Consider the following 57,221-nt stretch of genomic DNA (forward strand, 5'->3'; position numbering starts at 1 on the left):
ATATCCTACAGCGGAAGTATATAACAATAAATTATACATCATTGGTGGAAGTACAACGTCTCTACTCAAATCATCAATTAAAAGTACCCAGGTAGCTGATATTAATGAAAGTGTGCTTTCTTCAACGGTAAACAAGTAAGATCACTATAACCATATGAAAGGATTCGTTCGGCAGCAATGGAAGTATACAGAACGAGTTGAGCTATTAGCATTGTCCAATATTCTATTTAACATAGGGAAAACTTGTGTATATTTGGAGATATAACAGTACACAAAACCAATGACCATTAAAGAAGCTATAATAAAAGTACTTGAAGATAATATCGGTGCATTTACATATATTGAAGTCCATGATTTAGTTAACGCTAAAAATTATGTTGATTGGTCCAATGCAAAAACACCAACCGATACAATTGGAGCACAATTAGGACATTTTATTAGAAAAAATGATACTCGTGTAAAAAGATTTAAGTCTAAAAATGGTTTTCTATATTATTCTTCAAAAAACGAAAATCAAATTAATTTAGATGTTCCAATTGAAAAAATCAAGGAATCTGTTATTAGAAAAGATAAAAAATCATTTCACGAAAGACACCTTCATAAATTATTAGTAAGTTACCTAAAAAGTAGAGGCATTTATGCTAAAACAATTTTTCATGAAAAATCATTGAATACAAAAGATGACCATCAAAAATGGGTTCATCCTGATATGGTTGCGATTGACTTTGTTAATCTGAAAAATAAAAACTCAAATGCTTTAATGAAATTGGTAAATAAAGCTGATGCTTTTAATATTACCTCATATGAAATCAAAAAAGAAATAAATACAGATTATGAATTAAAAAAGTATTTCTTTCAAGCTGTTTCAAATTCAAGCTGGGCAAATTATGGATATCTGGTTGCTTTTGAAATTAGTAAAAATTTGCTGGGAGAAATGGAAAGATTATCTCAATCTTTTGGAATTGGAATTATTGAGCTGAAGTCCAATCCCTATGAGAGTGAAATTCATTTTGTATCAAAATATCGTGATCTAGAATACAAGACAATTGACAAACTTTGCGAATTGAATCCTGATTTTGAAAAATTTATTTCGCAAACAGAAGCGTTATTAAGTGCTTCAGATAAGTTTTTAGGAGGCACATTAGAAATTTTCAATAAATATTGCGACGAATATTTTAAAACCGATTCAGAAATAGAAGAATATTGTAAAACAAACGGAATACCTTACGAAGATTAAAACATAGGTTTTGCAAAATGGAAGGTTAAGTTTAAGTTGAACTTTTGTGCTTTCAAATCCGCAATAATTCACCCCCTGCTGCGCAAAGTCTACTGACTTTATGCATACATAATAATAAATCATCCAAAGTCAGGAAGTTTCGAAAACCGGATCGTAATCTTTAGGTTGGGATTATAAAAAACTAATACAGCATGAAAACAACAATCTATACCGTACAGGATATATACATTCCCCAATCCTGGAATACCATTCATAAAGAAAATTGTCTGTTACCATTGACGCATAATCAGATTATATAATCATCACAAAACAACACTACGAATGGGATATTGGCGCACACTGCATTTATTTGATGACAAAAAATTTTATAAAGACATTGTTCCGGCATTAAAAGGAGAAACAGGCGACTTAACTGCCGATTGCCAGGAATTTTTAAAATCTCATGTTATCGGAAGCACTTTACATCTGTCTAAACAGGAACTCGAAAAGCTCGTCAATCAAACTATTGAAAATATTGTTTCAATATCAAATTCATTAGATGAAACTTTCAAAATAAACAGCGAATATCAGAAAGCAGAAAATACAAACACTGAGGTGGCATTTTGTAATAATTTAGAAGGATATTATGAATTTTCCAAGTTTTTTGAATATTATACCTTTAAGACCTGCGCTGATTTTTTCCCTCATTTAGGCCTTGGAAAAGGCGGAGTGTCCCGGAATTTTGAAGTATCTGAAAAAGCGCTTGCCTATTCAATCATTGAAGACCTTGATGATTGGAACAATTTTTTGTGTTTCGACAGAATGGGAATTACCAATTGGATGTCTTATGAAGATCTTCAATACCTTTATCTTGACAAGGAGAATCTGAAACATGACGAGAATGAAATAGCAGGGGCCTTTCTTACCCTTCTTGAAATAGCATACACTAACCAACTTGGCTTTATTATGGGGGTTGATATGAGAGAAGAGATATTACAATCGCTGCCCAGCAATAAGACCGTAAAACCAGAAACCTGGACACTGCAGAATTTATCCGGGCTGATATGGGGAATGTAAACGATCGAAATACATAAAAAATAGTCCCAGAAAATAACATCAGCTTACTGAATTCCTATTGAACACGCAAAGATGTCTATTTACAGAATATTTGTGCATAAATCAAGACGTTAGCGGCTAATTAAAAACATCATGAACAGATTAATTAAAGATAAAAGATTCCTTTTACCATCAGATATTAAAAAATATTCACTCGGTTCCAAACAAAAAGTGAAAGAATATATTGAAGCTCATGGAGGCTATGTTATCCGGGATAAATATACCCCTGAAGAATACGATTATATCCTTATCGGAACCCAGGTTAACGACTTTGGATATAAAGCCTCAAGACATCTTGAATTATATCCTGAAGCTAAAATCCTGTTTGAACAGGAACTCCTCATGGAATCACAGGAAGAAAACAGATATCTCAAGTCTTTTTTCAAAGATTGTATGGATAGGTTCAGAGCTGTTTTTTCACATCCTGACATTTTAGTGGCCTACTATTCAGTGGGCCGGCCTTATGGACCCGATGATTTTCAAAAAATTGAAAAAAAGCTTAATCAGAATATTCCTGCAGCGATAAAAGAGTTTTATTCAATCTTTGGACAACTGAAACTGATCTGGACCTACTGCAGCATCAATACTCAGCGAAGCTTTTATAATGACAAAAATGTTTATAACCTTATGACAAACAGTTGTGGAGAAATGTACGGCTCCATTCAGATCCTGGATCTAAAAATGGCCCTGTTTGAAGACTGGACCAAACATGAACATGCCGTTCATCTGACATCAGGGAAAAGCTTAAAGATTTTTGATTACTATTCTGATTATCATATGGCTGCTTTTGACCTTGAGAATGACAATCCCTTGGTATATATCGGTGATGATTACGGGGTAACTTTTGAAGACTGTCAACCCATGCTTTTTTCCGATTATTTAAAACTGGTCATTAACTCTTATGGCTTTTCCCACAGAAGTTATTTATTTGAAGGCGCATACGGACGTAAAAAGAGTATGCCTGCGCTATCTGAAATACTAAAAAATCCTATTGAATTAATTCCGGTTAAATTAGACGATATTGAATAACAAAATGCAGTTTTCACGCTTAAAATGGCTTAAAGGAAAGCCCGGAATCGCTACTTAAATACAGAAATAACCATGAACTTCATAAAAAAGCACTTATCAAAAACAAGATCAGCGTCATTTTAACTTTACAGATTTCTGAGCCGGATTTAAACGTTTCCGAATTTGCAGGTTTTAAAATTGTAAATTGTTATGAACTGCTTGAAAAATATAATTATCGTTCATCACAGGATTCTGAATTAAAGAAACTTGAATACATTTCTAAAGAGATCATTAATTCTGAAGATCCTATTTTAATCTGTAATACCGGATTAAGTACGATGGACTTTGATATCATCTCTGAGATTTTGAGGCCATACGAATTAACCATCAACAAAATCTTAGTCCCCAACCCATCCAAAAGAAACAAAAAACTTGCTGATGGACAGGAAATGTATAGAAACCACAGCCGCTGGCTTCATTTTTATCCCGGAGAAATTGAGGATATCTATAACGATTTTGAAGAGGAAATTAAAGACTTAAAAACAAGGTATGAAAATACAGAAACGAAAATATTGGAAATATAAACCTCAACTTGCAGGATATTGGTGCAATACGTAGATTTGGGAGATTACAACATTTAATAAAAACTAATAACTAATGGCGAACAGATCTTATCTATACAGCGCAAATACAGAAGTAACCAGGCTGCGTGATGTATCGGAATGGAACTATGAAATTCCTTTATTCCATAAAATAGTTTTAGGTTCTGAAACTCAAATGTCTAATTCTAAAATATGGAACTTTGAACATCCCATCGCCATCAAGGGCGATTTTAAAAACGGATTAAAGAAATTTTATGATCTTTTAGATTACCTGGAAACACAGGCATATATCGACACACAGGTAATAACCGGGATCAGACAGGACACAATAGATTTCTTCGAAAAATATCCTGAAAGAGCGTTGGATCTGTTTTTTCTGGAAGCAGGAGAAGTTTTTGACATGGCAGGAGATATTGCTCCCATTGAGCAGCAGAACGAATTGTTTTACGATGAAATTATCTCAATATCCAAAGACATTGACGATATTTTAGAGAAAAAACCGGATAATGTATTTGATTTTAAAGATTCTCTATGGCTGCAGGAATTGAAAAAAGATATCAATGCTTTATCTGTATACTGGACTTATGTAACCTATTTTTCATTCAACAAATCGTAAACAGAACCATTCTTAAATAAAAAAACATGTTGGCAATACACAAATACCGGGTAACGGATTACTCGGTAAAGGAAAGAGATACAAAAGAAATCTTTAATTATTGCTTTGAGTTTTCAGACGAAGACTTTAGTTTTGAGGATTGGTCGGAAGTATTTTAAACAGGATATTAAGTCAAGAGTTACCTTAAGACGATATGCTTATAAAAAATCTTTGATTTTTTCCTTAATTATTCTTAGCACTTAAATGGTCTTAATGTTTTAAATTTATTTAAAATATTAAGACCTTACATCAACAGAAAATTATGGCAAAAAATAAACTTGACACCTTTAAAAACCATCTTGGTTATGATGGCAAAAAATTCAATCCCGAAAAAGCTATTTCAATATTGAATGAAATCGGAGTTGATGCAACCAACGATATTGGTGAGACCCCTTTGATCATTGCGGCTTACTTAGAAAGAATAGAAATATTAAAGATAATCATTCAACAGACCCAGAACATTGACCAAAAAGTGCAGGGAAGCATAACAGAAACTGCCCTTTTAGAAGCTTGCGGACAAAGGCGTCTGGAAAGTATCAAACTATTGGTTGAAGCAGGTGCTGGCCTGGAACAGGAAGATAGATTTGGTTTGACACCGCTGTCAAGAATATTTACCAATACTTTTTCCGATCCAATTCCAAGTGCAGATTATCTGGTTTCTAAAGGTGCGAAGATTACGGACAGAGTTATTAATATGGGAATGTCCTGGAATAAAGAGAGGTTTACCGATTTTTTAAAAACCATCCACTACGACCCGGGAAATATTTCATTACCTGTAGAAGACACCGTTCAGGAGGAAGAAATAAAAATTGACACTTCAATTGACATAGAACATATACACCATGTTGTTAATAACAAAAATTATTTTGAAACCGCGAAAATAATCTGGAAAAAACTGGTTCCAAAATCCGGGCAGGCAGACACTGTACAGGGTGAATTATTGAGAGCAATTGAAAAGTTAAGAGACGAAGCCCAGAGAAATGGAAATGGAAACTTCAATAAAAACTGCCACGGTCTGCTCATTGACTTTTTAAGGAGCGAATTAACAGGTAAAAATCTTTTTGAAAAAGAAATAACAGATGAAATAAATGACGACTTAGATAGGTTATCTTTTGAAAATAAGCCTTACACAGAGGACGACATTTACGACAGAATTACAGAGAGAATTGTTGATTGGTATTTGAAAAATCCGACACAAATTTTACATCAAAAGGATGATCAGCTGTATTGCTAAACTCAACAATGCAGTTCCGTAAAATCTCCTGACGTTTTGGAATAACACGATAAGCAGCAACTAAAATAATATACCAATAGTCATGACACAACAAATTCGGGATGCATTACTTTATAAGGACAAAGAATACTATCTGAATAATGAAATTTTAGAGTATTATTTTAACGAATTCCCTGAGCGAAAACCGGAAAATACAGGAGGGTTTAGTGCTTGCTGGAGAGGATATGTGGCATTCTTTGAAATAAAAAATAATGAATTAATCATAAGAAAAATAAACTGTCTGTTTAATCAGGAACGGGAAAAATATGAAGAAGCCATTCCGTATTTTGAAAAGGTGGAATCCAATTTTAAAAAAGAAGATACTTTTAATGGATGTTATGCATTATGCCTGAAGCAGATCGCAATAAAAACTTCTGATGAAAAGCTGATGAAAAAGTCTAAAAAATATTATGAAAAGGTAAAAAACAAAGCCGGGCTTCCTGAAGTAATAAAAAATGCGTTCAAAGAAACTTAATAAACACGGATAAAACAAAGGGCTAAATTACACCACTTATTCATCCGCTATTGTTTTTTTTAGTTAGCTGTAATTCCAAAAACTAACAGTAAGTGAAAATCATATTAAAATGTCCATTTTGTGGCAAGCAAATTCAAAAAAAAATATCTAAACACCTTAAACTTCATTCTGAAAAAATGAATGAATTAGAATTAAATGACAAGTTTGAATTTACAATTGATTCATTTATTGGCGGTTGGTTATTTTTAAAAATATCAAAGTTTTGAAAACTTGATAACTTTCAAAATGATCTGCAAAAATTAATAGAGGCGAATTTCTCAAAAAAGGAAGAATTAAGTACAGAACAAAAAAATAAAATAAAAAAACAACAAAAACTAAGTATTGAAAAAAATAATTCAGAACAAAAAAAATATAAAGAAAAAATAAGAATTGAAAATGAAACTTTCAAAGAACAATTAGTTAACAACAAAATTAAAAGGATTAAATCTTCGTTAAAAAATAACGAGCGTGAATTAAATGGCAATAGCAATTCTATTAAGCCAATTTATCATAGAAAAGGATCAAAAAATTAGAACTGCAGAATAAAACCGTCAACTATAAATGTAATTTTATGACAATGCTTGATTACAACGAATTTGCTCAATCTGAATTAAACGAACTCATTCCTATTCAAGAGGAATTTATAAATAAATACAATATAAATTCTTTTACGAATTGGTTCTATGATAGTGACTCTCAAATTTTAAGATTGTATAACAATGATCATGACGAAATTTTCTTTAAATATATTCCAATAGGAACTTATTCTTTAACATCTGAAACCTGGATGTGGAGCTGGTTTAACAATTACTTAACTGAAAATAACAAATCAGAAACACTGAAAATCAAAGATTTTGGACAAGAAAATTCTTTCAAAAAGTTATATGAAGGAACGTTTTCAAGCGATAAATTTGATAGTGATGAATTTATCGCAATAAGTTTTAAAATTTTAAGAGGAATTGGTGTTTATATTGCATCAACAGAAAAACTTAATTTTTATTTGCTTTTAACAGAAATAATTGAAGCTGACAACAATCCAGAGATTAAAATGCTAAAACAGAAGAAAATGGATTGTGGAAACCATGGTTTTAAAAGACCGGCTTATGTTTGTCAACATTTGAATTTGGAAACTCCTGTTGGATTTGAAGAAGCATTTGATACTTATAAAGGGATGGAATTGGATGATGAGGAAGATTTCCAAGCCTGGTGTAACGACTGCGAAAAAATAAGAATTAAATATGATGGATGGGATGAAGAGTCAGAAAAGTTTGCAAAAATAAAATTAGTATGTGAAGATTGTTATTTTGAAATGAAAAAACTAAATAACTTATAAAAAACTGCTAATAACATGCTGAAAACAACCCGCGAACTCATTGAATATTTAAAACTTCCCTCTTCAGAAAGAGAATCCGCTATTATATGTTCATTGGTAAATTCTATTGTAAAATGTGGTGGCAAAAGTGATGTAAATGAAATTTTAAATCAGTATCTAAACCATCCTTTTGATTTTGATTACACTTATTTACTGCCTGTTTTTAAAGCATTGGGAACCCATTCTACTGCAGAACAGATTTTCAATATATCTATCCACCAAAATAAACTGGTTGAAAATGTAGACCCGGAAATTTTAGAAGTTTTGGGCCATTTAAAATATGAACAGATAAAACCTATTTTAGCTGACTATCTTTTTGGAAACAGCGAAGAAACCGATTATTATATTTCAAGATCTGCCGTTCTGGGACTATTAAATTTTGACTGTACCGAATATCAAAAAGAGATTGAAACAGAAATTGAAAAATGTTATGGAAAAAATTTATTCCCTGAATTTGTTCCGGCATTGGTGAGCAGACTGGAAGATCCTCATGTCATACTTGATAAGCTCTTTGAGTTAGGAAATCAATTCGCATCCACAGACTGTAATGCAGGGATTGTACTTGGTTTTTCGCTTTGCGGAGAACAGGGAAAACCCTATTTCAGGAAAATTCTTTTTGACAGGAACTGGGAAGTTGATTCCACAGCAACAGGAACCGTTCATTTCGCTTATCAAGGATTGAAAAACTTAGGGATCGCTTTTAAGGAACTCTACCATGAAATAAAAATGATTCCCGATGAAGAAAATCTTGAATATGCTTTAGATGTTTTTTTCGCCTTACTTGAAAGAAAACTTGATGATATTGAACCGGACCCGGAAGAATCGTTTGCAGACATTTACACCACCTTATTTCCATGGAAAAACGAAAATGAAAGCGGCAATATCATTGATCTGGCAGGATCTGTCAACAAAACAGAAAAAGCTTATCAGATAAAAAAACTCACTGAAATGAAAATGGATGAGGAAGCCCTACTAAAAAACTACATCAGCTAACTTTGATTTTACCGATTTACAGCTAAAGCCAACCCCATCTTACAAAAACAAAAGACAGTCCATGAAAATAAAAAATTTTAACACTGAAGGTGTATTAATCATCGCCAATATGACAAAATGCAAGGAATACTATTCCGATAAGGAATTTGATTATGCCTATCCGGAAGGGCTATCCGAATTAATGATGAAAGGCATTGTTCATATCATCACAACACAGGAAACTGTTAAAAACCTGAGTTTTGTTTTTAATAAAGCAGAAATTGACTTAGATAAATGGAAATACAGGGAATCATATAACTATCTGAATGTGGATGAAGGAGACAAAGTTCTTCTGGTTCCTCACGGTACTTTTACAAGAATGTGCCGGGCCTGGGGCGAAAGCGATACATTAACTGATGAGGACGTTGATAATTTTGAATTTCTAAAGGGAATAATGACCAAACAGGGCAAAGAAATAACCTTTACTCCGAATTCTATACTGGAAAAAAGGCTTCAGCTCCGTGATGAAGATGAAAAGAAACTCTATGAACACTCACCCCAGATCAACCTGGAAACCGGATTAAACAATATAGATATTTACACCAAAAATAAAAAAGAAATCACATTTATCATTACAAAAACAGACACCGTGGATTCAGATAGAATTACCTTAAAACCGGTTGAACTGATAGGATAACGATAACAACAGTGTATGAAAAACAGCATATTATTATTTATTTTAATCTTTTGCAGTATAAAAACATGGGCATGTTCATGTATTTTTGAAAACATTGCTCAGGAATATATGGAAGCCGATTTCGTAGGTATTGTTTCTATTAAAAAAACTTATAACAATAAAACGGTAGAGCTTGCCAAAGACTTTCAGCGAAGTACTTATAAAGCAGATTTAGCTTTTGAAAAAATTTATAAAGGAAATGAATTTGATGTTTTAAACATTTATGGAAAAGCTAATGTGACAGATGATGAACCATTACTTTTCGGAGGCTGCGATTTATATGTTGAAAAAGGAGAAAAATACCTCGTAATCCTCAAGAAAAACCAGAATAATGAGTATTGGGCGAGCATGTGCAGCCGGGTAATTTATTTATCTTCAGAACAAAATCCCTTAAGTGATGAATCAGAGAAAATTAATTCATATTCAAATTTATTCTCAGGCATTGAAAAATATAAGGAACAGTTTTCCACGTTAAAGTTTGTCAATCTCTACGATAAGACCTTAAGACTGAATCATAAAACAAATAAGCTGGAATCAGATTTTACAAAACTAAAAATAGGAGATCCTTCCGACAAAATCGGGTTTTATAAAGTCATTTTAAATGATAAGATGAAAATTGACCATATTGTCCCCATAAAAAAAGTAGGAACCAGAGATGAAGAAATTGAAGAAATAATCATGAAAAATTTAAGCTTTCCTCAATACGCACATTCTAAAAATAAACCTGAGGAACTGTTGATATTGCTGTATTTCCAGGATTTTTAAATATATCCGCAGATAACATTTTAGGTTAAGAACAATCTATTTCCTTTAGCTGTCAATATTTTTATACTAATTCTATAAAAATCTGTATCAAATTGAAGTTTATGAAGAAACTACTCTACTTCTTATTACTTATAATTATTGTGGTAAGCTGTACTACAATTTCAGCAGAACATCAATATAAAAATACAGATAAAGGAGAATTATACTTTCCCTCTTTCGACAGCAAAAAGTATAAAATTGACTCCATAAATACCGGCCCAAATGATTCGTTAAGAGAATTTACAAACAAGTGGTATTCTAGGCATTTATATACTTTAAAAGAACCTGTCTTATCCCACAAAAAAGACAAAAATTTAAACATAATAAGATTTACGCATTTAGGAACCTGGTCAAATCCTTATTCTTATCGAATAGAACAAGTCGGATTAAAATTCATTTTAACTTATAATAAAACAAATGGATTAGGTGGTTACGAACCTGGAACAAGGACCAGTCATAAAACAAAAGAAATAAGTCAGAAAGAATGGAATAAAATAATAACAAAAATGGATAAAATTAATTTTTGGAATATTCCAACTCATGGTTCAAATAAAATAACAGATGGTTCAGAATGGATTTTTGAAGCATTAATTGATGGAAAATATCATTTGGTAACAAGAAACAGTCCAGACCATTATAACGGAGAAGAATATGCTGAACTTTGCAAACTTGTTGAAAAAATAGGTAAATAAAAAAATGCGAATAATATTGTATCAATTTTGCATACCAACCAATATACACAGCAACATAACAGAAGAAACCAATGACATTTTTATATACCGCAAGAGGAACATATGATCAAAATTATTCTGAAGACGGAATTTCCTGGAACAAGTATATTGAATGGTCTAAATTGACCCATCTGGCAGAACTTGTTTCACTTGATGGAATGCTCAATGAAATTTTAGTTGAGCCGGACTTCGACAATGCTGATGACTGGAATTACATCCACGTGATTGGACAATATCAAACCGGCTTTTTTACCACACTTGATTTTGTATTGAAACGATTAAACAAAAAAGAAAAATTTAATCTTCTGGTAGTTATTTTAGAACCGGACCGAGAATGCAACAAAATAAATATCGACGGATTTGAATTTATAGGATATGATCTGCTTGACCAGGATTTCAATATTAGTGCCTTAACGAATTGCGGTGGATTTTTTGACGAAACATTCCTGCCGAAAGACCTGAACGACAAAGGCCTTATTGACCAGTTTGAAAAAGCATATGATATAAAAAAACAACTTTTAGAAAACAACCCCAATGAACATCATGCAGACACCAATGTAATAGCAGTCTGGAGACACACAACCATTGGAAGATGAAACAAAAGACAGCCAATAGAATTACGCAAAAATAGTCCCCATGCTACGCAAAGTCTCCTGACTTTGCGCCAATAATTCCCGCTCACAGCTAAGGATTCCCGTAAGGCAGGCCTTTTTCTTTATTTTACTTTTGATTTTCAATTTTTAACAATCAAAATAAACAATGAAAAGACAACTATTAATTTTTACCCTTCTGATTTTTGGATTCTCCTATTCTCAAAATGCACCTCAATTTGAAAATGATACGCTCACTACCTCAACAGGCTTTAAAGTATATGAAGGTTTAGATCTAAAAATCGGGACGGGTTCCATGAATGACGGGGATTTTAAATTTATCCGGACCAATGCTTCTTCGCTATTCAACTATTCTTCAACTACAGGATATCAGGGGCTGGCCAATCAGGCGAATTCTTTCAGAAGAAGTAATTCAGGACTGATCTTTAAAGTAAAGAAAATCATGCAGAGAGGAAACAAACGGAATGGTTTTGTTTATTATGCTAAAATCGGAAGCGGCCTTATCAATTATGAAATAGATCTTGAAAATGCAATAAAATCAGGAGAATTAATCGTTCCGGAAGAATTTTTGCCCAAAGAAAAAATTCAAAATCTAAATACGGAAACAAAATACGACCGGTTAAAAAAAATCAAGGAATTAAAAGACTCAGGCGTTTTATCTGAAGATGAATTCCAAAAAGAAAAAGATAAAATAATGGCTGAAAAATAAATTTTTGAGATAACTGCCCCGGAAACGGAGCAGTTTTTTTATGTTTTACTGTACCATCCTCCGACTTAAGAATATACCTCCGAAGTCAGGAGATTTCGGAGAGCAAAAGAATATCCCCTATTTTTCATTTTTCTTTAATAGTTTTCGGTATATTTGTCTTTCGGCTTATGAATTACATAAAATGATTAAGCTTATAGAACTAATAACACGAAAACTGTAAATCATGAGCAACAACTAATTTCAGCTGCACAAAGTCTCCCGGCTTTAATCTTATACAATAAAAGTAAATCCGTTAAAATTCGTTCTGAAGTCTTAGATTTCTGAAACCGGGATTTATAAATTCTCAATATTTAAAACAGGAAAAATGTCTCATTTATGTGAAGTCATCATTATTGCTGTCCCTCCTTCAAACATGAAAGATGTATTTGACAGTATGCACAATAGTTTTACAAAGAATCATTTTGAAATTGATGCAGGAGAATTTGATGCAATTGTTCTTTCCGACATTGATACTGATGATGGCGAGGATTATATATTTGAGTCTGAAAGAATCAATCCCGAATCAGAGGAAGAAAAAGATAATGCCATTGAAAGGCTTAGAAATCACAGAACCGGAGGGCTGATTTATTACAGTGGAATTGATGAGAAATTTGAAGGACTGGCTCCTTACAATCTTGCCGTTGAGTTTCTGTCATTAGATAATATGACCATTGAATGTATCTCCATCAGCTTAAGAAATTATGTATTCGATTCTCATGAAACTGCTTTTGAAAATCTGATTACAACCGTTTTAAATACAATGAATGTGATTGGTATTGCTAAAGGTTTAGACTACCCGTACGAATGGAGTGATCAGGAAGTTACTGAACTGATGAAGGAAGGAAAACTTGAAACCGTCCACCCCCGGTTAGTCTATAAAAAAGAATAAAAAACCTAAAAACAGAAAAATGTCTCATTTAAGTGAAGTCATCATCATTGCCGTCCCTCCTTCAGACATGAAAGATGTATTTGACAGTATACACAATAGTTTTACAAAGAATCATTTTGAAATTGAAGAAGGAGATTTTGATGTAATTGTTCTTTGTGATATTGATACTGATGATGGTAAAGATTATATATTTGAGTCTGAAAGCATTTATCCCGCATCAAAGGAAGAAAAAGACAATGCCATTGAAAGGCTTAGAAATCACAGGACCGGAGGACTGCTTAATTACAGAGGAATTGAAGGAAAATTTGAAGGGTTGCCCCCTTATGATATTGGCGTTGAGTTTCGGTCATTAGATAATATGACCATTGAATATATTACCATCACGATAAGAGATTATATATTCGATCCTCATGAAACTGCTTTTGAAAACCTGATCACAACCGTTTTAAATACAATGAATGTGATTGGTATTGCTAAAGGTTTAGACTACCCGTACGAATGGGATGAAGAAGAAATTACTGAGCTAATCAAGGAAGGAAAACTTGAAACCGTACATCCCCGGTTAGTCTATAAGAAAAAGTATTAAAAAAATGAAGAAACCTGATAAAATCATTAATTTAAATTTCAACAATACAGAATACAACGTTGAAGTGACCGTAAATCTCGACAAAATAGAAGGATTTCTATATTACACGTTTAAATTTGGCGAAGATCATTCTATTACCATTTCACAATTTGATGGCGAAAAATGGGAAATAGCCAGTATGACGAAGAGTAATATCGCGGATAAATTAGGAAAGATCATTGAAGCAATATATTAAAACGATCTTGAAAACAATATCATCTGAACGCATTAGATAAAAGAAATGGAAAGAATTTCAAACAGCATGGAAGCCCTGATGAATGCGGCAGAAACTGAAATAGAAAGCTTCGATTTAAAACCCGGAGAAAAAATAATCGCTTATTTTTCTCGAATCCCATCCCTTGCTGGATTTCCATATAAAATAATTTTAACTGAAAATTCAGAGGGAACAATCCGTTCGGCATTCAGGCAGTGGGATACAGCGTACAACTTAACCCAATGGAATCTTGGAATTTACAACCTGGACAGACTGAGAATCATCACGGATGAAAAAATGCTTCCTGATACAGATACCGCAATACTGAAAGAAGAATTGTCGAGGTTAGAACAAATAAAGCTTCCTGAAAGCATCCGGAATGAAAAAGCCATAGTTCTGGATGGTTCTGAATGGAAATTCGGTGTCAGTTTACGTAATAAAAACATTGATTACACCTGGAGAGCCTCAACACAAGATATCGATCTCTTTGTTCCCATCATTGAACTGATGAGAAAACAGTATTCGGATCAACTTTAGCAAAAATTACAGATAACCAAGTATAAAAATATGAATAACAACGACATATTAAGCCAGATAGAGTACCTGAAAGATTGTAAAGGACTGCCAGGCAGCAGATTGGAAAATTTAGGACAACGTATTTATGACAAAATAAAAAGCATCATCCAGAATCCTAATCTATTCATCACACATTTATATATTCCTCAGGGATCGGCAGAAAATGCTCAAATGTTAGAAAGTCAATTCAAACAATTGTTTAACAAAGAAATTGATGCTGAATTATTATCATTCTATCACTGTTTTGATGGGTTTGAATTTCGGTATATCAATCCGGCGAAGGTTTGGGATGAATTTGATAAATACGAAATCACTGACTGGGATGAATTTGATATAGATCCGGATACTTTGAGTTATGCCGATATGATTAAAAATGAAGCCTATGAAGAAGAAGTAAAAGATGAGTTTCATTCTTTAATAGGATTGTACTTTGATGAACCAGCTTTCAATAACCGGCTGTCAGATCCAGATAAATTGAAAGATTTTTTATTTTATAATGAATCTATTGAGCTGAACGATTTAGGAATGAAGACTCTTATTCCGCCGGCTCTGCAATTATTTTCAGAGGGAAACAAAGTTCCACATCATCCTGATCACACTCATGTTTTTTACTTTGATTATTTTGAGTTCTGGAATCAGACTGTCTTTGGTAAAAAAGATCATAATATTGCTATGTATGCAGGAACAGATTATTCTGCTTCAATAGAAAACTGGGAATTTAATGAAGTTTTCCCGTTCATGCAGAAAAGATTAATCAAATAAAACACGGGATTTGTATCAGACGAAAGGTATTTTTCAGAAAATGTTAACCTAATTAATTTTAAAAAAATATGTCAGCACTTTGGAATGTCCAGTTATTATCATTGGAAGATAAAAAATGTACGTTAAAAATTAAAAATGTACATAGTAATGACGGGAGTATCCCCACAGAACCCGTGTTTATGATTCAGATTATCCATGATGCCTGTTTACAGGGTTCACACCAGACTTTTGAATTTCCGAAAGGAACTCTTCTGACCGAGATAAGCACCTCCCAATCCTGTGATAATGATTATCTTGAAAAAGTAGTTCACCAGTATATTGAATCTACTGAAATGATCAGTGAACAAAACGAAGAAAATATCGATTCAATAGTCTCGGAATCGTTAGAATCCAGAGGTCTGGAAATGTGTTCCGATGAATGGGAAGATGCTTACGAAATAGAAATTGAAAAATACAGCATTGAATCTGTTGTTGAAATCACCATGTCAGATCAAAAATATCTGGATCATTTACTTCCGATAGAGCATGAAGGTAAAATAATCAACAGACCCAACTGGGACAGTTTTGCCTGTTTATAATTTCAGAGAATCCGGGATCAGAGAATGAATGGGAACCCTTCACGAAATAGATTAACTAAAAACCAGAAATTAAAATGAAGTCTGTAATTTTATTGTTCACATTATTAAGCTGTTTTTCTGTCTCCGCACAAACAACAGGAAAGTCAGGAGCAGCAGACAGTGAGAAGCACCTGCAAACCTCCAGATTTAGAAAACCGATGGAGGAACGTATTTTTGTAAAAATTCCCGACATAGAAAAATGGAAAATAACCTATGAAAACTATAAAAACAATCAGTATGTCGTTTTAGTAGCGAATACATTTGACACCCTAAAAAAGCCTTCCGAATACCTCAGTTTAACTTCAATGGCAGGGATGAAAAATCTCGATTTAACCAAAGCAATGAATGATTCATACAAAAGGGCAAAAGACCAATCAAAAAATGCAGAATTGAACGTAATCGCGAAAGATTTAAAGGCCAAAGAACCGTGGATCATGTATTCGATACAAAACGCTGTGAATGAAGAATACAAATCTAAAGTATCACAAGTCTGGTACCTTACGCAGGGAGAAAACTTTTTCCACTCCTGTTTTATGTCAGTCAGAGATGACGCTTTTACAGAAGAGAAGAAAAAAGATATGATCAACGTTTTTAAAACAGCTAAAATAGTATACCGGTAAGGAAATTTACTAACAATGATGGGCAAAAAACAATTATTTCATATCATCTGGACCACGTATCAGGAATATCCTGTATGGGATAAAAATGGAAACTGGCAAAAGCTTGTGGATGCTTACACAGTGCTGCAGGATCATCATATAAACTGTAATTTATCCCATGAACTGCCAGCCGGATATATCAACAAAAGTTCCCGGGAGGAACGGCTTTTGCTCAATGAAAAATCGATGGCCCAGTTAAAACTTGATATTGAAAAGGTTTGCCGGAAAAACGGAGACCGAATTATTGACGGGCTTGAAATCAAAATGCTCAACGTCAGAGAATCAAAAGTTGAAATACTGGCATTCTCTCCAACAGAATCAATCACTCAGAAAATTTCAAGATTAAAAAGCATCACCTCATCACTCTTACGCTCAAAATACCCTGAAGAATTTTTTGGAAAGGGAACCTGGGGAAAAGGATTTTGGTATTCAAATATTTTCAACAAAGAAGATCTGGCAGTTTCAATCATTAAAAACCACTGTCAATAGAGATTTCAATTCGGTTGAGATAAAATGGAACGGCAGTTTTATAAGTAAACTTTAATAATCCAAGAATGGGAACACTACACGAAGTATATCAGCTTACCCCGAAAGTCATTAGTTGCGGCGCCGTCTTAAAGGTCCGCAAAGACAGAGAGAATATCTTTTCGGAAAAATATGCTGTTGATCCAAGCCTTTATCATAAAGAGCAGATCATTTTTTCCAACATAAAAGTGACGCATTCCAGTGATGGAAAGATCAAAAATTATGCAATGTATGCTGCGGAAAGAATAATTGATTTTGAGAATCCGGGGATATACGTATCCATAAAGGATGGCACCAAGTATGGCTTTGAAAAGGATTTTGATGAATTTCTCAGTGAAATGTCGCCCTATCTGGAAGACTCCATATTTTATGTAATCTGGGATTTTATCATCAACCGGTATGAAATTAAAAATGGAACATTAGAGCTCAGAATTACAAGAGATTTTGCCCGCTGGAAATATAATTTTGAGGAATATGTACTGGACAGTTATGCTTCTTCCCCAAAGCTCATAGCTGATTTTTATGTTGAAGAAACCCATGACATGGTAGCACGGCATAATGAAATGATTGAAAACGGAGATGATCCTAAAGAATTGTATTACGAAATAGAGGACTATGAAGATTTATTAAGTAAAATTTCTAACTATAAAAATCACATTTCAACGGAGGAATTTAAAAAATTGGAAGGCTGGCTGAAAACCCAGATTAATGAATAATATTAAATAAAAAATAAAACAAAAATGAACGATACTTTTACGATAGATGATTTACAGGATATATGGCAGAAGGTAAGCATTCTCCATAGCGGACAAACCTACGGCGGGCAGCATAAAAACGAAAAAATTGAATACATCAACCATATCGGCAGCGTTGTATTTGAAATCATGAACGCTTCTAAAAACACCCCTGATTTTAACACAGAACTTGCTGTAAAATGTGCATTTCTGCACGATACCATAGAAGATACCAGCTTCAGCACAGAAGATCTGGAAAAAGAATATGGCACACAGGTGAAAGAAGGCGTCCTTGCTTTAACGAAAAACACAGAACTTGAAAAGGAGCATCAGATGATAGACAGCTTAAACCGGATCAAAGCACAGCCCAAAGAGGTTTGGGCTGTTAAAATGGCCGACAGGATCTGTAATCTATATGCCCCACCCTACTTCTGGAAACAGGCGAAGAAAGAAAAATATCTGGAAGAAGCCAAAGTGATCTATGAGCATTTAAAAGAAGGCAATGACTATCTGGCCCAAAGATTATCAGAAAAAATAGAAGCATATAAAGATAAATAAAACAGGATAAAAGATATGGAGGCAATAGAAAACGGCATTTTTGAAAATTCGGAGGAAATTATCAACTGGACCTATCCCGGAGCTACATTATATTATAAAGATTGTGATTTAGAACCAGCTATTGCCGAAAAATTCACCAAGGGTAAACTCATCAGAAACGGATATTATCTTGATGTAAGCTGTAGAGGCGGCGGAATGAAATTGAATACAAGATTTTTAATCGCTTCTGCAAAAGCAGCAAAACTCTATCAAGTAAATCCGGATAATGAAAGGTTTGGGCATTGCTGTATCAATGTCAACAGTTATTTCAAGGTGCTTGATGTGTATCATCTTGAAGGCAAAACTCAGATTTTTTTACTGCACATCCCTGCAAGAGGCTTAAAATATTTTGAGAGCATCAACTCAAACTGGGATGAAGACTTTATAGAAAAAGCAAGAAAAAGTCTGGATGATAAAATACACCAGGAGCCAATCAGTGATTTGCTGGAACCATCCTGGCTGGAAAGGACCAACTTCCCCGTCGGAATGGATGCACACAACCAGTTTTACCCCTTAGCTCCTGTACCTCCGGTTTCAAAAGCTGAGGAGGGTTTATATAACGGTATCAGAGCCCTGACAAAAGACGAAGGTGAAATTAATATTCCCCTTCCTTTTTTCAACGAACAGAAAGCGGAATCCAAAGTAGGCCTCTTTTTGAAAAAAATATTAAAAAAATAAATAAGGACAACAGCCAATCCGCAATAAAAATAACAATAACCAATACACAATATCCATGGGGTTTTTCAGCAGAAAAAAAACATTTAAAATCAGAGATGTAGAATTTTATTCTGAGGGTAATGATCATTATTCCAAAGGATTAAAACCTTCTATTAAGAAAGAGTTAAAAATTTCAAAAAACAATCTTACATTAGAGCAGTTAAAACCCATTCTGCAATATCTTGTGGAATTTATTCAGGATGAAAAACCGGATATTAAAAACGGAGAAAAAATAACCTGCTTCTCATGGTGTATTTTATTTCATGAAGATCAGGACTTTTTCGAAATTCTTGAAGTAATCCCGGAACAGCAGGGATTTGGCGAAGGGCTTAGCCGCACGCTTCATATACTGGAGCAGCAGCTTTCCGTTTGTAATCAGCTAAAAGTAGAACCGAATTTTCCTGATTTTGACGAGATCGTTACCGTAGATCCTTTACTAAAAACAGGGCTACAGGCCAATTTATTCCGCTGGAAAGGAGATTACCCGGATTCCGGGTGGGTAGCTATGAGCGATAGCTTTAATGAAGAAACCATGTCTTTCGAAGAAATGACTGTAGGGCAGCTGATGACTTTAAGACCGGAAATCGTCCAGTTTACAGCTCTTCCAATGGGATTTAAAGTGATTTGGGAAGGCAGTAATGCAAAAATAGGGTTTGACAAGCAATTGATAGAAAGCTAAACCCCATATAACAGGTATTGATTTCCGAGAGCATTTTATGAAAACCTCCGGACCTCCATACCATTTAATTAAAAATGAAATCATGAGTGAATTTTCAGGGTATGAAAAAATGCCCAACAGCTTAAAAAAATTAGGGTTGAACGAGAATGATTTTTCCCAGATGGAAAAATTAAAGTGGGTGGTGACCGAAAAAGTTCACGGCGCTAACTTCAGTTTCATCTATGAAAACGGTCATTTAAAATTCGCCAAAAGAAAAGAATACCTTAACTGGGCCGACGATTTTTTCGGTTTTCAATTGGTTGTCAACAAACTGGAAGATAACATCCTGCGTCTTTTTGAACATATAAACAGCAAAATAACCGCAGAGAAATATATTATTTATGGTGAATTGTTCGGCGGTAAATATCCTCACCCGGAAGTCAGTCCTGTAAAAGATGTGCATGCCATCCAAACCGGAGTATATTATACCCCGGCCATTGAATTCTGTGCTTTTGATATTGCAATTGAAACCGATGGCTCTGGTTCCAAATATTATCTGGATTATGAAACCTCAGTCACCTATTTCAAGCAGTTCGGAATATTTCACGCACAGCCGTTATTCATTGGAAAATTCAATGAAGCGATGAATTTTAACATCAGAATGAACTCAACCGTTCCTAAAGAATTTAATCTTCCGGAACTGCAGGATAATTTAATTGAAGGCGTTGTGATAAAACCTTTTAACCAAACAGATCATAGTCTCTTTTCAAGACCGGTCGTTAAATTGAAAAATCCGGAATTTGATGAAGAGGATAAATTTCATGAGGCCGAAAAGTGGTCTTTTATTCCTAATATTTCCTCTAAAACAGAAGATTTATCTTTTATTGTAGAGGAACTGAGAAACTATGTTACTCTAAACCGATTAAAAAGTGCAATTTCCAAAATAGGTGAGCTGGATATGAACAACCAACTCCGGGTTTCTGAAATTAAAAAAGAATTTTTAGAAGATGTAATCACAGATTTTAATGAAAACAATGCCAATCTTTTAAACGATTTATCTCCCGATGACAAAGAATGGATCATCACAAGAGTGAATTCTGAGATTCATAAAATAATCACTGTGGATCCGGCAGATATTTAGCAACTGGCAGAAACCTGCGGAAATGAAACAGTCTTTTTCTGTGAAAAAAAAATTAAATAATGAACTTCACAATACAATTTCTGAAAGAAAAACAGTCTCAACTGATAGAGCAGTTGCGGAACGAAAATGCAAGCATACCCGAAACATTGCAGCAAAAGAAAGACATTGACAAAGCCATTGCCTGGCTGGAAAACATTGAGAAACATCATCTGGAATATCCTACCCACTACGAATGGGTAGAGCTTCCATGGATGAAAACCGGCTACTTTACCGATTATCGCATTATGAATGATTGTGAAACGGACGACCGACAATATTGGATTGAGTTTAAACCACCATTTACCGTTACGCCCTTGGACTTTTTGCTTATCAAAAAACCAAAATAAAAAACTTGCTGCGCAAAGTCTCTTCATATAATAAACTGCTATTTTACACAAAAGCAAAACAGCATTCCATTCTAAATATTTGCACAACACGAGCTTTACACGTAGATTTGATCCTTTAGAAAATAAAAAACTAAGACTATGGGACTATTTGATTTTTTCAAAAGTAAGAAGCAGGGAATTGAAAACACAAAATTTAATTCTGTTCAATTTCAGAACGAGATCTGTGCATTGGCATTATGGAAATTGAAAGATCATAATCTACAGCCGGACGTTGCCATTTCTGAATTGAAAAAAGTAGGTTTAAATGATGAACAGGTCAATTTTATTCTTGAGAAAGTAAAGAAATTTATTCCTCAGGAGGGAAATACAGACCAGCCCCACTCTACCCATCCGGGAATAGATGATATTAAATTCAGAAGTGAAGAGTATCAGAATGAAATAATAACCTACGCCCAAAATGTATATTTTCAGAACCATCATCAGTACGAAACAGTAAAAGATATCCTTCTGAAGGAAGGTCTGAATACCATCCAGGCAGATGAAATCGTTAATAAACTTCAGGAAAGGAATGCACAGATGGTGAATGAATTTCAGGATAAGCTTGATTCCGGGGAAATTACTGAGATCAAAATTCAACCCAACCCTGATCACACCAAAGAAAACACAGGCCAAGATCAGGTGGACAGATATATTGCCTATGGAGCTTATCAGATGGACCGTGGAGATTTGGACAATGCTTTGGAACTTTTCGAAAAAGCTATTGAGCTGGATGAAAATGCAACCTTAGCCTATGCCAATATGGGAAAATTATATTCCTTAAAAAACGACAATCTGAAGGCTTTGGAATTTGTTAATAAGGCCCTGGAAACTGAACCTTCCCATCCGCAGATACTGGACAATAAAGTTGATGTAGTATATGAATTATTGGTAGAACATCAGATCAGTGAATCTGAATTTATAGCCAATATTAAAGATGTTTTACAGCAAGATCCGGAAAACCCCAATGCTTTAATTTATATTATCCAGTTTTATTTAAGGAATAATCAGACGGATCATGCGATAGAATCTGTAGAAAAATTATTTCCAAAGTATTATTCTGAGGATATTACCATTCAGCTAATGATTGATACATTCAACAGGTTACCCGTTGAACAGGCTTTAAAGCAATTTGATATTCTTGAAAGTAAAGTCAATGACGAAGCGAAATATCAGCTACACTACAACAAAGGCTTATACTTAAAAGGAATCGGAAGATATGATGATGCTATCCGGGTTTATGATAATTTAAATAAAATTCAGGAGTTTTCATGGAGCTTTTACCAGATGGGAATCATGAAAAACCTGCAGGGAAAAACAGATGAATCTTTGGAACTGCTGAAAACAACGTTCCGTCTGGAGCCCGAACTTAAAGAAGATGCTAAGAATTTCCCACAGCTGCAAAATCTGTGGAATCACCCTGAGTTTATTGAAATAACAAAATAAGGTGTCATTATTTCGGAAAGTATAGATATTTTCATAGATTAACTCCATTAATAACCATGACAGAAAAAAAACAAAAACTTTGGGATTATTTTATTCTCTGCGCAAGAGTTCTACTTGCCTGGATCCTATTAGGCTACGGCTGGAGTAAATTGACAGAAGGACAGTTTGGAATTTCAGCAGAAGAAATGGCCATCCCCGTAAAGGATCTGGGACTATTCAAGCTTTCCTGGTATTTATTTGCTCAGGAACCGTTCAAAACATTTGTCGGGATCTCACAAATCATTGCCGGACTTCTTTTTCTTTATAACCGTACTGCTATTTTAGGAGCCTTGATAGCCATCCCGATTCTTTTAAATATTCTGGTTATTGATATCACCTATGTTAAAATGACAGGGTTTTACTGGCGTCTTTCTTACTATTTATTACTAGACTTCTTAATTCTCTGGCATTATAAAGACAGGATGATTACAGCATTTAAAGCAATTTTTATGGGATTGACCACTCAATTCAAATATCCTTTCTGGGCCTATCTGATCTTACCCATAATGGCGGTAGGACTTGAAATTTTAGGGATTCTTCCCAGGATGATAACAGGACTGATCGTAAATCCCTCAGAAACATTAGAAAGTTTTGGTAAAATTCTGGAATTCATAAAAAAATAAGATCAGTATATAATGATCAAAATTCTATGATGAATATTAAAAAATAGATACAATGATAAAAGGAAAAACAATAGGGCTAATACTATCCCTCCTATTTTTAGGACTGGTATTCTATTATTTTTATCCTGAAAATAAACTTCCGCCTAACATACAAATTGATAAACTCGTGGTTTATAAAGCCAAAAGAAAGCTATTGGCTTACTCAAACGGGCAGCTGGTAAAGACTTATACAATTTCATTGGGAGGGCAGCCAGTAGGACATAAAGAACTCGAAGGCGATAAAAAAACACCTGAAGGGCAATACTTCATCAATGCAAAAAACGCCAACAGCGGGTATCACAAAAACCTGGGTATTTCTTATCCCAATAAAGATGATATTAAAAAGGCCAAACAGCTTGGTAAGCCGGCAGGTGGTGACGTTAAAATACATGCACTGAAAAACGGAAGAGGCTTTATCGGAAAATTTCATCGCTGGTCCGACTGGACATTAGGCTGCATCGCAGTAACTGACAAAGAAATAGATGAATTGTATCAGTCCGTAAAAATAGGAACACCAATTAATATTAAGCCGTAACAGATTCCTTTTTTTGCACTTGTTTTTCTATTTTTACCATCACAAAAAATAAACAAGCATGACCATAGAAGCCAAAATCGATGAAGCCTTCAGAAATACATTCCTGCTGCCAAGAGAAAAGACAGTCACGGATTTTTTTATAGATGTTTTACAGTCAAAATATAAATTCAGGGAAGATGACACAAAAATTGAAGTCATGGGATTGTATTACTATGCTTCAAGTCCGTTAAGCTTTTTATTTGCCATGCCTCATTATGAATATTATTCACAGGATAAAACGACTCATATCGCAGAGCTTCATCTGAGAGAACATTCGTTTGAAGATTATACATATATTGATATTGAGGAATTAGGCAGAAAAGTCCTGGATGAAAACAGGATTGATTATTCAGCGTATCTTGATGAAGATGATGAGCTGGAACTTGCCAATTACTGGGAAAACCAAACCGACCTTGAACAAAACTTCCTAATGCACTGCTGGAAAAATGCAAAGGAAAAAACAGGGGCTAAGACTTTGGGGTTCCTGGAATCTTCAGACGGCTCCGATGGAACTTATGATGCAGATAACGGCTATGAACTTCCTTTTGAAATCGGTATCGACGAATATCTGCAATCCCATGGTTTTCATTTTAAAAAAGAAATTTAAAAGTCAAAATACTGCCAGACACAATGACAATCCAGGAACACATCAAAGAATATATTGCCGGCCAGCCTGAACCCAAACGTACCGATATGCAGGAGCTGCACCATATTGTTATGGAACTCATGCCGGAATGTAAATTATGGTTTCTGAATGGCAAAAACAGTGAAAATAAAACGGTATCCAATCCCAATATCGGATATGGACTTTACACCATACCCTATGCTGATGGAAAAAGCAGAGACTTCTATCAGATTGGGATGAGTGCGAACAAAACAGGAATCTCTGTCTATATTTTAGGCATCAGCGACAAAACGTACCTGGCCAAAATGTATGGAGAAAAAATAGGTAAAGCAAACGTAACAGGATATTGCATTAAGTTTAAAGCCCTGAAAGATATCAACCTTGAAATACTTAAAGCCGCAATACAGGACGGAGCAGAACAAAGCGCTTAAAAAACAATTGTACTGTTTATCATAAACTGGATAAGGCTGCAGCTTCAATAATACTCCGCATACGATCATTCGCCAATCTGCACAGAACAATTTTAATTTCATGCTAACATTACAATATGATGTAAATTAGAAGAATTGAACTTTCAAAAGAATACCCCATGAAAATCAATAGTAAAAATATCGGCTTCCTGTTGCTTTCCTTTGTCATTCTAAGCTGCAGCCCTAAAAAAACTGACCATTTTAAAGCGAAAGAAGTATATAAATCTTCCGAACTGATCATTACCCAAATTTCAGAGAATGCATTTATTCATACGTCTTTTAAACAGACCAATGATTTTGGCAATGTTCCCTGTAACGGATTGGTGGTAAAAAATAATAATGAAGCGGTTGTTTTTGATACCCCTGTCAACGATAAAACATCAGAAGAGCTGATTAAATGGATCAACGGAGCCCTTCATTCTAAAATTAATGCCGTTGTTCCCACTCATTTTCATGATGACAGCATGGGCGGATTACAGGCATTTCATAACCATCATATTCCCTCTTACGCTTATTCCAAAACCATTGAACTGGCTAAAGAAAACAACTTTACAGTTCCTGAAAACAGTTTTAAGGATTCAGTCGTTTTAAAAGCAGGTCATGAAAAAACCATTGCAAAATTTTTCGGGGAAGGCCATACCAAAGATAATGTAGTCGGGTATTTACCGGAAGAACATATCCTTTTCGGAGGCTGTCTGCTCAAAGAACTTGAAGCCGGTAAAGGATATCTTGGAGACGCTAACGTTTCCGCCTGGTCCAATACCGTTGAAAAAGTAAAAAAAGAATATCCCGATGTAAAGATTGTCATTCCGGGACATGGAGAATATGGAGATCAAAAACTATTGGATTATACGATTAACCTGTTCAAAACCCAATAAAAAAGGAAAGATATTGTATAACCATTTGTTTCAAATGAGTAAATGGGAACCCGGAAACTCATATCATCAAAAACACAAATCTATTTAACCAATGAGCACAGGCTGTCATACGGCTCCGGCCAATAAAAAAGAATACATAACCGATATTGGAAAAATTCTTGTTCACGAACATGGTAAAAAAAAGTATTATACACCGGAACAGATAAAAACAGCCCATGAAAAAAGCAAATGGAATGAAGGTTTTGATTTTTCCTGCTGGGCTATGAGTGTATATTCTTCCCACTCTGATTTCACAAGCTACCATCAACAAATAGGGGAAACCTGTGACTATGCTGACATGAAAACAGAAATGCTGCAGGGCTTATCTGTATCAAGTGGATCTGAAATTCCGGATCTTCCCGATGCTGATATTGATTCCTCATGGCTGGATTTTGGAGAAGTATTCGGAAATATATTTGAAGGAATCGGAGATTTTATAGGCGCAATTTTTGACGGATTTTAAGAACATGTTCAAATTTTTGAACCATTAAGATCCTTTTAAGTATTAAGATTAATTAAGGAAAAAATCAAAGATTTTTTTATAAGTATAATGTCTTAAAGCGAAGCCCGAATCACAATGAAACAATTCATCAATTTTATCCTGATCATCATCATTTCAACTCTATCCGCAGGAGTTTACGGAATAGTACACGATCAGATTACATACACCATTTCATCCGAATATTATACGCTTCTTAAATTCCAACAGTTCGGATTTGAAAACCTCAATCTGAATGTAAGGATAAAAGTAGGGATCATCGGATTTCTGGCAACCTGGTGGGTAGGATTATTTTTAGGAATAGTTTATGCTTTCATCTCGTTATTTCTTGATGCGGAAAAAGTTCTGAAAGTAACCATAAAATCAATCCTGATCAATATCTGCATCACATTTATTTCAGGGATTTTGGGCTATGGGTTTTCCGTTTTATTTTTATCACCGGAAAATACTGACTGGTATATTCCCACCGGAACTAAGAACATCCGGAGTTTTATCAATGTAGGTTCCATCCATAATTTCGGATATATAGGAGGAATTATAGGGTTAGCTGCAGGATTATTGTATCAAATAAAAAAGGCTAGAAATATTTAATTAGTGGAAACAAAAATTACCATAGAAAACCTGCAGAATAAAGAAGTTTATATTGAAGATTTTAAAACCACTTTTATCATCCTTAATGTAGAGAATACATTGCTGCGTTTTGATTTTAAAAACAAAAGGGAAGCCCTTCTAAAAAAGAAAGAATCCGGAAAACTAAAAGTGTATACAGAACATCCCCTGCTGATCAACCATAATCAAAGTAATCTGGATGTTTTTATCAATTCAAAGCCACAAAACCCTGATGTATTTATTGAAGAAATCAAAAGAACCATTGAAACAGCTACAGGTGGCTGGCGAAATTGGGAAGATTATATAGAAATCAATGCCGGGATAAACGTACATACTTTTATTCAAAATATAAAAAACGGAAGTGGAAAATTTTTGAATGCCCCCTTTTCTGTGGTTGAAAATATTGAAAAAGTCTGCGAAAAACATCAGGTAAAACTAAAATCATTTGGAGAAAAAACCGTCTTTCATCACAAAATGATAATGATTAATAATCAATTTGTTATTGCAGAAGATTTCCGGTTATACTAAGCCTGTGAAAACTTCTTTCATATTGATTTTTCAACTCATTTTTTACTTAACTTAGTTTTCTAATAACCCAATCTCAATATCATGAAAATAGTAAATCTTCTGTTCATTCTTGTTTTTTCTGTCTGTTTCTCACAGGAAAACAACATCTTTGAAAGACTTACCACTTTAAAAAATAACGGAAAAATCTGGTACAATATTGACGGATACAGCGTAACCAGCGAAGTTTTTTCCAATACATTTGATGAAAAAGGGCTAAAAAAAGTATTCCGGAAACATCAGATCTCGGATTCTGATGCAAAAGTAAAGGACAATCAAATCAATTTCAACAACTTATTGGTGACAAAACAGCAAAAGGTTGCCGCAGATTTTTCCCAGACCAACCATTATTATTTTGTAGAAAATCCGGACAAAACCATCACTGTGGTCTGGTTTATCAAAATCGGAAAAACAGATCAGGAAACTGAAGAAAAACTCGTTAATGCCATCATGGAAAAGAAAGTTCCTGAAGAAAACTTTTCTCCAATGAGTATCAGTTCGATCAATTTCGCCGGACGAAAAATTGAATTGGGAAACGGCTGTTACTGGACTTCCATCAATATTGTTCAATGTCCGTACGCCGGGGAAATGAACTGGAGTGTTCACAGAACCCTGGATGACGCAAAAGAAGCCGTAGAAAATCAGTTCAACATCACAAAATCGAAAAAAATGGGCAAAGTAGTATCCGAAGAAATGGTGGATATAGAATTTGAAGGCGTTCCTGTAAAAGCTAAAAAAATACTTTATGATTTTACAGGAGTTGCAGGAGTCTTAGCAGGAATGTCGGGAGGAAAAAATCTGACGGTTTATTATGTGGCCGCCGTAGTAAGGGATAAAAATGTAAGCTGCGTAATGAGCTACTGGAACAATGATGAAATCAATCCTGAAACCAAGCTTCCTGCACTCCTGGGGAAATTAATGTCTGTAAAATGAAAAACATCTTAAAAATATTTTTAATCTTTATTACAGCGCTGGCTTTTATCTTTACCGCATTTTTCTTTTTAAAATTTAATAAAGTTGAATACCAAAGCTCTGTGTCGAATTCAACGGCTGTAAAGAAACTCAATAAAAAAGTATTTGCCCCAGGATTTTTAAATACAGGTTCTTCAGCAATCAGTACTGACTTCAGTTTTGACCGTGAAGCAAAAAATGATACCATAGGCTTTAGTTTTCACCCTTCTCTACATGAGAATTCAGAAAACAGACTTAGCCTGAATTTCAATAGTGGAGACGGATATTCCGGGCTAAATATAGAGGTCATGAAAATAGGCAGCTGGTTTTCTTCCTCCATTGAAACCTACACAGACAACGTAAAACCTTTTGATTTTCTGGACAGGGATCAATATTCTATCAAAAAGCAAAAACTCATTCTAAATAAACCGGAATATAAGAAAGGCGACAGTATCTTTGGAAAAATAGAACTAGAGATACAATCGAATATTAATGATTCTGTTTATCAGGCCGGGGGATATTTCAGAGGAAAAATTGAATAATATACGGCTTACATTTAAATCTTATGGAACAACAAATCGTAGAACTCATACCCGTTGTTGAAATCTCAATATCCAATGAGGAAACAGAACTTCCTGAAACCGGGCCTTATTGGAAATACCAGCAGGAATGGGAAAATTATAATAACGCCTGTAATCAGATTGCCGGATTTTCAGGAGCACTGAAGGCCTACCTCTCAGGTTCTTCACTTTATGAACCCCATTCGATCTCTCATCAGGATCTTCTTAATCTTCTTAAAGTTGAAATGGAAAAGCAGGATGATGAAGAAAAGAGCCCTGAAGAACTGACACGTTCTTTCTATGGCGGCTATATTCTGAAAATCAACGGACGGGACATTTTGTTTCCTCAGTGCTGCTCTGATTTAACCGACATTACAGAGTGGGAGGACTTAATTGATGATCAGGAGAATACGTATTTCTATTGCGGCCACCCCTCACCGAAAGTTACCCAAATAGATGATGATATTCTTTTTGATTTTGTGAATTCTGAAATTCAGGAAAGCTTTTGTCCTCCTGTACCTTTTGATGAAGTCAGAATAAGCAGATCAGCACTTAAAGCCGCTGTTGAAAAAGCAAAGAATGAACTGAAAGATTTTTCCGGTCACCTGGAAAAAGTAAATAGAGAAAATAATCTGGGCATTAAAAACATTGCAGAAATACTGGTTTATGGAGAATTTCAGGATTAAAATTTCACAGAAAGTACCTGTTTTTATAATCGTATTTTTCCCCATATTTCTATGGGCGCAAAATAATCAGCAGATAAAAACAGACAACATCTATCCGAAAGAAAAAATCGAGGTCTCTTTAATTGGTGTAAAAGGCTTTAATGATGAAACACCCCATTATAACCTAACGATTTATAAAAACAAAAAAATAATCTTAAAAGATCAGGTTTATAGCAAAGTAGGAGAAATTCAGTTTGAAGATTTTAATGGTGACGGAATAAAAGACCTTCTTGTTCAGAATATTTCAGATGTACGAAGCAACTGGACCTATTATCTTTATGTATTCGACAACAGAAATAAAACGTTTAAGAAAATTCTGGATTTTGAATCCGTTAAAAATCCTGTATACAATCCGAAATATCAATGGGTTGAAAGTTATGTGGTTTCAGGAACAAATTATCTGAACTTATATAAAATCACCGGCGACAAGGTCAAAGATTTAAAGTACATCATTGAGGACCGTGAATCGGTGAATTTTGAACAGGAATATAAAAAGGCTGTTAAAAAACTGATAAAATAAAATAGAGTATATCTTTTTTCTGTAATTTTCTACCCCGAAAAGCACGATCATCATGCTCAAAAACAAAAGTCTTTTAAAAAAAATTGGTACGGAATTTCTTATGGGAATCATAGGAATAATTGGTACTTCATTTCAGTAATGCTTGTTCCTGAAAAAATTTAAGTATAAAAAAATTGTGGCTTATCTTTATCGTTGAAAAGCTTTAATTAAAAACAATCACCAATGACCGAAGAACAAAAAATTAAAACGAGAGAACGCAATAACCAGTTAATCGAAAGCCGGCAATACCGATTCAATTCCTGGTTGCCCATTCTGGAAGATCCCAATACCAGAACCATAGAAGAAATAAAAGGCAGAATGGGTGTGATGAATGCCCTGATTAATATTTCATTTGAGGCTCCTGTCACCATCATCAGAAAATGGATCGATCAAAACGGACTGACTCAGCATCTTTCCAACTGGGAACATGAAATCCTGCTAAAAGACAATGACGAATTAACAGAGTATGAAATTAATTCCCTGAGATGGTATCTTGAAGGCCTTTGGGCTTTAATGTGGACAACCGGACTGGTGGACCATCTTGATGAAACCCAATGGTGCAGCGATGAAATGGCCTCTATGCTTCCTAACCTAGAAGAAAATGACAGCAATGAAAAAATAAACCAACTATCAACCTTAAAAACCGATGATGAAATTTACGAAATGCTGGATCTATATTACCGATTGCACTGGTACTGCGTAGATGAAAGACTTAAAGGGCAGCAGGCAAAGATCAATGAAGGCCTGGTATACGAAAGAAGAAAAGCTTTGGAATGGCTGATCAATAAAGAATCCGACTGGGATGATATTGAAATGAGTACCTGAAATACCTCTCTTTATTATCCATTTTGAACATAAAAATAACCTATGAAAAACTTTTTAATCCTTCTCTTTTTCACCACTTCACTCTCCTGCTTTTCCCAGAAAAAAGATACCGCCTCCTATTATTATCGCAGATATGAGCCAACAAAAAATGAATTAATAGAATGCGGACTAAAACAGAAAAAAAATAAAGAATTATTTGACCAGCTGTCTGAAGAAGCAAAAAATACCGATTTTAAAAAATTAACGTCTGTCATTATTAATGATTTAAAAAATTCTGATTTCAAAGGAGAGGTTATATTATTCTATGTTAACTACATCAATACCATATGTGGTCATGATGATGATTATAGATTTAACTGTGTCATGGAGCATAACACCACTGATCCATTTTATAATAACAGATCCTGGACCTATAATGATTTCATTTCTTTATCGAAAATTCTCAATACAAAAATAATTGTCCCCAGTAAAAAAAATTTCGGATTTAGTAATTCCAACAGGTTATTCGGAGAAGATATGAAAGAGGCAATAAGCCGGTATAAAGAATTCAAAACCGGTCTGGTGAAGGATAAAGAAGTACATCAGGAAAACAAAAAATTCTTTTATCTCTCTGAAAAAAAGAAGAATAAAAATTGGCTATTACAAACTGATCTTATCTACAATAAGGTATTAAATTATTCTTATGATACACTTTACTTCGAATTTAAGAACCTTCCGGATTATAAAGTTCAGGTAACTGTCATGATCAATTTCATACCTATTTCAAAAACCTATGAATATAATAACGGAGAATGGAGCTTAATTGATACTCAATAAAAAACCAATATTAAACATCAACTTTTATTGCCTTGAAAATTAAATACAGCTTTTATTATTTCATCCCTGATTTTCTTCCAAACCTCCTGTAAAGATCAATATAACCTATGAAAAACTTTTTAATCCTTCTCTTTTTCACCACTTCACTCTCCTGCTTTTCCCAGAAAAAAAGAGATACCCTTTCCTATTATAACAGCTATGAACCCACAAAAGCTGAGTTGAGAAAATGTGAGAAAATACAGAAAAAAAATAAAGAATTATTTGACCAGCTGTCTGAAGAAGCAAAAAATACCGATTTTAAAAAATTAACGTCTGTCATTATTAATGATTTAAGTAATTCTGATTTCAAAGGAGAGGTTATATTATTCTATGTTACCTACAGCAATACAGTATGTGGTAATATGGATGATGACAAATTCATTTGTGAAAAAGAATATAATACAACCAATCCGTTTTACAGCGGCCGGAACTGGACGTATGATGATCTTATTTCCTTGTCGAAAGTTCTCAACGAAAAAATTATTGTTCCCAGTGAAAAAAATTTCGGATTCAGTATTTCCAACAGATTATTTGGCGCAGACCAGGAGAAAGAATTTAGTCCGTATAAAGAATTCAAAATCGGTATGGTGAAGGATCAGGAAGTAAACAAAGGGAACGAAAAATTCTTTTACCTCACCGAAAAAAAACAGGATAAAGACCTAGTGTTACAAACTAATTTTATCTACAATAAAGTATTAAATTATTCCTATGATACGCTTTATTTCAAATTTAGAAATCTACCCGGCTATAAAGTACAGGTAACAATAATGATCAATTCGGGTTCCATTTCAAAAACCTATGAATATGATAGCGGAGAATGGCTTTTAACTGACACAGAATAAATCAACAACTTTTATTTCATCCTCCGATATTTCTATGAAACTCAATACCGTTTTTTATCTATCTCTCCTGTTCTTCATTCTGCTTTCCTGTAAAGAAAAGATTGGGAATGAAGAAAACTTTGTGATCTATCAGGTAGATCCTCAAAAACAAAACATCCGGATGTATTGGAAAGACGGTAAAAATGAAATTATCAGAAGCCTCAATAATCTGGAAAATTATACAGCTTCCCAAAATGAAAAGTTAATCTTCGCCATGAACGGAGGCATGTTTGATCCCGATTATGCTCCCAAAGGCCTTTATATTGAGAATTTTAAAACCCTCCACCCTATAGACACCTCAAAAGGAAACGGAAACTTTTATCTTCCACCCAATGGAGTATTTTATATCACCAAAAATAATAAACCGGAAATTACTGAAACTAAAAAATTCATTCCATCCCCGGAAATTAAATATGCTACCCAATCTGGCCCCATGCTTCTTATCAAAGGGAAAATAAACCCGGCTTTTCAGCAGCATTCTAAAAATCTGAATATAAGAAACGGTGTCGGAATTAAGGAAAACGGGGAAATCATTTTTGCGATGTCCAAAAAAGAGGTTAATTTTTATGATTTTGCTTCACTTTTTAAAGAAATGGGCTGTCAGAATGCTTTATATCTTGACGGATTTGTTTCAAGAACTTACCTTCCTGAAAAGAAATGGATTCAAAAAGACGGGGATTTCGGAGTAATGATCGGAATAACCGAACCTGGCCATTAGAACATCCTGTAAAATATTTTTTCAATATTGTATTTTTCATACCATCTTTTTTACTAATTTCGACGAGGCTTATCAAGCATAATACTGCGAAATTCAACCCGTTAACCAGATCACCATGCCTCACTTTGTTATAGACTGTTCACAGGATATTATTCAGCTGAAAACGCCTGATGAAATGATGAATGTCGTTTACAAAACCACAGAATCTACCGGATTATTTGCCGTAAATGATATCAAAGTAAGATTACAGCCCTATCAGTATTACCGGCTCGGAGGAGATAAAAAGAATTTTATCCACATTTTCGGATACATCATGGAAGGACGGAGTACGGAACAGAAAGCAGATCTTTCACAAAAAATTATCACCAGCCTCACGGAATTATTTCCGGATATCTCATTTTTATCCATCAGCATTAATGATTTTGAAACCGCAACCTACTGCAATAAATCATTGATAAACCCTGAAAATTATGATCACAACCGTCATTTTGAACTGTAAATAATTTCACCAAAATAAAATCCAACCACAAAATACAATACTTATGAACCTTAAAACATTAATCACTCACACTGTACAGTACAACAATTGGGTAGTCAATAAATACATCGACTGGCTGGCCACAAAATCTGATGCACAGCTCAATCAGGAAACCCCTTCAAGCTTTCCGACTATCCTTAAAACCCTGCATCATATCTGGCAAACTCAGGAATATTGGTGGAGCCATATCTCCGAAGGCAACGATTTTGATTTTGAAGCCACCACAGCGGCAGTCACAAAGGATGAAGTTTTCAATGCCATCAAAGATAATTCCAGGAAATTAATGGAATATGTTGAAGGGCTTTCAGAAGAAGATCTTGCCCAAAACGTGAAGATAGAATCCCAATGGTTTCAGTGTGATTTCTCCAAATATGAATACATTCAGCATGCCATCATCCACGGCACTTATCACAGAGGACAAATTGTAACCATGGGAAGAAATATCGGTATTACAGATGCGCCTATGACAGATTACAACTTCTGGAATATTTATAAAGATCAGAAATAAAAATAGTAATACAATGAATTCCGATACCATTCAGGATCCTGTTATTTATTATCACGGAACCAAGGCAGATCTGAAAACAGGTGATCTTATTGAACCCGGTTTCAATTCCAACTACGGAACCAACAGAAAAGCGAAATACATTTACCTTACCGCTACGCTGGAAGCTGCAACCTGGGGCGCGGAACTGTCACAGGGAGAGGGAAAAGAAAGGATTTATATCGTTGAACCTACCGATCCCATTGAAGATGATCCCAACCTTACCGATAAAAAATTTCCGGGTAATCCTACAAAATCTTACCGTTCGCTGCATCCGTTCAGAGTAATAGGAGAAGTTATGGAATGGCAGGGGCACTCTGAAGAACAGCTTCAAACAATGAAAAACCATCTTGAAGAACTAAAAAGACAGGGCATTGAAGCTATTGAAGATTGATATTACCAATAAATAACCAGCAAAAACGGGATAGCTTTTTGAACTCAAAGAAATATTGATGCGGAAATATAGCCAAACTCCCGATATTCCCTATTTTTGCAGAGGCCGGATCATCCCCTGTGCTGTAAAGGCAGTACCGAATTTACAGGTTATCCTGAAAATGACGGAGAACACGATGAGACATAAACAGGATTAAAAATTAAAACCAATTATCCCAACTTAAAAAAACTAAAAAGCTAACCATAAAAATTCAATGAAAAGCATTATTTCGATCTTATCCCTGTTGGCCGTTTTTTCCTGTGCAACCCGGGCAGCCTATGATCAGAATTTTAATTACAACAGGCTGGAACAGGTAAAAGACAGTGTAAAAGTAGGGAACATTGTCATCCTTAATTCATTTAAGCATCAGATGCTTGCCCATAAAAAAGGTCAGTACGATTCGGCAAGAATCATCAACAATGTTTATAAACCCCATCAAAAACTTTGGGATAGCTGCTATGCAGTGATTTTCGGGGATGAAAATGCCCAAAAGTTCAATACCACTAAGGGGATGGCTGAATGGAATAACAGCCTGTATCTGAAAAACAGACAGATGTTTGAAGAGAAAACCAACATTCTTTTAAACATTAATCTGAAAAAAACATTTAAGAAAACGCTTGTCAGATTCAGCAAGCTGGTTCCCTATCAGCCTAAGGCAAGAATAAGTTTAATTTTTACCCCTATTACAGGAATTGCTTTCGGCGGATGCAACAACGAACAGTTTGCCTTAGAACTTAATAATAAAGGAATAGAAATTCCTTCTGTTCTTAAAATGGACCTTCCTCACGAATTAAACCATATGGCTTATGAAAAATCCAGAAATGCTGATCCGGATCATGCCTCTGCCCTGAACCAGACCATTGATGAAGGATTTGCCTGCTATTTTACCTATGTATTCTTTGAAGGAAAACTTGAAAAACATGAAACTGTACACCTGACTAAAAAAGAGTGGGACTGGTTTATTCAGCATGAAAAAGAACTTTTCACCCAATTAAAAGCATACTTTACCGATACTTCAGGAAAAAATCCTTTATTGCAGAACGATAAAGTCAAACTGTTTCCAGATGCCCCGGGAAATATCAATTACTGGATGGGATTCAGAATTATCGAAAAATATGTGGAAAAGAACGGCAAGGATTCCTGGAAAGACATTTATCATCTAACAGCCAAAGATCTGTTGAAAAAAAGTGGCTATGAAAAATACATAGAAAGCTTATAAATTTCACAAAAAATAAATTGAGGATTAAAAAATTATCCAAAAACCATATAACAATACCCATGAAAACAATTTTAAGTAGTGCTCTGCTACTGATTTTAAGTCATACGAATGCACAGATCATCGCCGGAAAAATACTTTCTGATGAGAACAAACCTGTCCCTTATGCCCGGATAGGCGTAGACCAAGAGAAACTTGGCGCGATAGCAGATGAAGCAGGCAGCTACTCCATTGATCTTACGAATGCAGACAAAAACAAAATGATCACCGTTCAGATGGGCGGATATGTTAACTTTAATCAGAAAATAGAGGATTTCATTCAGGCCAAAAGTCATGATATTCTCCTTCGCGAAAAAATTACCGAGCTGCAGCCTGTGGCCATCAATCCTAAAAAATACACCAATAAAAACTGGGGGACTACCGCCAAAACAAAAAAAATTCTGTTCGGATACAATCCGGCAAGAACCAAAGAGGATCAGTCGAAAGAATTGGCTGTATTGTTTAATAACAGAAAAAAAATAAAGCTTCAGAAAATCAACCTTAATGTTGTTGATATCAAAACGGATCAACCTATTTTGCTTACCTTTAATGTCTATTCAAAAAACGATAAATTTCCGGGACAATCCATCATTACAGAGGATCTGAGCGTAGAACTGACCAAAGATCAGATTGTGGATAACACATTCTCTTTTGACGTAAGCGATAAAAACATCTGGGTTGATAAACAGGATTTCTTCGTATCGATGCAGGTGATGAACGGATTCGACGGCTGGATTTACTTAAGCGGAGCCTTACTTAAAAGCATGTATTACAGAAAATTTTACAGCCCCTGGATGAAAACCACTATTGCCGGACCAGCCATACATATTGATCTGAAAGTAGAGAAATAAAAAATCCATCATATGAGAAAAATAGTATCCGGACTTTCTCTGTTTGTTTTTTTCTGGGCGTTTTCACAGTCACAAGCTTCTTATGAACGGTTCAGCCATTATTCAGTATTCAAAAAGAATGATACGATTAACTATTATGTCTATTCGCCTGAGAAAATCACAGATACTACCGGAATCCTGTTGTTCATTCATGGTTCCGGTGCTTTTCCGATGTTCAGCGTAACCAAAGAAAAAGGAGTCGTTTCTGAAGTTTCCACCATGCCGTTTGATCTGGAAAAGCTGCCAAAGGATTATGCCTTTATTATGGTTTCAAAAAAATGTGTCCCTTTTGTAACGGTGAATAAAGAATATCGTGCTCCAAAATGCTTTTATGAAAACGAATCTTTAAGCTACAGGACCTGGCAGTATGATCAGGTGATTAAAGATGTGATCCGCAAAAAGATCAAACATCCTAAAAAAATAGTGACGATTGGGCATTCGGAAGGAAGTGATGTTGTAGCTAAATTAGGAACCATTAATAAAAAGATAACCCATATTGGTTTCTGGTCCGGAAGCGGAAGCACACAATATCATGATTTTGCGCTGATGATCAGAAAAGAAGCCAATGAAGGGAAAATTGACGAAAATACAGCATTGAAAAAATTAGACAGCCTATATACAAAACTGGGAGAAATAGAAGCTTCGCCGAATATCAGTACTTTCTGGCAGAACAACACCTACAAAAGATGGCATGAATTTTCAGAACCCGCCGTGGAAAACCTTTTAAAAATCAACATTCCTATTTTTGCGGCTATCGGTTCCAAAGATCAGGCGGTTCCCATTGAGTCTACCCTGCTGATCCGGTCGGAATTCATCAGAAAACATAAAAAGAATTTAACCTTTAAAATTTACCCTGAATATGATCATGGATTTGAAACGGTTCCAACAAATCCGGATGAAGAACCAGAAGATAGATGGATGAGCGTTTTTGAGGAATTTATGGAATGGGTGGGAAAATAAAATTACAGAAGGAAAAGTCGGAAGAGAAAGGATTAAAGCGGTGACCTATCAATTAAACCTTTAAAACTATTTTGGCTCGAATTTACGTTATTATACTACATGTTGTAACTTAAATCTTCAATTTTCAGACCTGTTAAAATGAAAAAGAGCCTGCTGATCCTATTTGCGTTTATTTCAACTCATTAATGATTACATTGAAAAAGAATATGTTCCTGTTAATTCAAAATAATAAAGCGATGAAAATATTTCCCTTACTATTTATATTCTTTTCATGTTTTTTTTCTGCACAGATAAAATATCCTGAGTATATTATTTCAGATAAAAATATCTCAGAACAGAAACTTGAAACAACCGAAGACATTTATTTCTTTTATCATAAAAACATTCAATATATCGGAGATCTGAAATCACCTATTGAACTGAATTACAATAATTATCCCAAAGAAAATCCTATTCTCAAAAATAATTATAAACGGCCTGATGATGAACTGCACAAGCAATTCAAAAATGAATATAAAAACGTAAAAATAGTTGTAGATATCCGACAATCTACCCCATTAACAATAACCAGAACTGATACTACTAAAATATCTCCGGAAGTTTTAGAGGCAGAAATAGACAGATTGATCGAAGGCAAAGAACCTACTATTAAAATTCCTACGATAACAACCTATTATGACGGTTATCCCGTAACCATTCACAATCTTGAAGATCAGGACATTATGCTAGGATTTGGCAATCATATCCCATTAATATTTGAAGCTTTAGATAAAGAAAATAACTGGCAGGAAATTTCCGGTATAAGAAAATATAGCTGTGGAAATGGAATTCAGTATATCATGTTAAAACCTAACCAGATTGCCACTGTTTTTGAGCCTAAAATTAAAGGAAACTTTAAAACAAAATTCAGATACAGATTAAAAAATATGATTTCAAATGAATTTGAAGGAAGTATTAATGAAGATTATTTTAAAACTAACCCATAACCAATCCGCCATGCACTTCACCAAATACTTAATACCACTTTTAGGAATCCTCTTGCTTATCTCCTGCTCCGGACCTGTTCCTGCCTCAAAAATTACAGATATTTCTGATATAAAAGCAGAAATCGACCTCTATCAGAGCTTAACAGACCAGGCAGACAATATCATGTCGGTAGCTTTATACGATAAAAAGGATAAGAAAATCGGCAGTGATTCAATTACCATATGGGTCAACCGGAAAAAAGCGGAGTATATAGTCATACAGCAGCTTTACTACACCAAAAGCTATCAATACCGGCTTGAAAATATTCCTCCGGAAAATGAGCAGTATCAGGTTGAAATCCAGCTGGCCAACGGTAAAAAATTCGCTTTGGGCAATATTCCGGCCTTGAAATTAAGCGATCCTTCCCGCATCACCACCACCGAAAGCACAACCAGTCAGGATTTCTCCGTACGCTGGTCTGAACTTCATGATGTGAATAAACTCTATATCTCAAAAACTTTTGATAAAAAAGACAAAGAAAACCCTAATATAACCATTGCTACACCGGGAAAAACCGACACTTTGAATATCGGGAAAGACGGCAGTTATTCAATTCCAAAAGAAAAGCTTCTTAAATCCGGTGAAAAACTGAGCATCATAAGCCTTGAATTTACTGCCAAAAAAACAGGGAATACTAATCCCCTTCTGCTGAAAGGAAGTTATATAAAGATCAATGGCAGCCATGATAACCCGGTATATTTCAAATAAAATAATTATCTTACCCCATATTATCCCTAAACAGGACAAAATACACGACTTCATGCAAAACACTACAATCCAAAAAGAATGGTTCTCAGAAGGAGAACACTATGCAACAGCAATCAATGAAATGGTAGAATTCGGCGAAAAGAACGGCTGGGAAAACTGGAAAGGTGAAGAACCACAGGATAAAAGAGACCGTTTGGGAACCGAAGTTTTTGAGTTATTGAAAACTGCCAACCTGAATAATGACACAGAACGTTTCAGAGAACAGTTTCCTCCTGCCCACACTCCCATGATTCCTTTAATGAAAGAGAAATCCCAGAGTATCGAACAGATGTGTTTTATTGAGAATGAAAAAATAGTTTTCGTAACCGGAGCCCACTATGAAAAGAGACAGGCCTACCTTCTTGATCATGATCAAATCACTCCGCTTAACGAAGACATCCATGCCATAGGAAAATCTAAACAGGGAAATATCTTCGCCACAGCCCGTGATGAGACTATTTCATTGTATAAAAACTGGGACGGCGAACTGATTCAGGAGTTCTCATTTGACCAAACGATAGATTCCGGTATTACAGAAATGATCCCGTTCAATGACGGAAGCAAAGTCCTGATCGTTTCTTCAAACGGTATTTACCTGGTTTCAAAAAACAGCGAGAAACTGATCCATCCTATCAATGAAGATGACGAAGAAGACTGGTCACCGGATATCGATATGGAAAATGCAACCCTTTCCCATGATAACACCTACATTGTTGTAGGAGATCAGGATTATGACCACAGAATACTGGATGCTGAAGGGAACAGTATAGGATCAGTAGGACCTCAGTCTTCTTATCCCCATTTCTGTCTGTTTTCTAAAGACGACAGCCAGCTGATTACCAATTCCTGCCATTTCTATAACGGAATTACCATTGCCATCAATTCAGATCAGTATGAAAGCGCAGCCATTGAAGCTTACACAGAAAGTGATGATCTTATCTACATTGATGAAGGAATGAGAGTATACGCAGGAGCTTCCACAAAAGATTATTACATTCTTGGCGATGCATATGGATATATCAAAGCTTTTGATAAAAACGGAAACCAGCTGTGGAGACACTTTTTAGGATCCACCATCAGCGGAATGGTACTTTCTGATAACGAAGAAACCCTTTGGGTAGGTTCATGTTCCGGAATGCTGCACAAACTGAAACTCGGAAAAGGGCACCGAGATACCCACACCATTGGCAACGGGAAACATTATGAAGATTTCAGGCTGCTGATCTGGAATAACGAACCGCAAGTCTGGAAATGGTAATTTCCTGAAATACAACAAAAACATCTGCTGATCTGTGGGAATTTTTATATGCTCGCAGATCCGGCAGATAAAGCAGATCTCTTAATTTCACCATATTGCAGAGCTACACAAAGCCTCAAATCTATTTTCAAAATGTATAAACCAATTTGAATCTGCATAATTCTTAGCTGAAAATAGCTGAGAACCTTGGGTTTTCTTGCGCCTTAAAAACAGTATACTATATAAAGCCTTGCGCATTGCACTTACCAACATTCATTTCAATTTCCCACAGATCCCGCTGATCACATATATTTTTACAGTCCAACGGGCTATACATACTGATTTTTTGTAATTTAGTTTTTTAAAGACAAAATAATTTCCATGGAAAAATATGCAGTATCCTCAGACGGACAGAAAATTTATTATCAGGAAGCAGGAAGCGGAAATCCAACTATCATCTTTATCCACGGATGGTTAGGCAACAGTGAATGGTGGAAAGAGCAGCTGGAATATTTCAATGATCAGTATCATATGGTAACCGTGGATCTTGCCGGACATGGAAAATCAGATGCTTCAAGACAGGACTGGACCAGCACTCGGTACGCTGACGATATTAAAGCTGTGGCTGACAGTATCAATTCTTCGGAGATTATACTTGTAGGGCATTCTATGTCCGGGGCATATGTTCTTGAAGCTGCCTTACAACTTCCAAAAGTAAAATCACTGATCCTGATAGATACTTTGAAAAATCTGGATGAATATTTTTCAGAAGAGCAGGCAGAACAGTTCCTATTTACCCATTACAGGAGCGATTTTAAAAATGCGGTAGAAAATATTCTTCCTCAATACCTGTTTGCGGAAAAAACACCTGCAGCAGTAAAAGAAAGACTCCAAAGCGAATTCTTACAGAACGAACCGGAAATGGCGATCAGCCTTCTGATGCCTTTATATAAAACAGATTTCAGAGACATTGCCAAACAGGTTCAGATTCCGGTAAGAGCCATTAATTCTGATAATTCTCCTACCCACCTTGAAAATAACCGGAAATATGTAAAAGATTACGATTATGTAACCATTACTGAAACCGGCCATTATCCGATGCTGGAGAAACCGGAAGAATTCAACCGCATACTGGACAAGGTTATTAAAGAATTACGCTAAACGATATAAAAATGCAGAATACAAGAGTTTATGAGATGGCTTTTTCCGGTGTATATCCTCACTACATTCAAAAAGCAGAGAAAAAAGGCCGTACAAAAGATGAAGTTCATGAAATCATATTCTGGCTGACCGGATATGATGAAAAGAGCCTGCAGAATATTCTGGATAACAAAACCAATTTTAAAACATTTTTTGAACAGGCACCACAAATCAATCCGAATGTTTCCCTGATTAAAGGCGTTATCTGTGGATATCGTGTAGAGGATATTGAAGATGAATTAATGAGAAATATCCGGTATCTGGATAAACTCATTGACGAACTGGCCAAGGGGAAAAGGATGGAGAAAATATTAAGAACACCCTGATAAGGTATTAAAAAACTATGATAGAAAAAGCTTATATCCATGAATACGGCAATAAAAAACTGGAACCTGAACATCAGGACGTAATCGATGTATTAGAAAAAAGAAATATCGGATACGAACTTTTCACAGATAAAAAGATTTTCAGAAATCAACTGAATATCGACCGTACCACGTTTGTTGCCGGAAATCATTTTGTTTTTTCTTCAATTTTCAAAAAATATAAAATTAATCCGCCTTCAGATTGTTATCCCCAATGTCTGCATCAGTATCTCCAGCGAAATATATGGACAACCACCATCCATGAACTTTCAAGAAATATAGACGGAGAGCTTGCCCCCGTTTTTGTTAAACCAAAATCTGATACAAAGCTTTTCACCGGATTCAGAATGGAATCGGTTTCTGATTTTTACCTCTTATCTGAATTTTCAAAAAACACGGAACTCTACTGTTCACAATTAGTAGACTGGAAAGCAGAATACAGGGTTTTTGTCAACAATTCAAAGATTGTCGGCATACAATTATACAACGGTGATGATAAATATAAACTTGATATGGAAGTCATCCGGAATGCAATAAATGATCTGGAAAATTCGAAAGAAAAAACCAGAGGATATGGTATTGACTTTGGTATTTTATCTAACGGAAGTACGGCATTAGTTGAATGGAATGACGGGTATGCCTTGGGATCTTATGGTCTCGATAAGGAAATATACACCGATTTATTACTGGAAAGATGGTTAGAAATTGCAGACGCAATATTTCCACCGGAAAGTTAAAATCCGCTATAAAAAACCATTATGAATATAGAGCAGAATTATAATCATCAGGGATACGTTTACTTAGAGCAGTTTTTCTCTGAAGAAGAACTGCAGCCTCTGGAAAAGATTCTCCATACCTTTCATCGGGCTTGGCTGAAAGATAATGACGCAGATTATAAAGCCGGAGCGATCAACAGTCACAGCATTACCTCAGCTCAACAAATTACCAGACAGGAAAGGCTGGATCTATTCAAATTTATTTCTCAGGAAAAGATTTCACAACTTATCCACACTCTTTTTCCCGGAAAAGCCATATTTCTCAATACCCAGTTATTTTTTGATCCGTTGAACGGTAAACAGAGCAATTACTGGCACCGTGACATTCAGTATACAGGAATGACCATTGAAGAACAGAAGAAAAATATGATCACCCAAAATGTCCTTCATTTCAGAATTCCCCTAAAAGCAGAATCCGGCATTGAATTGATTCCCGGGACTCACAGAGAATGGGATCAGGAAGTAGAACAGGAAACCAGACTTTCAATAAATAACAGAAAGCCAGGGGATGATCTGGAAAGAGGAAAGAAAATCTCGTTAAACAGAGGTGATCTGCTTGTTTTTTCCGCCAATATGATTCACAGAGGACTTTACGGGAACGATCGGTTTACCTTCGATATTATTTTCTGTGATGACACCCCTGAATTCAGGGATTTTATTGATTTTAAGAATCATCCTGCAAAAGAAGAATTACCTTTGTTAAATACGGATTTATTTTAACCATCATTTCTCTATTCAGAAATTTAATATTTAGATTTGAATTGTTCAATGATGCAAGTTCATTCAGATCCTAAAAAACAGATTATCCATTCAAAATTTATATGAAAAACATACAGAGAGAAGACATTCAGATTCTCAGCAGGTACAGCGATCTCACTGAAAAAGAAGTCGCTGAGATTCTGGAAAAACATATTTACACCGATAAAAGCTCCTGGCAGAAATTTCTTCAGTTATTTTTAATGACCCTTGGAATTGGTTTTACCGTATCCGGAATCATTTTTTTCTTTGCCTACAACTGGGCAGATTTACCCAAGTTTGCAAAAATCGGACTGACAGAAGGGTTGGTTATTGCTGCAACTGCACTTACCTTTCTTCCTAAAATCAATCCTAATATCCGGAAAATTATTCTTACCGGGGCAGCCGCTTTGGTTGGGGTTCTATTTGCCGTATTCGGGCAGATCTATCAGACCGGAGCCAATGCTTACGATTTCTTTTTAGCATGGACTATTTTTATCACTCTGTGGGTCATTATCTCTGATTTTGCTCTTTTATGGCTGATCTATATCATTTTAATCAATACCACTTTTGTTTTGTATACCCAGCAGGTGGGCAATGATCAGGGGCCGATTTATGTTTTTACCATTCTGTTTTTGTTGAATGGGATGATATTAGTATCGGGCATTCTGATTTCCATGTACAAAAAAGCAGTTATACCCAGCTGGTTTACAAACGTTCTTTCATTAGCTGTTGCCAGCTTTGCCACCTGTGGAATCGTTATCGGAATTTTTGATAATCAGACCTCAGCACTAGCTATTCTGGCTGTACCTGTCGTAGTAGTCTATGCCTTAGGAATCCTATATGCATTGAAAGTAAAAAACATCTTTTATCTTGCCGTCATCCCGCTCAGTATTGTCATCATCATAACCGTCCTCATCTTCCGGATTACAGGAGAAAATGTAGCTTCATTTTTATTTGTTTCCCTGTTTATATTAGGAAGCATTACACTGGTTATTAAAAATCTGCTCAACCTTCAAAAAAAGTGGAAAAATGAGAAATAAAGAAAATATAAAAGAGTTGATGGATGCTCTCCGGACATCAACTGAAAGGGAAATCCATTTTGATGAAGAAGCTATTGTTTCAGTCTATCAGAAAAAAGAAACGGACCAGTCATTAGCCATCAAAATATTATCTATTTTCGGAGGGATACTCGCCTGTCTGGCATTTATCGGATTTCTTTTCTTAGCCCAGATATTCAGTTCAAAAGAAGGAATTATTCTATTTGGAGGAATCTGTATTGCAGGTTCTGCGGTTCTCAGCAGGTTTTCAAAGAAAGTAATAACAGACACTCTATCTGTTTCATTTTATGTTGCGGGATTTTCACTTCTCGGGTTTGGTCTTTCCAGTCACGATAACACCATGCAGCTTACCTTTATAGGCATTGCATTATGTGTATTGCTTCTGGTTCACAATTATATTCTTTCCTTCATTTCTGTACTCATTCTCAATGGAAGTATACTGTCACTTATTATCACCAACGATTTATATGATCTAACCTATATATTCATTACAGTTCAGGCACTCATCGTCACCTTTATTTTTCTTAACGAAGCAAAGATCATCACCGCCAACAGAATTCTCTCCGGATTATACGATCCCGTTTGTATAGGAATGACGTTATCATTCATAGCCGGGCTGGGCTATATTGGATTTGAAGATGAATTATCCATACCAGTGCTGACACTCTACAACGGGTTATCCTCGGCAGTGATCATTCTGGCTGTTCTGTATGTAGTCTCTGTTTTATTAAAAAAATTACAGGTTACCCATTCCCGTTTCAAGATCATCATTTATGTATTGACCGCTTTAATTTTATTGCCAACAACATTATCTCCGGCAATATCCGGCGCCATTCTTGTTATTTTACTAAGCTTCCTTGTCAACAATAAAACCGGATGGGTACTGGCTTGTGTAGCTCTGATTTCTTTCATCGGAAAATTGTATTACGATCTTCAGTTTACACTGCTGACTAAATCCATCCTTTTATTTTCTTCGGGGATCATGTTCCTGGCAATTTATGCATTCATCCACAAAAAACTGATTTCCCATGAAAAAATATAAATGGCTCATCATTCTTTTCAATCTCATCCTGTTATTGGGATACTTTAATTATTCGGTTATCAAAAAAGAAGATTTGCTTAAAAATGGGCAGCTGATTTTACTGGAACTTGCCCCTGTAGATCCGCGGTCACTGATGCAGGGTGATTATATGAGTTTAAGATATGCTATTGTCAACACTATCGGAACAGAAGGTATTCTGAAGCGCGGTTACTGCGTAGTAACTCTTGATAAAAACGGGGTGGCTCATAGAGGACGGTTTCAGGAAAACAAAACCCCGTTGAAAGCTGGTGAATACCTTATTAATTACACCTCTGATGACTGGAATGTCAATATCGGTGCAGAATCTTTTTTTTTCCAGGAAGGACATGCCAAAAAATATGAAACAGCAGCGTACGGCGGTATAAAAATTGATGGAAACGGAAACAGTTTACTCATAGGGCTTTATGATAAAAATCTCAAAAAGATCAACTAAATGAATCAGTGGAATTATTTTTTCGGAGCCATTATGCTGGATTCCGATTACAAGGGTTTTCTTGATTTTCTTCAAAACAGGATGAAAGCTAAGGACTACTATTATTTTCATCCCGATATATTTTCTACATCTACCCTGGAAATTCCTTACTGCTATGAAAACGCTCTGATTTCTTTCGGAAGAACAGCCAAATGGTTTCTTCAGTATGAATACGACCTTCATCACTTCATCCGGGAATTTGAAGACATTTTAAATCACCTGGATTTTGAATATGCACAGGTAAGAGCAGGAACCGTTTATTCAGAATATTCATTTTTCTGGATGAATAAGAAAAAGCTGGGAAAATATAAAACAAGGATCCAGGAAACAGAAGATCATTTTAAAGAATATAACATCCGTTTTTATGAAAATGAACATTTCTTTTTCGGATTAGGTGATATTGAATTATCTACAGGCTGGTGTGAAAGAAAAAATGATGATGCGGAAGATTTTGATATTCAGTATCCGGACTTTAAATATCCTGTTGAGCAGATTAACCGTTAAAACGCTTCTCCATCTCAAAAAACTTCCCGAAATTAGCGGCCTGTACGTTAAATAGAAAATAGTGAAATAAAAAAATTAAAGTAAACATACAGCAAAACTTAGGATAAGTTTTCTTCGGGGCAGGGTGAAATTCCCTACCGGCGGTTACAGTCCGCGACTCCTTTCTTCTGAAGGGACTGATCTGGTGAAATTCCGGAACCGACAGTTAAAGTCTGGATGGGAGAAGAAAATGAAACGGTCAGTAAGATTCCTTACGGGCTTATTGTGCCGTATTTCATTTCCATGTACCGAAGACTATTTTACCTTTTAAAAGTAAAATAACATGGAAAAATTATTAGAACAATTTGGAGCAACCTCCACAGAACGTGTAGAAAACGCACTTCTTAAATTACAACAGGGAAAAGGAATTCTTTTAGTAGATGATGAAAACCGCGAAAACGAAGGCGATATCATCTTTCCCGCATCCACCATTACAGAACAGGATATGGCACTGCTGATCCGCGAATGCAGCGGTATTGTCTGCCTATGTATTTCGGAAGAAAAAAGCAGGCACCTGAACCTCCGTCCTATGGTGGAAAATAACAACTCTAAAAATCAAACCGCTTTTACCATTTCTATTGAAGCCAGAGAAGGCGTAGAATCTGGTGTTTCGGCTAAAGACCGTGTAACCACCATCAGAACTGCGGTGGCAGCAGACGCACAGGCTGCTCATATTGCAAGCCCGGGACATGTTTTCCCTCTGATTGCTAAACAAAACGGTGTTTTCGAAAGACGCGGACATACCGAAGGCAGTGTAGATCTTGTAAAGCTCGCCAATCTCGGTGATGATGCCGTACTCTGCGAACTGACCAATGAAGACGGATCAATGGCCCGACTTCCGGAAATCGTTGATTTTGCCATCAAAAGAGAAATGAGTGTTGTAACCATTGAAGATATTCATGCTTACCGCACAATGATCAGCAACTAAAGACAGGAAGCCTGAAAAGAAGGCTGAATAACAAATACCTTATATTTAACGTACAGAATGGCCGTTCGGTTTACCGGATGGCTATTTTTAACCTCAGTTCGGAATTAAAGTTTCTGATTTAGATAATTTGATTTTACGGAGGCCTTCAATACTATAACTAAAGGTAACTTCCGGCCTCCTTCTTCCATCTTCCAGTCTTTAATCCTGGCTTCTTTACCCAAACTCAGCTTTTTTATTAGAAATTTCTCATTAAAAAATAGATTATGTTAAAATTAACTCTTGTTTTTATTTAACTTTAACAAAAAATTTGGCCATGAAAAAAACTCTACTTTTAGCACTCACAGCTTTCGGGCTTTGCTCTGCACAAACTACCATTACCAAAGCATTTAACGACCCTGTTGTGGGCGAAACGGTAAATAATGTGATCATCAACGGAACGGTGGATAATTCTGCTACCGGTAACAATGTAGTATTCAGCAATGCTTCTCTCACACAAGGTGCTGCATCTCCAACGGTATATTCGGCTCCTGATGCAGGGGAAATCACCACTTATCCCGGTTCTACCATAAAAATGACAGGAGGCGGTAACACTATTTTATTTAAACAAACGGCTTCTAAACTGGAAATTACCGGACTTATTACGCCTGATGCCACCTTAAATTTCGCAGCAAACAACGGAACTTATATATCTTATCCTGCAGCTTTTGGTTATACGGAAACCGATACAGCACAGGGAACTTTCTCTTCATCAGCAGCTTCCGGAAATTTCAGCGGGAATGTCAATATTTCAGCAGATGCCTCCGGAACCCTGATCATTGGCCCCAATACCTATACGAATGTCTTAAGAATAAAATCAATTCAGGTTTTTAACCTTACAGTAGGTCCTTTCCCGGCCGGAACCATCACCAATACTTCTTACCTGTATTACAACGGTACCAACAAGGCTCCTTTATTATCTTATACCAGTGCCAACATCAACGTTCCTGCCCTTAACATGAACCAGACTACTACAGCGGCACAGGCGTTAAGCCTGACTTTCCTGGGTACGAAGGAAACGGTAAAAAAAGACAGCTTCAAAGTCTATCCGAATCCTGCACAGGACTTCATCGGATTTATAGGGGAAAATGCAAATTACTCTACTGCTAAAATATACAGTTTAGACGGAAAACTAATCAAAACATCGGATATCCAATCCGGAAAAGTACAGATTTCTGAGCTTCCGGCATCTTCTTATTTCATAGAAGTTTCTGGAAAAGATGCTAAGAAAGAAAGTACAAAATTCATTAAAAAATAAAACTTTTTCTCAACAAACTTGTTTAAATTTAACCACAAGGCACAAAAGCTCTTTTTCCATAGTAATGATCAACTTTAAATAAAGTATCTCAATCTTTTGTGGCTTTTGTGGTTTAATAAAAAAGGTTAAACAGCTTTAACTAAAAAATCCGTTCAGAGCATTTTTCTGAACGGATTTTTTTATGAATTAATTTGTAATAAACATCAGAAAGTAGCTGCCGGAGCTGTGTCATTATTCAGCTTTCTCTGAATTTCTGTTTTCTTACCTTTTGAGAAATCAAAGCTTACTCCTAAAACAAACATGGATTTGTTATTCATAATCTTTGTATCAACATTGTAGTTCACTAAACTTTGCGGAAGACTTTTTGTTTTATAATGCGAAGGCATTCCTATCCAGTACATTCCTGTGGTAAATGTCCAGCTCTTCAGTTTATAATTGGCAAAAATGTGATTTTTGTTCTCATTGGTCATAAGGAAAGCTCCGCTTAAAGTATACACCGGAATATTGAACATATACTGTATACTGAAAGACTTATATTCTGAAGACGCTACTAAATAATTGGAAAGATAATTATTTTTGATAAGCTCTCCTGATGCTGTCCTGATCATTTCTGATACCGGAGCTATCATTCCTTTTAAAACCAAAAGGCTATTCCCGAAAGGTTTGTAAGATCCTGTAAGCTGCAGACCGTATTTTTGTCCGTTTTTAGCATTTTCATAAGTCAGTGCATAACCTCCGAAAGTATCATCCTGAACATAATACTGATTGATGATCCTATCTGTATAAACGTAAAACAGGGACGCATTGAAATCAAAATATTTATTATTCAGGGAATAAATTAAATTATTGGAAAATACCTGCTGTGACTTTAAAAAAGGATTACCTCTTCGTACAATATTCGGAGCCTGCTGTACAACGTTACTGCTGAGCGCATTGCTTCCGGGACTTACCGGAGTATAACTTCCCGTAAATCTCAGGCTCTGATTATTTTTCAGCTGATACCCTAAAATAAGTCTTGGGGTAAAAGACCATTCATTAAAAGTATTCTCAGCGCTTTTATTGTGAATATTAGTAAGCCCGGCACCAAGCCTGTAAGTGAATTTATCCTTCTTTCCTGAAAATTCAGAATAGAAATACTGTTCCATATAATTAACGTTGTACTGTGAATATCCTGCAAGATTATTCAGATCATTGGAAATAGAAGAACCCGAAATACGGTAGCCGGATGATAATTTCCCCGCTTTAAAATCATGGGTGTGAGCTAATTCACCTACAAAATTAGTTTGTTCTGTTTTCAGGATCATATCATTATCATACACAGAATTCCCTGATGAGATTACCCACTCCTTCGCAAATTCTGTAATATCCGTATTGTAATGAGAACCTACTGCATTAATGCTCAGCTCATCTTTACTGCCTATCTTTTTAGAATAATACAGATCCAGCTTAGGATTGATATAATCTGAACCGTAATTCTTGAACATCTCATGCTTTTCCTCTGCATTGTCTTTTCTAAATAAACTCTCCCCTTTTGTTTTTGAAAAGCTGCTTACGAGATCCATATTCAGTTTAGCCTGAAAGGTGTAGTTATCAGGAACCATGCGGGTGTAACGCAATGCAATATTCTGTGTGGTATATCCGAAATGGTCTGTCCTTTTTTCTTCCGAACGGTAATGCTGTCCGTTCAGATCATAATCATAAATACTTTCTACCTTCCTGTTGTCATAATCTCTCAGACTAAGGGAGTATTCGAGACCAAAATCATTTTTCCCTTTTGTGTAGTTAGCATAGGCTGAAGCGTTCACAAATCCGGTATTCAGTGCAGAAGTAACATCGGCGCCTAAAAGGTAGCCAGTTTCTGTAGATCTCGTCAGAATATTCACCACAGTATCAGCTCTCGTTGCCCAGCGTGAAGGCGGAATGTCATAATATTCCACTTTTACCACCTCATTGGGGGCTATACTTCGGATCTGAAGGTCTGTAGCTTCAACCCCATTAATAAGAAACAGCGTTGTTCCTCCTTTTGTGCTCGTGATAGTATTGGAAATAGGGTCCAGCTGCAGTTCCGGAAGAGTGCGGAGAAGATCTTTGGCATAACGGGCTTTTTCCAGCGCTTCTTTATCAAAAGTATAGACCGCTTTATCCGCAAATTGCTTTTTCCGCTGGGATTTCAGAATGACCTCTTGGATCTCTTTTGTTTTTGAAGTATCTACTGTATCCTTTTTTGCTTCCTGCGAGAACATGAAAATACTGCTAAGAAAACAAAGGGTATAGATTGTTTTTTTCATATCAGAAATTAGTTTTATACTATTAGGACAACTGAACTCCTATATTTGCTACATTCGGTTTTTACAATAAATAGCCAGGTAGGAAGATTAAAAAAAATAAGACCTTCATTTTTAATTCCTTATTTATCTCTTTACCTAAACCCGCCAACAACCCTCAATTCAACATTCATATTATTATTTGAAAGTTAAAAATGAAATCATATTAAAATACTTTTAGTTCTCTGCCCGTTTTTTGCTGGTATTTTTTTACACCACAAAATATACCGTCATGAAAAAATTTCTTATTCTGATTCCGTGTTTTCTGTTTTTGAAAACCAGTGCGCAGGAATCCGAAACCATTCCTGCAGACAAAATGAATATCATTAAGACCAACGTGACTGCTTATGCGTTCAGAAATATCAACCTTTCCTATGAAAGAGCCATCAACCAATGGTTTTCGCTCAATATAGGATTCGGAACCATGCTGCAGGGAAAAGTTCCTTTTATCAATGCTTTTTTAAAGGATGAAGATGAAAAACGATTTCAGAATTTACGGGTAAAAGCGACCAATTTCACTATAGAGCCAAGGTTTTATATAGGAAAAGGTTATGGCAGGGGTTTTTATTTTGCCCCTTATTACCGGTTTTCTGATGTTTCCTCCAACACTTTTGATTTTTATTACGATTATAATGCTCCAGGTGGCACTACCTACCAGATTCCGCTCAAAGGTCAGGGAAGTACCAGTGGCAACAGCGGCGGACTGATGGTAGGCGCGCAGTTTTTCCTCACCAAAAGCCAGAATCTTGTTCTTGATTTCTGGATTGCAGGAGCTCATTACGGCAGCGGAACGGGTGATTTCACCATGACTTCAGATTATATTCTTACTCCCGATATGCAGGCACAGCTAAAAAAAGAAATTGAAAACCTGGATCTCCCGTTTGTAGATTACACCGTAGAAACGAATCCTAACGGTGCAAAAGTAAAAGTAGACGGGCCATGGGCAGGTTTCAGAAGCGGAATTTCCCTGGGATACAGATTTTAAAGTAATTGGTGTGAATACAATCAATACTATTCTTTTTGGATACACTCTATTTCTGGATGAAATTTGTATATTGGCGCTCAATATACCAGGAAAATGATAGAACTGATACAACAAAATAAACTTGAAGAGTTTAAAGAAGCTTTGAAAAATTCAGAAGAGCTTCAGATCCACAGATATCTTTATGAAATATTAAATAACAACTCTGTTGAGGTCAATGAGGATAGTTTTCCCTGTGACAGATACCAGATTGAATTTTTAGAAGGACTTCAGCTTTACAAAGCCCTTGAAAAATCTGAGATCAATGAAGATCATTTGAAACAATATGCTATTCTTTTGGTTCATCTGGCATTCATCACGAGTACCCATATTCAGTATCTTGCCACTGAAGCCATGAATCAGAATTTTTATCTTTCAGATCTCGAGCATATTGACAATTTCAGGGTTTTACCTGAAATCAGAGAAAGTATTCAGGAATTGATCCATCTTCTGAAAAACAACCCAGGGGAAGAAAAATCCATCGCCAATCTTGCCGTCGCAAAGGCGAAAATAAGCAACTCCATTGGTAATACTCTTGAAAAGTATGAGATAGGAGAAGATATGCTTCAATTCGCTGAGAGTTTTGAAAAAGTGGGCGAAACCGAGACAGCCATAAGAATTCACCAGGGAATTATGAACGATTTTGAATGTGAATCTGTAAAATTAAGCTCCGGTATCATTCCTGAAATAAATCATGTGGATGACCGCCCTGAGGTAGAAATGGAGATTTTTAACAAGGCTAAAATTAATTTTGAAAGATTAACAGGTCAGAAAATACAGGAACCCAACAGAGTTCATGTTACAGAAAGAAAAGAGGCAGAGAATTTAGCTGAAGCTGCTCCGCCACATGATCAGACAGAGTCACCTGAGCCGGATTATTCACCCTCTCCTTCCCAGCCCGGATTACTGGGCAAAATAAAAAGATTTTTTGGCAAAAACTAATCCTCATCCGATATATGAACACATCATCTATAACCAGCGGGCAGAGGATCAAAGCCATTATTGGCGGCTCCATCGGAAATCTTGTGGAATGGTATGACTGGTATGCATATGCAGCCTTTGCTATCTATTTTTCCCATTCATTTTTTCCTGATTCCGATCTGAATGCACAGTTGATGAATACAGCGGGAATATTTGCCGTAGGTTTTCTGATGCGTCCTATCGGAGGCTGGATATTCGGAAGTATTGCGGATAAAATCGGAAGAAAAAAAGCGATGACGCTTTCTGTACTGCTGATGTCTTTTGGGTCATTACTTATTGCCCTTACCCCTACGTACCATTCAATAGGAATTCTTGCACCAATGCTGTTGCTCCTCGCCAGACTGCTTCAGGGGCTGAGTGTTGGCGGAGAATACGGGGTTTCTGCTACTTACCTCAGCGAAATGGCATCTGAGAACAGACGGGGATTTTATTCAAGCTTCCAGTATGTAACCCTGATTGGCGGCCAGCTTATTGCTCTCGGCGTTCAGCTGGTCCTTCAGAAATTAATTCTTACAGAAGCTCAGCTGGAAGAATGGGGTTGGAGAATTCCTTTTGTGATTGGAGCTGTACTTTCGGTTGTTGCTTTATACCTCAGATCAAATTTACATGAAACGGAAGCTTTTGAGAATAAAAAAGAAACCAGCGAAAAAAAGAAAGGGACCGTAAAGGAATTATTAAAGCATCCTAAAGCACTTCTCACCGTTATTGGTTTAACATTAGGCGGAACACTGGCTTTTTATACATATACCACCTATATGCAGAAGTTTCTGGTGAATACGGTTCACCTTACTAAAGAGCAGTCAACGCTGATCTCTTTTGTCTCCTTATTTATATTTGCCTGCCTTCAGCCTGTGTTCGGAGGATTATCAGACAGGATCGGAAGAAGACCACTGTTATTGGCCTTCGGTATTTTAGGAACCTTGTTTACAGTTCCTCTTTTAACAGCATTAAGCAATACGACTTCTATGCTCACTGCATTTTTCCTGATCATGGCTGCTCTTATTATTGTAAGCGGATACACTTCGATTAATGCAGTGGTAAAAGCAGAGCTGTTCCCTTCTGAGATCAGGGCACTTGGCGTAGGTCTCCCTTATGCTGTTACAGTAGCTGTTTTCGGAGGAACCGCGGAATATATTGCCCTTTGGTTTAAGAAGATAGGATCAGAGCATTATTTTTACTGGTATATCACGGGATGTATTTTATTTTCGCTGATTGTGTATGCTACCATGAAAGATACCAAGGAAAACTCAGCATTGGATAAAGATTGAGTTTAAAGAAAGGAAAATGGGAGTTACAAATATGGTTTTTATAGCTGTCACTAGCGCAAAACTTGGCACTAAGCCGTTTCAAAGTTTAATACCGTAAGCTTACTTAAGGAGTTAAAAAAATCTAGTATTTTTTATTAAAGTTGAAAATAAATCTGCGTTATCTGCTGCATATTAGTTGACGAGAATAACCTTTTTACTTAAGCATCAATCGTTATAGGTTTCAGAAACCTTCATTTATTTATGACGCAAACCTCTACTGATCTACAAGAGAATAAAAACCGTTCGCCGCAGAAAATCTGCAGCGAACGGTATATTTTTTAATGATAAGCTTGTTTAAATTTTTCAATCATGCTGTCCAGAGTATGTCGCTGGACATACACGCTCTTTACCTCTTCATACCTTGGCGATTTATAGAAAACTTCATGAAAATCCATACTTCCGTTTCCTACTTTTACTACTTTTTGTACTTCGATATTCAATTTTCTCAATTCATCTTTAAAGACTTTAAATTCGTCTTGGATACTGGTGCTCATTTATATTGTTGGATTTAAGTTAAAAAATACTATTTATGTTCATACCCCTTTCCAAGCTAGGGTTATTTATCAAATTTTAATTAAAGTTAATAAATTTATCAATACAACATAGTACTTTCACAATATTTTATTGTTTTTTTTACCATTAAAAGATGTTTTTATTTTTTTTGATACACATTCCGTATTTTTGACAGTATTAAAAACAACAACAAAACTAACGGAAACCATGATTATCAAAGCATTTTTATTTTATTTTTTTAGTTCAGTCTGACTAATTCATTACGACAGCTCCCTATGAATACTATATTATAAAAATCCTATGACATTGCTTTATAACGGGAGTTTAAAGGCGGAAAAAATATTTTTTCAAAAAAAATTGAAAAAGTTTTGTAACATTTTAAAAAGGTTCGTCTCTAAAAGACAAATAAATCTTAAAACTTTAGAAATCATGAAAAAATTCACATTCCTTCTTATCCTTCTGTTATTTTTTGCTGCAGCATGCAATGTATTTGGTCAGGAAAAAACCTATCCGTTTGAGATAAAGAAAACCGGAACCGGAAAGCAGGCGCTTATTTTGATTCCCGGCTTTGCTTCTTCCGGAGAGGTATGGAAAGACACCACTTCGAAATTTGAAAAAAATTTCACTTGCTATACGCTAACAATGTCTGGATTTGCAGGAACAAAACCACAGCCAGATGCCAGTTTTAAAGATTGGGAAAATGGAATTGCCGCCTACATCAAAAATAATAAGATAGAAAAACCGATGATCATTGGACACAGTATGGGAGGCGGTCTCGCTTTGGCCATTGCCGCTGATTATCCGGAACTGCCGGGCAAAATTGTCGTTGTAGATGCTCTTCCCTGTCTGGCCGCCCTATCCAATCCCAATTTTATATCCAAAGAAAACAACGACTGCTCAGCAATGATCAATACCCTAACCGCTATGTCCGATGAACAATTCCGTGCAATGCAGGCTCAGGCTATCCCAAGCCTTCTGGCAGATACTTCCATGCAGGAAACCGTTATCGGATGGAGT

The 57,221-nt window shown here is 35.6% G+C and carries 72 protein-coding genes and 1 riboswitch (2 of these 73 running past the window's edge); of the genes, 70 read left to right on the plus strand and 2 right to left on the minus strand.

The genetic code is table 11. The features are described 5' to 3' along the window. The 66 genes from FW768_RS11750 to FW768_RS12070 all read left to right on the plus strand — a co-directional run. Positions 1-139 carry the 3' end of a Kelch repeat-containing protein gene (locus FW768_RS11750; protein ID WP_153395629.1) on the plus strand. The gene continues 794 nt to the left of window position 1, outside the view, so the window shows 139 of its 933 coding nt (coding positions 795-933); its start codon lies beyond the left edge, outside the window; the stop codon is at positions 137-139. A 141-nt stretch (positions 140-280) separates the two neighbouring features. After that, complete coding sequence (locus tag FW768_RS11755) at positions 281-1,237, plus strand: HTH domain-containing protein (RefSeq protein ID WP_153395631.1); 957 nt, start codon at positions 281-283, stop codon at positions 1,235-1,237. Positions 1,238-1,558: 321 nt separating this feature from the next. Beyond that, positions 1,559-2,293 carry a hypothetical protein gene (locus FW768_RS11760; RefSeq protein ID WP_153395633.1) on the plus strand — a complete coding sequence of 245 codons (735 nt, stop codon included), beginning with the start codon at positions 1,559-1,561 and terminating at the stop codon, positions 2,291-2,293. A 132-nt stretch (positions 2,294-2,425) separates the two neighbouring features. Next, a complete protein-coding gene (locus FW768_RS11765) occupies positions 2,426-3,361 on the plus strand; it encodes a hypothetical protein (RefSeq protein WP_153395635.1) in 936 nt (311 codons plus the stop codon). Between the two features lie 317 nt (positions 3,362-3,678). Further along, the gene (locus FW768_RS11770) at positions 3,679-3,924 is read left to right on the plus strand and encodes a hypothetical protein (RefSeq protein WP_153395637.1); all 246 of its coding nucleotides are present in this window, start codon (positions 3,679-3,681) and stop codon (positions 3,922-3,924) included. Positions 3,925-3,997: 73 nt separating this feature from the next. Beyond that, a complete protein-coding gene (locus FW768_RS11775) occupies positions 3,998-4,558 on the plus strand; it encodes a DUF7822 domain-containing protein (protein WP_153395639.1) in 561 nt (186 codons plus the stop codon). A gap of 26 nt (positions 4,559-4,584) precedes the next feature. Continuing rightward, complete coding sequence (locus FW768_RS23850; protein ID WP_262885780.1) at positions 4,585-4,716, plus strand: hypothetical protein; 132 nt, start codon at positions 4,585-4,587, stop codon at positions 4,714-4,716. A gap of 143 nt (positions 4,717-4,859) precedes the next feature. Next, a complete protein-coding gene (locus FW768_RS11780; RefSeq protein WP_153395641.1) occupies positions 4,860-5,831 on the plus strand; it encodes an ankyrin repeat domain-containing protein in 972 nt (323 codons plus the stop codon). Between the two features lie 82 nt (positions 5,832-5,913). Next, positions 5,914-6,345 (plus strand): hypothetical protein, encoded by a 432-nt coding sequence (locus FW768_RS11785; RefSeq protein WP_153395643.1) that lies wholly within the window; start codon positions 5,914-5,916, stop codon positions 6,343-6,345. Positions 6,346-6,955: 610 nt separating this feature from the next. Further along, positions 6,956-7,717 (plus strand): DUF6882 domain-containing protein, encoded by a 762-nt coding sequence (locus FW768_RS11790; protein WP_231128678.1) that lies wholly within the window; start codon positions 6,956-6,958, stop codon positions 7,715-7,717. A gap of 15 nt (positions 7,718-7,732) precedes the next feature. Beyond that, on the plus strand, positions 7,733-8,749 hold the full coding sequence (locus FW768_RS11795; protein WP_153395645.1) for a hypothetical protein: 1,017 nt from the start codon (positions 7,733-7,735) through the stop codon (positions 8,747-8,749). Positions 8,750-8,810: 61 nt separating this feature from the next. Further along, positions 8,811-9,425 (plus strand): hypothetical protein, encoded by a 615-nt coding sequence (locus FW768_RS11800; protein ID WP_153395647.1) that lies wholly within the window; start codon positions 8,811-8,813, stop codon positions 9,423-9,425. A 15-nt stretch (positions 9,426-9,440) separates the two neighbouring features. Continuing rightward, a complete protein-coding gene (locus FW768_RS11805; RefSeq protein WP_153395649.1) occupies positions 9,441-10,229 on the plus strand; it encodes a hypothetical protein in 789 nt (262 codons plus the stop codon). A 101-nt stretch (positions 10,230-10,330) separates the two neighbouring features. Then, positions 10,331-10,960 carry a hypothetical protein gene (locus FW768_RS11810; protein ID WP_153395650.1) on the plus strand — a complete coding sequence of 210 codons (630 nt, stop codon included), beginning with the start codon at positions 10,331-10,333 and terminating at the stop codon, positions 10,958-10,960. Between the two features lie 71 nt (positions 10,961-11,031). Further along, positions 11,032-11,595, plus strand: a complete 564-nt coding sequence (locus FW768_RS11815) for a hypothetical protein (protein WP_153395652.1) — start codon at positions 11,032-11,034, stop codon at positions 11,593-11,595. 163 nt (positions 11,596-11,758) lie between these two features. Beyond that, complete coding sequence (locus tag FW768_RS11820; RefSeq protein WP_153395654.1) at positions 11,759-12,319, plus strand: SHOCT domain-containing protein; 561 nt, start codon at positions 11,759-11,761, stop codon at positions 12,317-12,319. Positions 12,320-12,683: 364 nt separating this feature from the next. Further along, positions 12,684-13,247: a hypothetical protein gene (locus FW768_RS11825; protein WP_153395656.1), complete on the plus strand. Its 564-nt coding sequence runs from the start codon at positions 12,684-12,686 to the stop codon at positions 13,245-13,247. Positions 13,248-13,266: 19 nt separating this feature from the next. Next, positions 13,267-13,833 (plus strand): hypothetical protein, encoded by a 567-nt coding sequence (locus FW768_RS11830; RefSeq protein ID WP_153395658.1) that lies wholly within the window; start codon positions 13,267-13,269, stop codon positions 13,831-13,833. A 4-nt stretch (positions 13,834-13,837) separates the two neighbouring features. After that, entirely contained in the window at positions 13,838-14,068 is a 231-nt protein-coding gene (locus FW768_RS11835) for a hypothetical protein (protein WP_153395659.1), read from the plus strand. A 45-nt stretch (positions 14,069-14,113) separates the two neighbouring features. Beyond that, positions 14,114-14,623 (plus strand): hypothetical protein, encoded by a 510-nt coding sequence (locus FW768_RS11840; RefSeq protein ID WP_153395661.1) that lies wholly within the window; start codon positions 14,114-14,116, stop codon positions 14,621-14,623. 30 nt (positions 14,624-14,653) lie between these two features. Further along, the gene (locus tag FW768_RS11845; protein WP_153395663.1) at positions 14,654-15,424 is read left to right on the plus strand and encodes a hypothetical protein; all 771 of its coding nucleotides are present in this window, start codon (positions 14,654-14,656) and stop codon (positions 15,422-15,424) included. A 68-nt stretch (positions 15,425-15,492) separates the two neighbouring features. Beyond that, complete coding sequence (locus FW768_RS11850; RefSeq protein ID WP_153395665.1) at positions 15,493-16,002, plus strand: hypothetical protein; 510 nt, start codon at positions 15,493-15,495, stop codon at positions 16,000-16,002. 74 nt (positions 16,003-16,076) lie between these two features. Continuing rightward, on the plus strand, positions 16,077-16,661 hold the full coding sequence (locus FW768_RS11855) for a hypothetical protein (protein ID WP_153395667.1): 585 nt from the start codon (positions 16,077-16,079) through the stop codon (positions 16,659-16,661). A 15-nt stretch (positions 16,662-16,676) separates the two neighbouring features. Then, entirely contained in the window at positions 16,677-17,189 is a 513-nt protein-coding gene (locus tag FW768_RS11860; RefSeq protein ID WP_153395669.1) for a hypothetical protein, read from the plus strand. A 65-nt stretch (positions 17,190-17,254) separates the two neighbouring features. Beyond that, a complete protein-coding gene (locus FW768_RS11865; protein ID WP_153395671.1) occupies positions 17,255-17,941 on the plus strand; it encodes a hypothetical protein in 687 nt (228 codons plus the stop codon). Between the two features lie 24 nt (positions 17,942-17,965). Further along, complete coding sequence (locus FW768_RS11870) at positions 17,966-18,517, plus strand: HD domain-containing protein (protein WP_153395673.1); 552 nt, start codon at positions 17,966-17,968, stop codon at positions 18,515-18,517. Positions 18,518-18,532: 15 nt separating this feature from the next. Further along, positions 18,533-19,234: a hypothetical protein gene (locus FW768_RS11875; RefSeq protein WP_153395675.1), complete on the plus strand. Its 702-nt coding sequence runs from the start codon at positions 18,533-18,535 to the stop codon at positions 19,232-19,234. Positions 19,235-19,289: 55 nt separating this feature from the next. Then, the gene (locus FW768_RS11880; RefSeq protein WP_153395677.1) at positions 19,290-19,952 is read left to right on the plus strand and encodes an immunity protein Imm33 domain-containing protein; all 663 of its coding nucleotides are present in this window, start codon (positions 19,290-19,292) and stop codon (positions 19,950-19,952) included. 82 nt (positions 19,953-20,034) lie between these two features. After that, a complete protein-coding gene (locus FW768_RS11885; RefSeq protein ID WP_231128679.1) occupies positions 20,035-21,072 on the plus strand; it encodes an RNA ligase family protein in 1,038 nt (345 codons plus the stop codon). 59 nt (positions 21,073-21,131) lie between these two features. Next, positions 21,132-21,458: a hypothetical protein gene (locus tag FW768_RS23595; protein WP_196782926.1), complete on the plus strand. Its 327-nt coding sequence runs from the start codon at positions 21,132-21,134 to the stop codon at positions 21,456-21,458. A 138-nt stretch (positions 21,459-21,596) separates the two neighbouring features. Then, positions 21,597-22,940: a tetratricopeptide repeat protein gene (locus FW768_RS11895; RefSeq protein ID WP_153395679.1), complete on the plus strand. Its 1,344-nt coding sequence runs from the start codon at positions 21,597-21,599 to the stop codon at positions 22,938-22,940. Between the two features lie 56 nt (positions 22,941-22,996). Then, complete coding sequence (locus tag FW768_RS11900) at positions 22,997-23,602, plus strand: DoxX family membrane protein (RefSeq protein WP_153395681.1); 606 nt, start codon at positions 22,997-22,999, stop codon at positions 23,600-23,602. Positions 23,603-23,654: 52 nt separating this feature from the next. After that, positions 23,655-24,176 (plus strand): L,D-transpeptidase family protein, encoded by a 522-nt coding sequence (locus FW768_RS11905; protein WP_153395683.1) that lies wholly within the window; start codon positions 23,655-23,657, stop codon positions 24,174-24,176. A gap of 58 nt (positions 24,177-24,234) precedes the next feature. Beyond that, positions 24,235-24,822, plus strand: a complete 588-nt coding sequence (locus FW768_RS11910) for a hypothetical protein (RefSeq protein WP_153395685.1) — start codon at positions 24,235-24,237, stop codon at positions 24,820-24,822. A 23-nt stretch (positions 24,823-24,845) separates the two neighbouring features. After that, positions 24,846-25,271: a DUF1801 domain-containing protein gene (locus FW768_RS11915; RefSeq protein ID WP_153395687.1), complete on the plus strand. Its 426-nt coding sequence runs from the start codon at positions 24,846-24,848 to the stop codon at positions 25,269-25,271. A gap of 158 nt (positions 25,272-25,429) precedes the next feature. Beyond that, a complete protein-coding gene (gene blaCHM / locus FW768_RS11920; protein WP_153395689.1) occupies positions 25,430-26,188 on the plus strand; it encodes a CHM family subclass B1 metallo-beta-lactamase in 759 nt (252 codons plus the stop codon). A gap of 91 nt (positions 26,189-26,279) precedes the next feature. Then, the gene (locus FW768_RS23535; RefSeq protein ID WP_185151970.1) at positions 26,280-26,690 is read left to right on the plus strand and encodes a hypothetical protein; all 411 of its coding nucleotides are present in this window, start codon (positions 26,280-26,282) and stop codon (positions 26,688-26,690) included. A 114-nt stretch (positions 26,691-26,804) separates the two neighbouring features. Beyond that, positions 26,805-27,317 (plus strand): hypothetical protein, encoded by a 513-nt coding sequence (locus FW768_RS11930; RefSeq protein ID WP_153395693.1) that lies wholly within the window; start codon positions 26,805-26,807, stop codon positions 27,315-27,317. A 3-nt stretch (positions 27,318-27,320) separates the two neighbouring features. Further along, the gene (locus FW768_RS11935; RefSeq protein ID WP_153395695.1) at positions 27,321-27,863 is read left to right on the plus strand and encodes a hypothetical protein; all 543 of its coding nucleotides are present in this window, start codon (positions 27,321-27,323) and stop codon (positions 27,861-27,863) included. A gap of 81 nt (positions 27,864-27,944) precedes the next feature. Beyond that, positions 27,945-28,832: a hypothetical protein gene (locus FW768_RS11940; RefSeq protein ID WP_153395697.1), complete on the plus strand. Its 888-nt coding sequence runs from the start codon at positions 27,945-27,947 to the stop codon at positions 28,830-28,832. Next, positions 28,829-29,392: a hypothetical protein gene (locus FW768_RS11945; RefSeq protein WP_153395699.1), complete on the plus strand. Its 564-nt coding sequence runs from the start codon at positions 28,829-28,831 to the stop codon at positions 29,390-29,392. The genes FW768_RS11940 and FW768_RS11945 overlap by 4 nt, the downstream gene beginning before the upstream one ends. A 23-nt stretch (positions 29,393-29,415) precedes the next feature. Further along, a complete protein-coding gene (locus FW768_RS11950; RefSeq protein ID WP_153395701.1) occupies positions 29,416-30,096 on the plus strand; it encodes a hypothetical protein in 681 nt (226 codons plus the stop codon). Beyond that, the gene (locus tag FW768_RS11955) at positions 30,077-30,655 is read left to right on the plus strand and encodes an XAC2610-related protein (protein ID WP_153395703.1); all 579 of its coding nucleotides are present in this window, start codon (positions 30,077-30,079) and stop codon (positions 30,653-30,655) included. The genes FW768_RS11950 and FW768_RS11955 overlap by 20 nt, the downstream gene beginning before the upstream one ends. 222 nt (positions 30,656-30,877) lie before the next feature. Beyond that, complete coding sequence (locus FW768_RS11960; RefSeq protein WP_153395705.1) at positions 30,878-31,519, plus strand: DUF4272 domain-containing protein; 642 nt, start codon at positions 30,878-30,880, stop codon at positions 31,517-31,519. A 42-nt stretch (positions 31,520-31,561) separates the two neighbouring features. Then, on the plus strand, positions 31,562-32,335 hold the full coding sequence (locus FW768_RS11965) for a hypothetical protein (RefSeq protein WP_153395707.1): 774 nt from the start codon (positions 31,562-31,564) through the stop codon (positions 32,333-32,335). A 107-nt stretch (positions 32,336-32,442) separates the two neighbouring features. Next, a complete protein-coding gene (locus FW768_RS11970) occupies positions 32,443-33,216 on the plus strand; it encodes a hypothetical protein (RefSeq protein ID WP_153395709.1) in 774 nt (257 codons plus the stop codon). Positions 33,217-33,250: 34 nt separating this feature from the next. Further along, entirely contained in the window at positions 33,251-33,973 is a 723-nt protein-coding gene (locus tag FW768_RS11975; protein ID WP_153395711.1) for a phosphodiester glycosidase family protein, read from the plus strand. 115 nt (positions 33,974-34,088) lie between these two features. Continuing rightward, positions 34,089-34,472 (plus strand): 5-carboxymethyl-2-hydroxymuconate Delta-isomerase, encoded by a 384-nt coding sequence (locus FW768_RS11980; RefSeq protein ID WP_153395713.1) that lies wholly within the window; start codon positions 34,089-34,091, stop codon positions 34,470-34,472. A 43-nt stretch (positions 34,473-34,515) separates the two neighbouring features. Then, entirely contained in the window at positions 34,516-35,019 is a 504-nt protein-coding gene (locus FW768_RS11985; RefSeq protein WP_153395715.1) for a DinB family protein, read from the plus strand. A gap of 13 nt (positions 35,020-35,032) precedes the next feature. Then, entirely contained in the window at positions 35,033-35,449 is a 417-nt protein-coding gene (arr, locus tag FW768_RS11990; protein ID WP_153395717.1) for an NAD(+)--rifampin ADP-ribosyltransferase, read from the plus strand. Positions 35,450-35,702: 253 nt separating this feature from the next. Then, complete coding sequence (locus FW768_RS11995; RefSeq protein WP_153395719.1) at positions 35,703-36,707, plus strand: gliding motility protein GldB-related protein; 1,005 nt, start codon at positions 35,703-35,705, stop codon at positions 36,705-36,707. A 59-nt stretch (positions 36,708-36,766) separates the two neighbouring features. Continuing rightward, positions 36,767-37,594 (plus strand): carboxypeptidase-like regulatory domain-containing protein, encoded by an 828-nt coding sequence (locus FW768_RS12000; RefSeq protein ID WP_153395721.1) that lies wholly within the window; start codon positions 36,767-36,769, stop codon positions 37,592-37,594. A gap of 12 nt (positions 37,595-37,606) precedes the next feature. Then, on the plus strand, positions 37,607-38,593 hold the full coding sequence (locus FW768_RS12005; RefSeq protein ID WP_153395724.1) for a dienelactone hydrolase family protein: 987 nt from the start codon (positions 37,607-37,609) through the stop codon (positions 38,591-38,593). Positions 38,594-38,829: 236 nt separating this feature from the next. Then, positions 38,830-39,579, plus strand: a complete 750-nt coding sequence (locus tag FW768_RS12010; RefSeq protein WP_153395726.1) for a hypothetical protein — start codon at positions 38,830-38,832, stop codon at positions 39,577-39,579. Beyond that, entirely contained in the window at positions 39,530-40,327 is a 798-nt protein-coding gene (locus FW768_RS12015; protein WP_153395728.1) for a hypothetical protein, read from the plus strand. The genes FW768_RS12010 and FW768_RS12015 overlap by 50 nt, the downstream gene beginning before the upstream one ends. Before the next feature lie 52 nt (positions 40,328-40,379). Further along, positions 40,380-41,624, plus strand: a complete 1,245-nt coding sequence (locus FW768_RS12020; protein ID WP_153395730.1) for a WD40 repeat domain-containing protein — start codon at positions 40,380-40,382, stop codon at positions 41,622-41,624. Between the two features lie 360 nt (positions 41,625-41,984). After that, on the plus strand, positions 41,985-42,764 hold the full coding sequence (locus tag FW768_RS12025; protein WP_153395732.1) for an alpha/beta fold hydrolase: 780 nt from the start codon (positions 41,985-41,987) through the stop codon (positions 42,762-42,764). Positions 42,765-42,775: 11 nt separating this feature from the next. Further along, complete coding sequence (locus FW768_RS12030) at positions 42,776-43,129, plus strand: DUF2200 domain-containing protein (protein WP_153395734.1); 354 nt, start codon at positions 42,776-42,778, stop codon at positions 43,127-43,129. A gap of 17 nt (positions 43,130-43,146) precedes the next feature. Then, complete coding sequence (locus FW768_RS12035; protein ID WP_153395736.1) at positions 43,147-43,905, plus strand: ATP-grasp domain-containing protein; 759 nt, start codon at positions 43,147-43,149, stop codon at positions 43,903-43,905. Between the two features lie 27 nt (positions 43,906-43,932). Further along, complete coding sequence (locus tag FW768_RS12040) at positions 43,933-44,664, plus strand: phytanoyl-CoA dioxygenase family protein (protein ID WP_394349975.1); 732 nt, start codon at positions 43,933-43,935, stop codon at positions 44,662-44,664. Positions 44,665-44,765: 101 nt separating this feature from the next. After that, positions 44,766-45,722 (plus strand): DUF2157 domain-containing protein, encoded by a 957-nt coding sequence (locus tag FW768_RS12045; protein ID WP_153395740.1) that lies wholly within the window; start codon positions 44,766-44,768, stop codon positions 45,720-45,722. After that, positions 45,712-46,782 (plus strand): DUF4401 domain-containing protein, encoded by a 1,071-nt coding sequence (locus FW768_RS12050; protein ID WP_153395742.1) that lies wholly within the window; start codon positions 45,712-45,714, stop codon positions 46,780-46,782. Before FW768_RS12045 ends, FW768_RS12050 begins: the two co-directional genes overlap by 11 nt. Next, positions 46,769-47,254, plus strand: coding sequence for a GDYXXLXY domain-containing protein (locus FW768_RS12055; RefSeq protein WP_153395744.1), 486 nt, complete (start codon positions 46,769-46,771; stop codon positions 47,252-47,254). The genes FW768_RS12050 and FW768_RS12055 overlap by 14 nt, the downstream gene beginning before the upstream one ends. Beyond that, a complete protein-coding gene (locus FW768_RS12060; protein WP_153395746.1) occupies positions 47,255-47,797 on the plus strand; it encodes a hypothetical protein in 543 nt (180 codons plus the stop codon). It abuts the gene before it with no gap. Between the two features lie 106 nt (positions 47,798-47,903). Next, positions 47,904-48,029, plus strand: a riboswitch (FMN riboswitch). Positions 48,030-48,119: 90 nt separating this feature from the next. Further along, positions 48,120-48,764 carry a 3,4-dihydroxy-2-butanone-4-phosphate synthase gene (ribB, locus tag FW768_RS12065; protein ID WP_153395748.1) on the plus strand — a complete coding sequence of 215 codons (645 nt, stop codon included), beginning with the start codon at positions 48,120-48,122 and terminating at the stop codon, positions 48,762-48,764. A gap of 313 nt (positions 48,765-49,077) precedes the next feature. Then, positions 49,078-50,058, plus strand: coding sequence for a T9SS type A sorting domain-containing protein (locus FW768_RS12070; RefSeq protein ID WP_153395750.1), 981 nt, complete (start codon positions 49,078-49,080; stop codon positions 50,056-50,058). A 203-nt stretch (positions 50,059-50,261) separates the two neighbouring features. On the opposite strand, the gene FW768_RS12075 is transcribed toward FW768_RS12070, so the two are convergent. Beyond that, a complete protein-coding gene (locus tag FW768_RS12075) occupies positions 50,262-52,346 on the minus strand; it encodes a TonB-dependent receptor plug domain-containing protein (protein ID WP_153395752.1) in 2,085 nt (694 codons plus the stop codon). Between the two features lie 268 nt (positions 52,347-52,614). On the opposite strand from FW768_RS12075, the gene FW768_RS12080 reads away from it, so the two are divergent. The 3 genes from FW768_RS12080 to FW768_RS12090 all read left to right on the plus strand — a co-directional run bounded on the left by FW768_RS12080 (position 52,615) and on the right by FW768_RS12090 (position 55,652). Next, positions 52,615-53,367, plus strand: coding sequence for a DUF3575 domain-containing protein (locus tag FW768_RS12080; RefSeq protein WP_153395754.1), 753 nt, complete (start codon positions 52,615-52,617; stop codon positions 53,365-53,367). A 93-nt stretch (positions 53,368-53,460) separates the two neighbouring features. Further along, positions 53,461-54,345 (plus strand): hypothetical protein, encoded by an 885-nt coding sequence (locus tag FW768_RS12085; protein WP_153395756.1) that lies wholly within the window; start codon positions 53,461-53,463, stop codon positions 54,343-54,345. Positions 54,346-54,359: 14 nt separating this feature from the next. Next, positions 54,360-55,652 carry an MFS transporter gene (locus FW768_RS12090; RefSeq protein WP_153395758.1) on the plus strand — a complete coding sequence of 431 codons (1,293 nt, stop codon included), beginning with the start codon at positions 54,360-54,362 and terminating at the stop codon, positions 55,650-55,652. Positions 55,653-55,969: 317 nt separating this feature from the next. Here FW768_RS12090 and FW768_RS12095 read toward each other — a convergent pair whose 3' ends face one another. Further along, positions 55,970-56,185: a hypothetical protein gene (locus tag FW768_RS12095; RefSeq protein ID WP_062697447.1), complete on the minus strand. Its 216-nt coding sequence runs from the start codon at positions 56,183-56,185 to the stop codon at positions 55,970-55,972. A 448-nt stretch (positions 56,186-56,633) separates the two neighbouring features. Between FW768_RS12095 and FW768_RS12100 the strand changes: the two genes are divergently transcribed. Continuing rightward, positions 56,634-57,221, plus strand: partial view of an alpha/beta fold hydrolase gene (locus FW768_RS12100; RefSeq protein ID WP_153395760.1) — the 5' portion only. Its footprint extends 264 nt past the window's final position; 588 of the gene's 852 nt are visible here — the first part of the coding sequence; it begins with the start codon at positions 56,634-56,636; its stop codon lies off the right edge, out of view.

This window comes from Chryseobacterium vaccae (genome assembly GCF_009602705.1).
Classification (GTDB): Bacteria; Bacteroidota; Bacteroidia; order Flavobacteriales; family Weeksellaceae; genus Chryseobacterium; species Chryseobacterium vaccae.

Coding starts and splice junctions, on each gene's coding strand:
- FW768_RS11755 (WP_153395631.1), top strand. CDS start 281: ATGACCATTAAAGAAGCTATAATAAAAGTACTTGAAGATAATATCGGT.
- FW768_RS11760 (WP_153395633.1), top strand. CDS start 1,559: ATGGGATATTGGCGCACACTGCATTTATTTGATGACAAAAAATTTTAT.
- FW768_RS11765 (WP_153395635.1), top strand. CDS start 2,426: ATGAACAGATTAATTAAAGATAAAAGATTCCTTTTACCATCAGATATT.
- FW768_RS11770 (WP_153395637.1), top strand. CDS start 3,679: ATGGACTTTGATATCATCTCTGAGATTTTGAGGCCATACGAATTAACC.
- FW768_RS11775 (WP_153395639.1), top strand. CDS start 3,998: ATGGCGAACAGATCTTATCTATACAGCGCAAATACAGAAGTAACCAGG.
- FW768_RS23850 (WP_262885780.1), top strand. CDS start 4,585: ATGTTGGCAATACACAAATACCGGGTAACGGATTACTCGGTAAAGGAA.
- FW768_RS11780 (WP_153395641.1), top strand. CDS start 4,860: ATGGCAAAAAATAAACTTGACACCTTTAAAAACCATCTTGGTTATGAT.
- FW768_RS11785 (WP_153395643.1), top strand. CDS start 5,914: ATGACACAACAAATTCGGGATGCATTACTTTATAAGGACAAAGAATAC.
- FW768_RS11790 (WP_231128678.1), top strand. CDS start 6,956: ATGACAATGCTTGATTACAACGAATTTGCTCAATCTGAATTAAACGAA.
- FW768_RS11795 (WP_153395645.1), top strand. CDS start 7,733: ATGCTGAAAACAACCCGCGAACTCATTGAATATTTAAAACTTCCCTCT.
- FW768_RS11800 (WP_153395647.1), top strand. CDS start 8,811: ATGAAAATAAAAAATTTTAACACTGAAGGTGTATTAATCATCGCCAAT.
- FW768_RS11805 (WP_153395649.1), top strand. CDS start 9,441: ATGAAAAACAGCATATTATTATTTATTTTAATCTTTTGCAGTATAAAA.
- FW768_RS11810 (WP_153395650.1), top strand. CDS start 10,331: ATGAAGAAACTACTCTACTTCTTATTACTTATAATTATTGTGGTAAGC.
- FW768_RS11815 (WP_153395652.1), top strand. CDS start 11,032: ATGACATTTTTATATACCGCAAGAGGAACATATGATCAAAATTATTCT.
- FW768_RS11820 (WP_153395654.1), top strand. CDS start 11,759: ATGAAAAGACAACTATTAATTTTTACCCTTCTGATTTTTGGATTCTCC.
- FW768_RS11825 (WP_153395656.1), top strand. CDS start 12,684: ATGTCTCATTTATGTGAAGTCATCATTATTGCTGTCCCTCCTTCAAAC.
- FW768_RS11830 (WP_153395658.1), top strand. CDS start 13,267: ATGTCTCATTTAAGTGAAGTCATCATCATTGCCGTCCCTCCTTCAGAC.
- FW768_RS11835 (WP_153395659.1), top strand. CDS start 13,838: ATGAAGAAACCTGATAAAATCATTAATTTAAATTTCAACAATACAGAA.
- FW768_RS11840 (WP_153395661.1), top strand. CDS start 14,114: ATGGAAAGAATTTCAAACAGCATGGAAGCCCTGATGAATGCGGCAGAA.
- FW768_RS11845 (WP_153395663.1), top strand. CDS start 14,654: ATGAATAACAACGACATATTAAGCCAGATAGAGTACCTGAAAGATTGT.
- FW768_RS11850 (WP_153395665.1), top strand. CDS start 15,493: ATGTCAGCACTTTGGAATGTCCAGTTATTATCATTGGAAGATAAAAAA.
- FW768_RS11855 (WP_153395667.1), top strand. CDS start 16,077: ATGAAGTCTGTAATTTTATTGTTCACATTATTAAGCTGTTTTTCTGTC.
- FW768_RS11860 (WP_153395669.1), top strand. CDS start 16,677: ATGATGGGCAAAAAACAATTATTTCATATCATCTGGACCACGTATCAG.
- FW768_RS11865 (WP_153395671.1), top strand. CDS start 17,255: ATGGGAACACTACACGAAGTATATCAGCTTACCCCGAAAGTCATTAGT.
- FW768_RS11870 (WP_153395673.1), top strand. CDS start 17,966: ATGAACGATACTTTTACGATAGATGATTTACAGGATATATGGCAGAAG.
- FW768_RS11875 (WP_153395675.1), top strand. CDS start 18,533: ATGGAGGCAATAGAAAACGGCATTTTTGAAAATTCGGAGGAAATTATC.
- FW768_RS11880 (WP_153395677.1), top strand. CDS start 19,290: ATGGGGTTTTTCAGCAGAAAAAAAACATTTAAAATCAGAGATGTAGAA.
- FW768_RS11885 (WP_231128679.1), top strand. CDS start 20,035: ATGAGTGAATTTTCAGGGTATGAAAAAATGCCCAACAGCTTAAAAAAA.
- FW768_RS23595 (WP_196782926.1), top strand. CDS start 21,132: ATGAACTTCACAATACAATTTCTGAAAGAAAAACAGTCTCAACTGATA.
- FW768_RS11895 (WP_153395679.1), top strand. CDS start 21,597: ATGGGACTATTTGATTTTTTCAAAAGTAAGAAGCAGGGAATTGAAAAC.
- FW768_RS11900 (WP_153395681.1), top strand. CDS start 22,997: ATGACAGAAAAAAAACAAAAACTTTGGGATTATTTTATTCTCTGCGCA.
- FW768_RS11905 (WP_153395683.1), top strand. CDS start 23,655: ATGATAAAAGGAAAAACAATAGGGCTAATACTATCCCTCCTATTTTTA.
- FW768_RS11910 (WP_153395685.1), top strand. CDS start 24,235: ATGACCATAGAAGCCAAAATCGATGAAGCCTTCAGAAATACATTCCTG.
- FW768_RS11915 (WP_153395687.1), top strand. CDS start 24,846: ATGACAATCCAGGAACACATCAAAGAATATATTGCCGGCCAGCCTGAA.
- blaCHM (WP_153395689.1), top strand. CDS start 25,430: ATGAAAATCAATAGTAAAAATATCGGCTTCCTGTTGCTTTCCTTTGTC.
- FW768_RS23535 (WP_185151970.1), top strand. CDS start 26,280: ATGAGCACAGGCTGTCATACGGCTCCGGCCAATAAAAAAGAATACATA.
- FW768_RS11930 (WP_153395693.1), top strand. CDS start 26,805: ATGAAACAATTCATCAATTTTATCCTGATCATCATCATTTCAACTCTA.
- FW768_RS11940 (WP_153395697.1), top strand. CDS start 27,945: ATGAAAATAGTAAATCTTCTGTTCATTCTTGTTTTTTCTGTCTGTTTC.
- FW768_RS11945 (WP_153395699.1), top strand. CDS start 28,829: ATGAAAAACATCTTAAAAATATTTTTAATCTTTATTACAGCGCTGGCT.
- FW768_RS11950 (WP_153395701.1), top strand. CDS start 29,416: ATGGAACAACAAATCGTAGAACTCATACCCGTTGTTGAAATCTCAATA.
- FW768_RS11955 (WP_153395703.1), top strand. CDS start 30,077: ATGGAGAATTTCAGGATTAAAATTTCACAGAAAGTACCTGTTTTTATA.
- FW768_RS11960 (WP_153395705.1), top strand. CDS start 30,878: ATGACCGAAGAACAAAAAATTAAAACGAGAGAACGCAATAACCAGTTA.
- FW768_RS11965 (WP_153395707.1), top strand. CDS start 31,562: ATGAAAAACTTTTTAATCCTTCTCTTTTTCACCACTTCACTCTCCTGC.
- FW768_RS11970 (WP_153395709.1), top strand. CDS start 32,443: ATGAAAAACTTTTTAATCCTTCTCTTTTTCACCACTTCACTCTCCTGC.
- FW768_RS11975 (WP_153395711.1), top strand. CDS start 33,251: ATGAAACTCAATACCGTTTTTTATCTATCTCTCCTGTTCTTCATTCTG.
- FW768_RS11980 (WP_153395713.1), top strand. CDS start 34,089: ATGCCTCACTTTGTTATAGACTGTTCACAGGATATTATTCAGCTGAAA.
- FW768_RS11985 (WP_153395715.1), top strand. CDS start 34,516: ATGAACCTTAAAACATTAATCACTCACACTGTACAGTACAACAATTGG.
- arr (WP_153395717.1), top strand. CDS start 35,033: ATGAATTCCGATACCATTCAGGATCCTGTTATTTATTATCACGGAACC.
- FW768_RS11995 (WP_153395719.1), top strand. CDS start 35,703: ATGAAAAGCATTATTTCGATCTTATCCCTGTTGGCCGTTTTTTCCTGT.
- FW768_RS12000 (WP_153395721.1), top strand. CDS start 36,767: ATGAAAACAATTTTAAGTAGTGCTCTGCTACTGATTTTAAGTCATACG.
- FW768_RS12005 (WP_153395724.1), top strand. CDS start 37,607: ATGAGAAAAATAGTATCCGGACTTTCTCTGTTTGTTTTTTTCTGGGCG.
- FW768_RS12010 (WP_153395726.1), top strand. CDS start 38,830: ATGAAAATATTTCCCTTACTATTTATATTCTTTTCATGTTTTTTTTCT.
- FW768_RS12015 (WP_153395728.1), top strand. CDS start 39,530: ATGAATTTGAAGGAAGTATTAATGAAGATTATTTTAAAACTAACCCAT.
- FW768_RS12020 (WP_153395730.1), top strand. CDS start 40,380: ATGCAAAACACTACAATCCAAAAAGAATGGTTCTCAGAAGGAGAACAC.
- FW768_RS12025 (WP_153395732.1), top strand. CDS start 41,985: ATGGAAAAATATGCAGTATCCTCAGACGGACAGAAAATTTATTATCAG.
- FW768_RS12030 (WP_153395734.1), top strand. CDS start 42,776: ATGCAGAATACAAGAGTTTATGAGATGGCTTTTTCCGGTGTATATCCT.
- FW768_RS12035 (WP_153395736.1), top strand. CDS start 43,147: ATGATAGAAAAAGCTTATATCCATGAATACGGCAATAAAAAACTGGAA.
- FW768_RS12045 (WP_153395740.1), top strand. CDS start 44,766: ATGAAAAACATACAGAGAGAAGACATTCAGATTCTCAGCAGGTACAGC.
- FW768_RS12050 (WP_153395742.1), top strand. CDS start 45,712: ATGAGAAATAAAGAAAATATAAAAGAGTTGATGGATGCTCTCCGGACA.
- FW768_RS12055 (WP_153395744.1), top strand. CDS start 46,769: ATGAAAAAATATAAATGGCTCATCATTCTTTTCAATCTCATCCTGTTA.
- FW768_RS12060 (WP_153395746.1), top strand. CDS start 47,255: ATGAATCAGTGGAATTATTTTTTCGGAGCCATTATGCTGGATTCCGAT.
- ribB (WP_153395748.1), top strand. CDS start 48,120: ATGGAAAAATTATTAGAACAATTTGGAGCAACCTCCACAGAACGTGTA.
- FW768_RS12070 (WP_153395750.1), top strand. CDS start 49,078: ATGAAAAAAACTCTACTTTTAGCACTCACAGCTTTCGGGCTTTGCTCT.
- FW768_RS12075 (WP_153395752.1), bottom strand. CDS start 52,346: ATGAAAAAAACAATCTATACCCTTTGTTTTCTTAGCAGTATTTTCATG.
- FW768_RS12080 (WP_153395754.1), top strand. CDS start 52,615: ATGAAAAAATTTCTTATTCTGATTCCGTGTTTTCTGTTTTTGAAAACC.
- FW768_RS12085 (WP_153395756.1), top strand. CDS start 53,461: ATGATAGAACTGATACAACAAAATAAACTTGAAGAGTTTAAAGAAGCT.
- FW768_RS12090 (WP_153395758.1), top strand. CDS start 54,360: ATGAACACATCATCTATAACCAGCGGGCAGAGGATCAAAGCCATTATT.
- FW768_RS12095 (WP_062697447.1), bottom strand. CDS start 56,185: ATGAGCACCAGTATCCAAGACGAATTTAAAGTCTTTAAAGATGAATTG.